General features: G+C 75.1%; 43 protein-coding genes and 1 pseudogene (1 of these 44 running past the window's edge). 23 read left to right on the top strand and 21 right to left on the bottom strand.

The features are described 5' to 3' along the window. Nucleotides 1-132: 132 nt before the first annotated feature. A complete protein-coding gene (locus ABT403_RS15135) occupies nucleotides 133-2,643 on the top strand; it encodes a PEP/pyruvate-binding domain-containing protein (protein WP_344161060.1) in 2,511 nt (836 codons plus the stop codon). Then, complete coding sequence (locus ABT403_RS15130; protein WP_344161063.1) at nucleotides 2,640-3,776, top strand: nucleotide disphospho-sugar-binding domain-containing protein; 1,137 nt, start codon at nucleotides 2,640-2,642, stop codon at nucleotides 3,774-3,776. The genes ABT403_RS15135 and ABT403_RS15130 overlap by 4 nt, the downstream gene beginning before the upstream one ends. A gap of 43 nt (nucleotides 3,777-3,819) precedes the next feature. Here ABT403_RS15130 and ABT403_RS15125 read toward each other — a convergent pair whose 3' ends face one another. Together ABT403_RS15125 and ABT403_RS15120 are read right to left on the bottom strand one after the other, a co-directional pair. Continuing rightward, on the bottom strand, nucleotides 3,820-5,715 hold the full coding sequence (locus ABT403_RS15125; protein ID WP_344161066.1) for an AfsR/SARP family transcriptional regulator: 1,896 nt from the start codon (nucleotides 5,713-5,715) through the stop codon (nucleotides 3,820-3,822). A 285-nt stretch (nucleotides 5,716-6,000) separates the two neighbouring features. Next, nucleotides 6,001-7,068, bottom strand: a complete 1,068-nt coding sequence (locus tag ABT403_RS15120; RefSeq protein WP_344161069.1) for an NAD-dependent epimerase/dehydratase family protein — start codon at nucleotides 7,066-7,068, stop codon at nucleotides 6,001-6,003. A 221-nt stretch (nucleotides 7,069-7,289) separates the two neighbouring features. Here ABT403_RS15120 and ABT403_RS15115 point away from each other — a divergent pair, with 221 nt between their 5' ends. The 5 genes from ABT403_RS15115 (at nucleotide 7,290) to ABT403_RS15095 (ending at nucleotide 12,551) form a co-directional block, all read left to right on the top strand. After that, complete coding sequence (locus tag ABT403_RS15115) at nucleotides 7,290-8,480, top strand: nucleotide disphospho-sugar-binding domain-containing protein (RefSeq protein ID WP_344161072.1); 1,191 nt, start codon at nucleotides 7,290-7,292, stop codon at nucleotides 8,478-8,480. Between the two features lie 157 nt (nucleotides 8,481-8,637). Beyond that, nucleotides 8,638-9,834 (top strand): nucleotide disphospho-sugar-binding domain-containing protein, encoded by a 1,197-nt coding sequence (locus ABT403_RS15110; RefSeq protein WP_344161075.1) that lies wholly within the window; start codon nucleotides 8,638-8,640, stop codon nucleotides 9,832-9,834. Between the two features lie 71 nt (nucleotides 9,835-9,905). Continuing rightward, nucleotides 9,906-10,739, top strand: coding sequence for a class I SAM-dependent methyltransferase (locus ABT403_RS15105; RefSeq protein WP_344161078.1), 834 nt, complete (start codon nucleotides 9,906-9,908; stop codon nucleotides 10,737-10,739). A 13-nt stretch (nucleotides 10,740-10,752) separates the two neighbouring features. Beyond that, nucleotides 10,753-11,694: an ABC transporter ATP-binding protein gene (locus ABT403_RS15100; RefSeq protein ID WP_344161081.1), complete on the top strand. Its 942-nt coding sequence runs from the start codon at nucleotides 10,753-10,755 to the stop codon at nucleotides 11,692-11,694. Continuing rightward, nucleotides 11,691-12,551: an ABC transporter permease gene (locus ABT403_RS15095; RefSeq protein WP_344161084.1), complete on the top strand. Its 861-nt coding sequence runs from the start codon at nucleotides 11,691-11,693 to the stop codon at nucleotides 12,549-12,551. The genes ABT403_RS15100 and ABT403_RS15095 overlap by 4 nt, the downstream gene beginning before the upstream one ends. A 51-nt stretch (nucleotides 12,552-12,602) precedes the next feature. Here the strand turns inward: ABT403_RS15095 and ABT403_RS15090 are convergent, their stop codons facing one another. The 3 genes from ABT403_RS15090 to ABT403_RS15080 form a co-directional block, all read right to left on the bottom strand. Next, nucleotides 12,603-13,892 carry an ATP-grasp domain-containing protein gene (locus ABT403_RS15090; protein ID WP_344161087.1) on the bottom strand — a complete coding sequence of 430 codons (1,290 nt, stop codon included), beginning with the start codon at nucleotides 13,890-13,892 and terminating at the stop codon, nucleotides 12,603-12,605. A gap of 87 nt (nucleotides 13,893-13,979) precedes the next feature. Continuing rightward, nucleotides 13,980-15,119 (bottom strand): nucleotide disphospho-sugar-binding domain-containing protein, encoded by a 1,140-nt coding sequence (locus ABT403_RS15085; RefSeq protein ID WP_344161090.1) that lies wholly within the window; start codon nucleotides 15,117-15,119, stop codon nucleotides 13,980-13,982. 92 nt (nucleotides 15,120-15,211) lie between these two features. Next, nucleotides 15,212-15,403: a hypothetical protein gene (locus ABT403_RS15080; protein WP_344161093.1), complete on the bottom strand. Its 192-nt coding sequence runs from the start codon at nucleotides 15,401-15,403 to the stop codon at nucleotides 15,212-15,214. An 84-nt stretch (nucleotides 15,404-15,487) separates the two neighbouring features. On the opposite strand from ABT403_RS15080, the gene ABT403_RS15075 reads away from it, so the two are divergent. From ABT403_RS15075 to ABT403_RS15050, 6 genes are all read left to right on the top strand, one after another. After that, nucleotides 15,488-16,798, top strand: coding sequence for a nucleotide disphospho-sugar-binding domain-containing protein (locus ABT403_RS15075; RefSeq protein ID WP_351649032.1), 1,311 nt, complete (start codon nucleotides 15,488-15,490; stop codon nucleotides 16,796-16,798). Between the two features lie 5 nt (nucleotides 16,799-16,803). Then, nucleotides 16,804-17,985 (top strand): nucleotide disphospho-sugar-binding domain-containing protein, encoded by a 1,182-nt coding sequence (locus tag ABT403_RS15070; protein WP_344161099.1) that lies wholly within the window; start codon nucleotides 16,804-16,806, stop codon nucleotides 17,983-17,985. 48 nt (nucleotides 17,986-18,033) lie between these two features. Next, complete coding sequence (locus ABT403_RS15065; protein WP_344161102.1) at nucleotides 18,034-19,191, top strand: glycosyltransferase; 1,158 nt, start codon at nucleotides 18,034-18,036, stop codon at nucleotides 19,189-19,191. After that, nucleotides 19,191-20,411, top strand: a complete 1,221-nt coding sequence (locus tag ABT403_RS15060) for a nucleotide disphospho-sugar-binding domain-containing protein (RefSeq protein WP_344161581.1) — start codon at nucleotides 19,191-19,193, stop codon at nucleotides 20,409-20,411. Before ABT403_RS15065 ends, ABT403_RS15060 begins: the two co-directional genes overlap by 1 nt. After that, nucleotides 20,411-21,655, top strand: a complete 1,245-nt coding sequence (locus ABT403_RS15055) for a nucleotide disphospho-sugar-binding domain-containing protein (protein WP_344161584.1) — start codon at nucleotides 20,411-20,413, stop codon at nucleotides 21,653-21,655. Before ABT403_RS15060 ends, ABT403_RS15055 begins: the two co-directional genes overlap by 1 nt. Nucleotides 21,656-21,734: 79 nt before the next feature. Then, the gene (locus ABT403_RS15050) at nucleotides 21,735-21,869 is read left to right on the top strand and encodes a DUF6059 family protein (protein WP_351649041.1); all 135 of its coding nucleotides are present in this window, start codon (nucleotides 21,735-21,737) and stop codon (nucleotides 21,867-21,869) included. A 340-nt stretch (nucleotides 21,870-22,209) separates the two neighbouring features. Here the strand turns inward: ABT403_RS15050 and ABT403_RS15045 are convergent. Next, nucleotides 22,210-23,157 (bottom strand): annotated as a pseudogene (locus ABT403_RS15045) (MarR family transcriptional regulator); the annotation flags it as partial. A gap of 1,465 nt (nucleotides 23,158-24,622) precedes the next feature. On the opposite strand from ABT403_RS15045, the gene ABT403_RS15040 reads away from it, so the two are divergent. The 3 genes from ABT403_RS15040 (at nucleotide 24,623) to ABT403_RS15030 (ending at nucleotide 26,906) form a co-directional block, all read left to right on the top strand. After that, nucleotides 24,623-25,069 (top strand): XRE family transcriptional regulator, encoded by a 447-nt coding sequence (locus tag ABT403_RS15040; RefSeq protein ID WP_344161105.1) that lies wholly within the window; start codon nucleotides 24,623-24,625, stop codon nucleotides 25,067-25,069. A gap of 95 nt (nucleotides 25,070-25,164) precedes the next feature. Beyond that, the gene (locus ABT403_RS15035) at nucleotides 25,165-25,713 is read left to right on the top strand and encodes a hypothetical protein (RefSeq protein ID WP_344161108.1); all 549 of its coding nucleotides are present in this window, start codon (nucleotides 25,165-25,167) and stop codon (nucleotides 25,711-25,713) included. After that, nucleotides 25,710-26,906 (top strand): MAB_1171c family putative transporter, encoded by a 1,197-nt coding sequence (locus ABT403_RS15030; RefSeq protein ID WP_344161111.1) that lies wholly within the window; start codon nucleotides 25,710-25,712, stop codon nucleotides 26,904-26,906. The genes ABT403_RS15035 and ABT403_RS15030 overlap by 4 nt, the downstream gene beginning before the upstream one ends. 56 nt (nucleotides 26,907-26,962) lie before the next feature. On the opposite strand, the gene ABT403_RS15025 is transcribed toward ABT403_RS15030, so the two are convergent. The 4 genes from ABT403_RS15025 to ABT403_RS15010 all read right to left on the bottom strand — a co-directional run bounded on the left by ABT403_RS15025 (nucleotide 26,963) and on the right by ABT403_RS15010 (nucleotide 29,189). After that, nucleotides 26,963-27,241, bottom strand: a complete 279-nt coding sequence (locus ABT403_RS15025) for a coiled-coil domain-containing protein (protein WP_344161114.1) — start codon at nucleotides 27,239-27,241, stop codon at nucleotides 26,963-26,965. Continuing rightward, a complete protein-coding gene (locus ABT403_RS15020) occupies nucleotides 27,238-27,609 on the bottom strand; it encodes a hypothetical protein (RefSeq protein ID WP_344161117.1) in 372 nt (123 codons plus the stop codon). The genes ABT403_RS15025 and ABT403_RS15020 overlap by 4 nt, the downstream gene beginning before the upstream one ends. After that, nucleotides 27,606-27,875 (bottom strand): hypothetical protein, encoded by a 270-nt coding sequence (locus tag ABT403_RS15015; protein ID WP_344161120.1) that lies wholly within the window; start codon nucleotides 27,873-27,875, stop codon nucleotides 27,606-27,608. The genes ABT403_RS15020 and ABT403_RS15015 overlap by 4 nt, the downstream gene beginning before the upstream one ends. Nucleotides 27,876-27,962: 87 nt before the next feature. Next, entirely contained in the window at nucleotides 27,963-29,189 is a 1,227-nt protein-coding gene (locus tag ABT403_RS15010) for an alpha/beta hydrolase family protein (protein ID WP_344161123.1), read from the bottom strand. A gap of 177 nt (nucleotides 29,190-29,366) precedes the next feature. On the opposite strand from ABT403_RS15010, the gene ABT403_RS15005 reads away from it, so the two are divergent. Next, nucleotides 29,367-30,476: a hypothetical protein gene (locus tag ABT403_RS15005; RefSeq protein ID WP_344161125.1), complete on the top strand. Its 1,110-nt coding sequence runs from the start codon at nucleotides 29,367-29,369 to the stop codon at nucleotides 30,474-30,476. A gap of 51 nt (nucleotides 30,477-30,527) precedes the next feature. Next, on the top strand, nucleotides 30,528-31,139 hold the full coding sequence (locus tag ABT403_RS15000; protein WP_344161128.1) for a TOPRIM nucleotidyl transferase/hydrolase domain-containing protein: 612 nt from the start codon (nucleotides 30,528-30,530) through the stop codon (nucleotides 31,137-31,139). A 7-nt stretch (nucleotides 31,140-31,146) separates the two neighbouring features. Here the strand turns inward: ABT403_RS15000 and ABT403_RS14995 are convergent, their stop codons facing one another. Further along, nucleotides 31,147-32,334, bottom strand: coding sequence for an RICIN domain-containing protein (locus tag ABT403_RS14995; RefSeq protein ID WP_344161131.1), 1,188 nt, complete (start codon nucleotides 32,332-32,334; stop codon nucleotides 31,147-31,149). A gap of 232 nt (nucleotides 32,335-32,566) precedes the next feature. On the opposite strand from ABT403_RS14995, the gene ABT403_RS14990 reads away from it, so the two are divergent. Continuing rightward, nucleotides 32,567-34,504 (top strand): RICIN domain-containing protein, encoded by a 1,938-nt coding sequence (locus ABT403_RS14990; protein ID WP_344161134.1) that lies wholly within the window; start codon nucleotides 32,567-32,569, stop codon nucleotides 34,502-34,504. Nucleotides 34,505-34,680: 176 nt separating this feature from the next. Further along, nucleotides 34,681-36,129, top strand: a complete 1,449-nt coding sequence (locus ABT403_RS14985) for a phospholipase A2 (RefSeq protein WP_344161137.1) — start codon at nucleotides 34,681-34,683, stop codon at nucleotides 36,127-36,129. Between the two features lie 55 nt (nucleotides 36,130-36,184). On the opposite strand, the gene ABT403_RS14980 is transcribed toward ABT403_RS14985, so the two are convergent. Beyond that, nucleotides 36,185-36,871, bottom strand: coding sequence for a CE1759 family FMN reductase (locus tag ABT403_RS14980; RefSeq protein WP_344161141.1), 687 nt, complete (start codon nucleotides 36,869-36,871; stop codon nucleotides 36,185-36,187). After that, nucleotides 36,868-37,971: an LLM class flavin-dependent oxidoreductase gene (locus ABT403_RS14975; RefSeq protein WP_344161144.1), complete on the bottom strand. Its 1,104-nt coding sequence runs from the start codon at nucleotides 37,969-37,971 to the stop codon at nucleotides 36,868-36,870. The genes ABT403_RS14980 and ABT403_RS14975 overlap by 4 nt, the downstream gene beginning before the upstream one ends. A 116-nt stretch (nucleotides 37,972-38,087) precedes the next feature. Here ABT403_RS14975 and puuE point away from each other — a divergent pair, with 116 nt between their 5' ends. Further along, on the top strand, nucleotides 38,088-39,005 hold the full coding sequence (gene puuE / locus ABT403_RS14970; protein ID WP_344161146.1) for an allantoinase PuuE: 918 nt from the start codon (nucleotides 38,088-38,090) through the stop codon (nucleotides 39,003-39,005). Nucleotides 39,006-39,056: 51 nt separating this feature from the next. On the opposite strand, the gene ABT403_RS14965 is transcribed toward puuE, so the two are convergent. The 5 genes from ABT403_RS14965 to ABT403_RS14945 all read right to left on the bottom strand — a co-directional run bounded on the left by ABT403_RS14965 (nucleotide 39,057) and on the right by ABT403_RS14945 (nucleotide 45,015). Continuing rightward, nucleotides 39,057-39,428 carry a hypothetical protein gene (locus tag ABT403_RS14965; RefSeq protein ID WP_344161149.1) on the bottom strand — a complete coding sequence of 124 codons (372 nt, stop codon included), beginning with the start codon at nucleotides 39,426-39,428 and terminating at the stop codon, nucleotides 39,057-39,059. Between the two features lie 182 nt (nucleotides 39,429-39,610). Continuing rightward, on the bottom strand, nucleotides 39,611-40,306 hold the full coding sequence (locus tag ABT403_RS14960; RefSeq protein WP_344161152.1) for a hypothetical protein: 696 nt from the start codon (nucleotides 40,304-40,306) through the stop codon (nucleotides 39,611-39,613). 106 nt (nucleotides 40,307-40,412) lie between these two features. Then, nucleotides 40,413-42,368 carry a hypothetical protein gene (locus tag ABT403_RS14955; RefSeq protein ID WP_344161155.1) on the bottom strand — a complete coding sequence of 652 codons (1,956 nt, stop codon included), beginning with the start codon at nucleotides 42,366-42,368 and terminating at the stop codon, nucleotides 40,413-40,415. A 173-nt stretch (nucleotides 42,369-42,541) separates the two neighbouring features. Continuing rightward, nucleotides 42,542-44,035 carry an MFS transporter gene (locus tag ABT403_RS14950; protein WP_344161158.1) on the bottom strand — a complete coding sequence of 498 codons (1,494 nt, stop codon included), beginning with the start codon at nucleotides 44,033-44,035 and terminating at the stop codon, nucleotides 42,542-42,544. A 176-nt stretch (nucleotides 44,036-44,211) separates the two neighbouring features. Then, a complete protein-coding gene (locus ABT403_RS14945) occupies nucleotides 44,212-45,015 on the bottom strand; it encodes an alpha/beta fold hydrolase (RefSeq protein WP_344161161.1) in 804 nt (267 codons plus the stop codon). 329 nt (nucleotides 45,016-45,344) lie between these two features. Between ABT403_RS14945 and ABT403_RS14940 the strand changes: the two genes are divergently transcribed. Both ABT403_RS14940 and ABT403_RS14935 read left to right on the top strand, forming a co-directional pair. Continuing rightward, nucleotides 45,345-46,562, top strand: a complete 1,218-nt coding sequence (locus ABT403_RS14940; RefSeq protein ID WP_344161164.1) for an aminotransferase-like domain-containing protein — start codon at nucleotides 45,345-45,347, stop codon at nucleotides 46,560-46,562. 49 nt (nucleotides 46,563-46,611) lie between these two features. Next, the gene (locus ABT403_RS14935) at nucleotides 46,612-47,373 is read left to right on the top strand and encodes a thioesterase II family protein (protein ID WP_344161167.1); all 762 of its coding nucleotides are present in this window, start codon (nucleotides 46,612-46,614) and stop codon (nucleotides 47,371-47,373) included. 104 nt (nucleotides 47,374-47,477) lie between these two features. Here the strand turns inward: ABT403_RS14935 and ABT403_RS14930 are convergent, their stop codons facing one another. The 3 genes from ABT403_RS14930 to ABT403_RS14920 form a co-directional block, all read right to left on the bottom strand. Then, a complete protein-coding gene (locus ABT403_RS14930; protein WP_351649020.1) occupies nucleotides 47,478-50,669 on the bottom strand; it encodes a non-ribosomal peptide synthetase in 3,192 nt (1,063 codons plus the stop codon). Between the two features lie 201 nt (nucleotides 50,670-50,870). Further along, nucleotides 50,871-54,011 (bottom strand): type I polyketide synthase, encoded by a 3,141-nt coding sequence (locus tag ABT403_RS14925; RefSeq protein WP_502966010.1) that lies wholly within the window; start codon nucleotides 54,009-54,011, stop codon nucleotides 50,871-50,873. Then, on the bottom strand, nucleotides 53,998-56,370 hold the final stretch of the coding sequence (locus tag ABT403_RS14920) for a type I polyketide synthase (RefSeq protein WP_344161173.1). 4,215 nt of this gene lie beyond the right edge of the window; only the last 2,373 of its 6,588 coding nucleotides appear in the window; the start codon falls outside the window, past its right edge — the gene reads right to left on this strand; the stop codon is at nucleotides 53,998-54,000. The genes ABT403_RS14925 and ABT403_RS14920 overlap by 14 nt, the downstream gene beginning before the upstream one ends.

The following is a 56,370-nucleotide window of genomic DNA, read 5'->3' as shown; positions in this document are numbered from 1 at the left end:
CGGCCCCGGCCGCGGCCCAACTCGCCCGCGCCGCCGCCGGCCCCCGCCCCCCCCCGCCCCCCCCCCCCGGGGCGGGGGGCCGCCGCGCCCGCGCCCCCCCCCCCGCACGCCCCGTGACAGGAAGTGAACGAGTTGGCCGCTGTATCCACCCCCCGGGACGAGACCTCCGCGCACGCGGGGCTGCTGCGGTCCCTGGACACCACGGGCGCCGACGACGCGCCCCTCGTGGGCCGCAAGGCCGCCCAGCTGGGGGCGCTGCGCCGGGACGGCTTCCCCGTGCCGCCCGGCGTGGTGCTCACCGTCGGCGCCTTCGAGGAGGTGCTGGGCGAGCTGCGCCGCACCGGGCGCGCCGGCGCCGAGGTCCCGGCAGCCGGACTGCCGCTGTCGGAGGAGGTGCTGCGCGCCGTCGGGGAGATCGCGGCCCGCTTCCCGGACACCGCGCTGGCGGTGCGTTCGTCCGGCGTGGCCGAGGACGCGCCGGACCGCTCGTACGCCGGGCAGTACGCGACCGTCCTCGACGTGCGGGGCCCCGAGGCCCTGACGGCGGCGGTGCGCACCTGCCTGGCCTCCGCCTTCTCCCGGCATCTGAAGGCCTATCAGGACCCGGCCGAGCCGTGGCCGGCGCTGGCGGTGCTGGTGCAGCCGATGGTGGCGGCCGAGGCCGCCGGGGTCGCCTTCAGCGTGAACCCGGTCGACGGCTCCCGCGACGAGACGCTGGTCAACGCCGTGCGCGGGCTGGGCGAGCGGCTGGTGTCCGGGCAGGCCGCCCCCGACGAGTGGTCGGTGCGCGCCGGAGCGGAGCCCCGGCGCACCGCAGGGGCGGAGGACGCCCTGGGCGCGGCGGAGATCGGCCGCGTCGCGGAGCTGACCCGCCGGGTCGCCGACCGGGCCGGCTGCCCGCAGGACATCGAGTGGGCCTGGGCCGGGGGCGAGCCCGTGCTGCTCCAGGCGCGGCCCGTCACCGCGCTGCCGCCGCAGGCGCGGGAGGTACCCGTCCTCTTCGAGGTGCCGCCGGGGCGCTGGCTGCGCGGCGGCTACACCCTCAAGCCCCTGACGCCCATGAACGTGAGCACGCTGATCCGGGCGGTGAACGCGGGCAGCGAGGGCCTGTTCCGGTACGCGTTCGCCGAGGGCATCGACGTGCGCAGCCTGGGCGGCTGGTCGTACCTGCGCATCGTGCCGCTGCCGGACGCGGCCGCCGTGCGCCGTCGTGCCGAGCGCGTGGTGGCGGCCGTACGCGCCGACGAGCCCCACGGGCTGGTCGAGCGGTGGCACACGCGGTGGCAGCCGGAGCTGGCGCGGCGCACCGCGCGGGCGGGGGACGCCGACCTGGGCGCCCTGACGGACGGGGCGCTGCTGGAGGAGCTGGACGAGCGGATCGCGCTGGCCGACCGCGCCCAGCACCTGCACTTCCTCGTCGGCGGGGCCTCCAGCCTCGTGTGGGGGGAGCTCGGCGTCGTCTGCCGCGACCTGCTGGGGTGGGGGGCCGAGGAGGTGCTGCCCCTGCTCACCGGGCTGCCGGGCAAGGCCTCCGAACCGGCGCTCGCGCTCGCCGGGCTGGCCGCTCTGGCCCGCGAGCGGCCGGTGGTGCGCGAGGTGCTGGCGAACCCGGACGAGGGCTGCGTCGAGCGGCTCGAAGCGGCCGAGCCGGAGTTCGCCGCCGCCTTCCACCGGTATCTGACCGAGTACGGCCAGCGCTGCCTGGGCGCGGACGTGGCGGAACCGTCCCTGCGGGAGCAGCCGCTGACGGTGCTGCGGCTGATCGCGGGCCAGCTCGTGGCGGGCAGCGATCCGCAGGAGGCCATGCGCCGGACGGTCGGGGAGCGCGAGGCCGCGGCGCGGCGTGCGCGCCGGGAGCTGGCGGCGGCGGGCGCCGGGGGCGTGGAGCGGTTCGAGCGGGCGCTGGTCCGGGCGGAGCGGGCGTTCCCGCTGCGCGACGACACGGGCTTCTACGCGCACGTGTGCTGGGGCCAGGTCCGTTACGCGCTGCGGGAGCTGGCGGCGCGGCTGGTGCGGCGCGGCCTCATGGACCGGGTGGAGGAGGTGTTCCTGCTGTCCGTGGACGAGGCACGCCGCGCCCTCGCCGACGGCGGCGATCCGCGCGCGCTGGTGGCCCGGCGCGCCGGCGAGCAGAACTGGGCGGCGGCCCGGATGGGCCCGCTCACCTACGGCGCGCCCGAGGCGTCGGTGTCGCGGGACGAGGTGCTGGACTCCCTGCCCCGGGAGGACCGGGCGCTGCTGGAGCCCGTGCGCTGGATCGACTCCGTCTCGCACCTGGGGGCGCGCGGTTCGGCCTCCGAGGGCGACCGGCTGCTGCACGGCACGGGGGTCTCGGCGGGGCGCTACACCGGAACGGTCCGGGTGGTCCTCGACGAGGGCGAGTTCGACCGGCTGCGCCCCGGGGACGTCCTGGTGTGCCCGGAGACCACGCCGCAGTGGTCGGTGCTGTTCGGCTCGATCGGGGCGCTGGTGACCGACACGGGCGGTCTGCTGTCCCACCCGTCGATCCTGGCGCGGGAGCACGGTGTTCCGGCCGTGGTCGCGACCGGCAACGCCACCGAGGTGCTGCGCGACGGGCAGGTCGTGGAGATCGACGGCCGGGCGGGGACGGTGCGGGTGCTGGACCCGGAGCCGGCGGCGTGAGCGCCCGGGGGGCGCGTGTGCTGGTGACGGTGTTCCCGGCGGCGTCCCACCTGTATCCGGTCGTGCCCACCGCGTGGGCGCTGCGGGCCGCCGGGCACGAGGTGCGGCTGGCGGTCCCGCCGTCCTTCGTCCCGGTGGCCCTGCGCACCGGTCTGCCCGTGGTGCGGGTGGGCCGGGACGCGGACCTCGGGGCGGCCTGGCGCGGGTTCTCGCCGGGGGCGGGGGCGGCGGAGCGGACCGCGCGGACGATGGCGATGTTCGAGGGGGCGGCCGAGGCCGTCGTGCGGGACACGGCGGCGCTGGCCGGGCGGTGGGCGGACCTGGTGGTCTTCGACCCGCGCGGGTACGCCGGTCCGCTGGCGGCCGCGCTGGGCGGCCGCCCCGCCGTCCGCTTCCTGTACGGGGTGGACCACACCCACGAGCGGCGTGCGCTCGAGTGGCCGCTGCTGGAGCCGCTGTGGCGCCGCTGGGGGGCGGGCGCGCCGGAGCCCGCCGGCTCCCTGACGGTGGACCCGTGTCCGGCCGCGCTGCGCGGCGGGGCCCCCGCCGGCAGCCTGCCGGTGCGCTACGTCCCCTTCAACGGCGCCTCCCGCGTCGCGGCCGCCCCGCGCACGCGCACCCCCCGGGTGTGCGTCACCTGGGGGGTGTCCTCGGGGGCGGCGGCGGGCCATCTGGAGCCGCTGCGCCGGACGCTGGCGGCGCTGGCCCCGCTGCGCTGCGAGACGGTGGTGCTGGTCGCGCGCGAGCAGCGCGAGCTGCTCGGTGAAGTGCCGTACGGGGTACGGGTGCTGGAGTCGGTGCCGCTGCACACGGTGCTGCCCGGCTGCGCCCTGGTGGTGCACCAGGGCGGCGCCGGCACCACGCTGACCGCCGCCGCGTGCGGGGTGCCCCAGCTGGTCGTGCCGGACAAGGGCGATCAGATCGTGCACGCCGACCGGGTCGCGGCCGCCGGCCTCGGACGCCGTGTCCCGGCGTCGGCGTCCGTACGGGAGCTGCGCGCCGCCGTCTCGGAGGTGCTGGCGGACGGCGGCGTGCGGGCGCGGGCGGCGGAGGCGGCCCGCGAGAACGGGGAACGGCCCGGGCCGGCCCGGGCGGCCGCGGCCCTGGCCGCCCTGGCGGACCGCGGGCCGTGACCCTCGTGGCCCGGGGCCGGGGCTGGCCCCGGCCCCGGCCGTTCTAGGCGACGTCGCGCGCGTACAGGGCGGCCGCCGCCGTGGGGTGCGCCGCGACGTTCGCGCGGCGGACCGGCAGGATGTGGGGCGGGCGGCGCACGGCGCGGGGGCGGGCGGGGGCGAGGACGGCGCGCAGCAGGGGATGCAGCACGTACTGGAGTCCGTCGGGCTCCCGCTGGGGCGCCGCGTGCAGCAGATGGGCGGCGGCGAGGCGGTCGAGGGTGTCCTCGCAGGTCCGCGCGTCCACGCCGAGGACCTCGGCGGCCCGGGCGGTGCCGAAGCGGTCGACCCCGGCGCGGCCGAGGGCGATCAGCGCGCCCCGGTCGTGCGGGGCGAGGTCGTCGAAGCTGCGGTGCAGGTAGCCGCGCAGGTCCAGATCGGCTTCCTGGAGTTCGGCGAGGAGTCCGCCGTGGTCGGCGGCGCGCAGCGCGAGTTTGCCCACGGGCCAGTGGCGGTTGACCGCGAGGCGTTCGCCGAGGGCGCGCAGGGCGATGGGCAGGCCGCCGCAGCGTTCGACGAGGCCGGCGACGGCCGGACGCTCCTGGAGCACGCCGGGGCCGCCGATGACGCCGGCCAGCAGCGCGATGCCGTCGTCGGTGCGCAGCGGCTCCACGACCAGGTCGTGGGAGCCGGGCAGCGAGCCGGTCAGGCGCCGGCCGGTGACGAGGACCGTCCAGTTCGGGCCGCCGGGGAGCAGCGGGCGGATCTGGTCGGCGGTGCGGGCGTCGTCGAGGAAGAGCAGGCCGGTCATCCGCGACACCCGGGTGCGGAACATGCGGGCCAGCTCGTCCTGGGCGGAGGGCAGTTCCTCGGGGGTCGCGCCCAGGTCGCGCAGGAAGCCGCGCAGGACTTCGGCGGTGGCGACGGGCCGGCCGGTGCCGGCGCCGAGGTGCGCGTACAGCTGCGCGTCGGGGAAGCGTGCGCGGGCGGCGTGGGCGGCGTGCAGCGCCAGGGCGGTCTTGCCGACGCCGGCCATGCCGGTGACGGTGAGCACCCGGGGGCTGCCGCTGTCGGGGGTGAGGAACCGGTCGAGCTCGGCGAGTTCGTCCTCGCGGCCGCAGAAGTCCGCGAGGTCGGCGGGGAGCTGGGCCGGGGCCACCGGGGCGCTGCGGGTGAGGACGGCGGCCTTGGGCGCCGTGTCGAAGCGCAGCCACGGGGCGTCGCCGAGCACCGCCTGGTAGAGCTGGCGGAGGTTGGGCGAGGGGTCGATGCCGAGCTCGTCGGCGAGGCCGCGGCGGACCTCGTGGTAGACCTCCAGGGCCTGGGAGCGCCGTTCGCAGCGGTAGAGGGCGACGATGAGCTTGGCGTAGAGGCCCTCGTGCCAGGGGTGTTTGGTGACGAGGCCGCGCAGTTCGCCGACGAGTTCGTGGTGGCGGCCGATCTGCAGGTCGGCTTCGGCCTGCATGACCAGGGCGCGCAGTCCGGCCTCGTTCAGGCGTGCGGCGTGGGCTTCGAGCAGCGGGCCGCGGTGGACGTCGCAGAGGACCTTGCCGCTCCACAGTCCGGTGGCCTCGTGCAGCAGTTCGGAGGCCTGCTGGGCGTTTCCGGCGGCGAGTTCCTTCTTCCCGGACTCGACGAGCCGGTCGAAGCGGTGGACGTCGATGTCGTCGGCCGCGATGTTGGCGACGTAGCCCAGCGGTTTGGTGACGAGCATGTCGTTGCTCTCGCCGAGGGCTTCGGCGAGGACCCGGCGCAGTTGGTAGACGTAGGTCTGGAGCGTGGTGACGGCGCTGGCGGGCGGATCGGACGGCCAGATCTCCTCGATCAGCGAGCTGATCGGCACCAGTCCGCCGCGGTGCATGGCCAGCAGGGCCAGCACGCTGCGCTGCTTGGGCGCCGTCGGTGTGAGGATGCGCCCTTCGTGTGAGACCTCGAAGGTCCCCAGTGCGCGAAAGTACATGTCTTACCCCCGGTGAAACAGCTGTGTGGGGTCCCGCGTTTCCCCGGCGGGACCCGACTCGGATGCGAGCTCTCCCGCTCTCGCGTTCCTCCCCGGAAACCGGCGCGCCGGTCGGCCGACGGGGAGGTGATCCTCCAGTCGAGCGCGCGTTTCCGTACAGAAATGCTAGAGACGAAGTCGACGCACTGTCAATCGACAAAGGTCCCTTATCAGCAAGAATCGGGCCGCCACGAAGATCTTTTACCCTTCCGTGGCGGCCCGGAAAAACGGAACAACTCCCGTCGTTTACAAGGGGAAACGCGCTTCGGGCGGCGCTTCGGGCAGCGCTTCGCGGACGAAGGCGCCGATGCCCTCCTCGAAGGGGACCGTGGGCCGCCAGCCCAGCTCGGCCCGGAGCCTGGCCGGCGAGGCGACGATGTGCCGCACGTCGTCGAAGCGGTAGCGGCCGCTGACGCGGGGCTCGGGCAGCGATCCCAGGCGCGACATCAGCCGGGCGAGCTCGCCGACGCTGCGCGGCGTCCCGCTGGCCACGTTGTAGGCCCGGAAACCGGGCCCCTCGCGGTGCAGCGCCGCCGTGTTGGCCGCCGCGACGTCGTCCACATGGACGAAGTCGCGCATCATGGCGCCGTCCTCGTAGAGGTCGATGGGGACGCGGTCGCGCACGTGCGACTGGAAGGTGCAGGTCACCCCGGAGTAGCCGGAGTCCTGACGCATTCCCGGGCCGTAGACGTGGTGGTAGCGCAGCGCGGTGGCCGTCGCGCCGGTCTCGGCCGCCCAGGCCGCCGCCAGGTGCTCCTGGGCCAGCTTGGTCGCACCGTAGACGTTGCGCGGGTCGAGGCGGCCGTCCTCGTCCACGGTCTCCGGGGTGAGGGCCGCGGCGCAGCGCGGGCAGCGCGGCGCGAAGCGGCCGGCGTCGAGGTCCGCGCGCGCACGGGGACCGGGCGAGACGGCGCCGTGCTCGGCGCAGCGCCACTGCCCCTCCCCGTAGACGATCACCGAACTGGCCATCACCAGACGGCCGATGCCCCGGCTCTGCATCTCCTTCAGCAGGACCGCGGTGCCCAGGTCGTTGCACCCCGCGTAGAGCGGCGCGTCCGCGAAGTCGTTGCCGCGGCCCACCGCCGCCGCCTGGTGACACACGGCGTCCACACCGCGCAGGGCGTCCCGGACGGCGGCGTCGTCGCGTACGTCGCCGCGGATGTTCTCGGCGCCCTCGGGCCAGGGCACCGGCCGGTCCGCGTACACATGGGGCAGCGCGGCGTCGAGCACTCTCACCCGGTGCCCCTGCGCGACCAGCGCGGCGACCACATGGCGGCCGATGAAACCGGCGCCTCCGGTGACGAGCACGTGCATGACGATCCTCCGTAGCCATCGGGCCTCTCTACGCCCCCAGTCTTCGGCGGCCCGTTCGAGCCCGGTTCGACGATGGTTCGACCCGGACTCCAGCACCCCCCGTGGCGCGGCCGCGACCTGCGCCTTCGAGTGGGTCAGGACTCGAACTCGAATTCAACGGGCGCGGTGACAGTGACCCCACCCGCAGCCGTCGCCGACGGCCAGAACCCGCAAGGAGACCCATGGCCCGCCCCCCGCACGAAGACGCCCGCTCACCCCGACGCGTCCTGTTCGTCAGCTGGGGCTGGCGCACCCATCTGTACCCCATGGCCCCCTGGGCCTGGGCGCTGCGCGCCGCCGGGCACGAGGTCGCGGTGGCCTGCCAGCCGTCGCTGGTCCCGGCCGCGACCGCGCTCGGCCTGCCGGCGGTCGCGGTGGGGCCCGACGTGGACGTGCTTCCCGACTTCCGGCGGCTGGTCATCGGCGGTGAGCCCGGTGCGCGCCCCGGCGCGGAGCCCGCTCCCGGCCGGGTGCCGCGGGCGCTGACGCTGTTCGCCCGCCTCGCCGACCTGATGGCCGACGACCTCGTCCGCTACGCCCGGACCTGGCGGCCGGACCTGGTGGTCTTCGATCCGACGGCCCTGGCCGGGCCCCTGGTCGCGGCCGCCCTGGGCGTGCCGGCGGCCCGGTGCCTGTACGGGCCGGACCTCATGTACGGCATGCGGCACCTGCTGCCGGAGCTGCTGGAGCCCACCTGCCGACGCCTGGGCATCAGCGGGGTGAACCCCATGGGCGACGTCACCCTGGACCCCAACCCCACCTGCCTGGCCCTGCCCACGGATCCCGCACGCCTGCTCACGCGCTACGTGCCCTACAACGGGCCGGAGTCCGCGCGGCCGGTGCTGGGCGAGTCCCCGCGCCGCCGGGTGTGCGTGACCTGGGGGCACACCATGTCGGCGCTCGACGAGCGGCACTTCCTGACCGGCGAGGTGGCCAGGACCGCGGCCGAACTGGACGTCGACGTCCTCGCCCTGGTCTCCGGCGCGCAGTTCCCGCTGCTGGGCCGCACCCCGCGCAACGTGCAGGTGCTCGTGGACACACCGCTGCACCAGGTGCTGCCCCACTGCGACCTGCTGGTCTCCCAGAGCGGTGCCGGCTCGGTGCTGACGGGGCTCACCTCCGGGGTCCCCCAGGTGGGCGTCGGGCAGCTGCCCGACCACCTGGCCATCGCCCGGCGGCTGGCGGCCGGCGGGGCCGGCAAGGCGCTGGCCGGGCCCGAGGCCACACCGGAGGCCGTCCTGTCGGCCGTCTTCGACGTGCTGGAACGGCCGTCCTTCACCGAACGGGCCCGCGGGGCACGGCGGGAGAACACCGCGCGCCCCGCGCCGGCCGACCTCGTCGGGGCGCTGCTGGCCACCACCCGGCCGGCCTGATCCGGCCGATCCATCCTCCAACCGCCCCCCAAGCGGCGGTGGGACGTTGGGGCCCTCCTCCGCTGGAGCCCCTCCTCCGTCGAGGCCGCGCTCCCGCGTCGAGGCCCCTCCTCCCCCGCTCCGCCGCCCAGCGGCGGGTGAAAGGACGAAGAAACGCATGCGCGTGCTGTTCACCGCGTGGGCCTGGCCCCCGCACTACTACCCGCTGGTCCCGCTGGCCTGGGCGATGCGCAACGCCGGGCACGAGATCCGGGTGGCGGGTCCGCCGGCCCTCGCCGACACCATCACCCACTCCGGACAGCCGGCCGTGGAGGTGGGCCTGGACGCCGACTTCAGCGAGATGACGCGCGGCACGATGAAGATCGACCGCGACGCCCCCGCCACCCCGGAGCTCTGGCGCGAGCTGCGCAAGCCCAAGGGCGAGCGGGCGCTGAAGATGTTCGCGTCGATCGCCGACACCATGGTCGACGGTCTGGTGGACTTCGCCCGCGCCTGGGAGCCCGACCTCGTCGTGCACAGCCCCACCAGCTACGCCGGGGCGATCGCGGCGGCGGCCGTGGGCGTGCCCAACGTACGGGTGCTGATGGCGCCCGACATCGCCTACCGAGGCCGGCACGCCGAACCCGCCCTGCTGGCGGACATGTGCGCGCGTTTCGGCGTCACCGACGTGAACCCGCTGGGCGCGCTCACCGTCGACCCGTGCCCGCCGCGCATCCAGATCCCCTCGGAGTACCCGCGCCAGCTGATGCGCTACGTCCCCTACAACGGGCCGGCCGAGATGCCGCACTGGCTGCTGGAGCCGCCCACGCGCAAGCGCGTGTGCATCACCTGGGGCACCACCCTGGCCGCGGTCAACCCGAACCTGGTGCTGGCCGGCCGCATGCTGGAGGCGGTGGCGGACCTGGACGCCGAGGTCATCGTGACGGTGGCGCCCAGCCACCGCGAGTTCCTCGGGCCCGTGCCGGACAACGTCCGCGTGGTCGAGGGCCTGTCGCTGCACCTGCTGCTGCCCACCTGCGACCTGATGATCCACCAGGGCGGCAACGGCACCACCATGACCGCCATGGCGAGCGGCGTACCGCAGCTGATCGTCCCGCAGTTCCCCGACCAGGCGTTCGTCGCCGAACGCATGGCGTCCGCGGGCGCGGCGGACGTCCTGCTGCCCGAGGACGCGGACGCGGACACCGTCCGGGCGCGCGTGCGCGACCTGCTGGAGAACCCGCGCTGGGCGCGTGACACCGCCCGCCTGCGGGCGGAGGCCGAGGCCCTGCCCGCCCCGACCGACATCGTCCCGGTGCTCGAGGAACTCGCCCGCACCGGCCGCGCACGGCCCACCGGGGCCCCGGCCGCCTGACGGCACCCGGGCCGCCCGACGGCGCCCGACCTCCCCTGATACCGCCGACCAGCGAAAGAGAGCAGAGACGCATGCTGGCACGCAAGGAACTTCCGCAGGAGTTCGCCGACTGGAACAAGAAGTGGGGCGCGCCCTACGGTCACCGATCGGCGCGGCTGATCGAGGAGGGCGGGCGCCCCCGGCAGCTGCCCGCCGAGGCCGTGAAGGATCCGGGCCACCCCGACAACGGACCGTTCGCCTTCCAGTACGCGAGCGGCACCCGGGTGCACGAGTACCCGTGGATGTTCGCCGCCGCCGGCCTGGAGCCGGGGATGCGGGTGCTGGACGTCGGCAGCGGGCTCAGCGGCCTGCAGTTCGTGGCCGCCAAGGCCGGGTGCGAGGTGGTCAACGTCGACCCGTCCGCCCGCGACGACTACAACGTGTGGACCGACCCCGGCTACCTCCCGCTCAGCCCCGAGCTGCACCAGCGGATCAACGAGACCTTCGGCACCGACGTCCGGCTGATCGCCGAACGGCTCCAGGACGCGGACCTGGAGCCGGAGAGCTTCGACCGCGTGCTGTGCCTGTCGGTCCTGGAGCACCTCGACGCGGCCGAGGCCAAGGAGGTCATCGAGACCGGTGCGCGCCTGCTGCGCCCGGGCGGTCTGATGGTGCTGACCGTCGACCTGTTCCTGGACCTGAAGCCCTTCGGCGTCCTGGACCACAACATGTGGGGCGTCAACCAGGACATCGGCGCCGCGATCGCCGACAGCGGCCTGGTCCTGGAGAGCGGCGACCCGCGCGAGCTGCTGGGCCTGCCCGAGTTCGACCTCGACCACGTGGTCGAGCTGCTGCCCGAGCTGCTGGTCTCCCCGTACTACCCGGTGACGAGCCAGTCGCTGACCCTGCGCAAGCCGCAGGCGTGAGGTGGGCGGGCCAGTGATCGCGGCCGAGGGGCTGCGCAAGACGTACCGGACCGAGCGGGGTGAGCGCGAGGCGGTCCGGTCGGTCGATCTGGAGGTCGCGCCCGGCGAGTTCTTCGGGCTGCTCGGCCCGAACGGGGCCGGGAAGTCGACGACCATCGGCATGCTCACCACCCTGGTGCTGCCGACCGGGGGCAGCGCGCGGGTCGCCGGGTTCGACGTGGTGCGCCAGGCCCGGGAGGTGCGCCGCCGCATCAGCCTCGTCCACCAGTCCAACGCCGTGGACCGTGAGCTGACGGTGCGGGAGAACCTCGAATTCCGCGGCCGGTACTGGGGCGTGGGACGCCGGGCGGCCCGGCTGCGGGCCGATGCGCTGCTGGAGCAGTTCGGGCTCGGCGACCACCGCGACGCGCTGTTCTACCAGCTCTCCGGCGGGCAGCTGCGGCGCATGGTGATCGCCAGGGCCCTGGTGCACAGCCCGGAGGTGCTGTTCCTGGACGAACCGACCGTCGGCGTCGACGCCCACAGCCGCGTCCACCTCTGGGAGGTGCTGCGCGAGCTGCACGGCCAGGGCCAGACCATCGTGCTGACCACGCACAACCTGGACGAGGCCGAGCGGTTGTGCCGGCGCGCGGCGATCGTCGACGAGGGCCGGGTCCTGGCCTGCGACACCGTCGAGGCCCTGGTCGCCCGGGCGGGCGGCGAGGTGACGGTGCGCGCCACCTACGACGGTCCCGTCGACCCGGCCGCGCACCCCCCGGGCCGCCCGCGCCCGGGGGACCGGGCGCACGCGCGGGGCGCGACGGTCGAGGTGGTGACCGCGCAGCCCGAGGGGCTGCTCGGCGAGCTCATCGCCCTCGGCTCCGCCGCCGGACGGCGGCTGCTGGACGTGACGACGTCGAGGCCGGGCCTGGAGAGCGCGTTCCTCGCCCTGGCGGGAAGGACGTACCGCGCATGAGCGCTTCCCCGACCCCGTCCGCGCCGGCCGCGCACGCGCCGGCCGGGAGCATCCCGCCGGTGCGCGCCGGGCGGGTCTTCGCCGCCTTCGTGGCGCGGGACCTGCGGGTGGTCTTCCGCAAGCAGCTTCTCTCCTTCCTGACCCGGGTGCTGGTGGAGCCGCTGACACGGATCTTCGTCTTCTCCTACGTCCTGCCGGCGGTCTCCGCGACGGGGCGGCCGTCCGGCGGCCCCTCGGTCGCCACGGTGCTCGCGCCGGGGATGCTGGCGACCACCATCCTGTTCGCCGGCATCCTGGGCGTTTCCATGCCCATGATCACGGAGCTGACGTACCCGAAGACGATCCAGGACCGCCTGCTCACCCCCGTGCCCGTCTGGTCCGTCGGCGCGGCGCGGCTGGTCAGCGGCACGGTACAGGCCCTGGTGTCGGTGCTGCTGGTGCTGCCCGTCGTGATGTTCGTGCACGCCCCGGGCCAGGCGCCCGACATCGGGCTGTCGCACTGGCCGCTGCTGCTGACCGTCGTCCTCTCCGGAGCGGTGCTGGCGTCCGCGATCGGGCTGTGGCTGGGCACCGCCGTCCAGCCGTCCCAGGTCAACGTGCTGTTCGGCCTGGTGATGATGCCCATGATGATGCTCGGCTGCGTCTACTACCCCTGGGCCTCGCTGGAGGCGCTCCCCTGGCTCCGGCACCTGGTGCTGCTCAACCCGGTGGTGTACGTGAGCGAGGGGCTGCGCGCGGCCCTGAGCCCGGCGGCGGCGCACCTGAGCCTGTGGGCGGTGCTGCCGCTCCTCGTCGCGGGCGCCGCCCTGGTGTCCGTCCTCGGCCTGCGGGCCTTCCGGCGCGCGGCGCTGGACTGAGGGCGCGCCACGACGGAGGCGGGGCCGGTCGCAAGACCGGCCCCGCCTTCGTCATGCCGCGGGTTCGTCCTCCCCGAAGCGGTACGAGATCTCGACCCGCTCGGCGACCCGGTCGGCCAGGTCCAGCAGGGAGGGCAGGTCCGGTGCCCGCGCGCACAGCAGGTAGGCGATACTCCCGGCCGGCCGCATCGGGTCCGGGCGCTGCCCCGCGGCCAGCAGCGGGACGAGGTGGAGCACGCCCTCCAGGCGCGCCGCCTCCCGGATCCCTCGGACCGCGGTCACCTCGCGGGCGTCCGCCGGCGCGTAGGCGCGCAGCACCAGGGAGGCGCCGTCCAGGCGGTCCGGCAGCAGCGGCCGCTCGCCGAGGGCCACCCTGGCCGCGTCGGTGAGGTAGTCGTACCCGAACGGCCGCAGCGCCAGGGGCAGGGCGAAGCCGAAGCGGCCGTTGACCTCGATCACCCGGGGGCCGGCCGCCGACAGCTTCACCTCAACGTGCACCGCCCCGTGGTACGCGCCCACCGCGCGGACGGCCCGCTCGGCCACGCCGGCCACCTCGTCGTGCAGCCGTGGGGGCAGCGCCGAGGGCACGATGTGGCCGGCGTCGCGGAAGGGCGGCGCCTTCGGCGGCTTGGCCCCGACCACCACGTGGTGGACCTCCCCCTCGAACATCAGGAACTCGACGGAGAACATGTCGTCCAGCCGCGGGTCCTCGGGGTGCGGACGGTCGCCGCCGAGGTACTCCTCCAGCTGGAAAACGGGCGGCTCGCCCGGCTGCGGCGGGTCCTCGGCGTAGACGCGCTGCCCTTCGCGCAGGCAGTGCTCCAGTTCGGCCGGGGTGGCGACGGCGAAGGTGGTCGTGCTGCCCATGCCGCGCACCGGCTTGAGCACGGCCGGCAGGGGCACGGTGCGCAGCGCGCGCGGGATGTCCTGCGGGCCGTGCAGGACCGCCCAGGCGGGAGTGGGTATCCCGGCCGCCCGCAGCCGCTCCCGCTGTACGTCCTTGCGCAGCAGGGCGGGGACGGCACGCGTGGGGTGGTGGGGCAGCCCGAGCGCCCCGGCCACGGCGGCGGCCTCGGCGAGCACCAGCTCACTGCTGGCCAGTACCCCGTCCACCCGGTGGCCGGCGGCGAACTCCAGGGCGGCGGGGACGAGTTCCGCGCAGTCGGTCACCTCGATCACCGGCCCGAGCCGCGCCAGCCGCTCCAGTTCCGCGGGCCCGCCCGCCGTGCGCGGGCCCAGCACGACTAAGGCGATGTCCACCCCCAGCGTCTCGACCACCCGCTCGGCCTCCTCCGGCCCGAGCGGTGAGACGGCGTGCAGCACCAGCAGCCGCTTCTTCATTGCCTGTTCACCTCCGTGTAACGCCCTCGCGGGCAAACCCCAGGCTGCGTTCCGCTTATGGGGATGCCGTCGAGCACCACTGAGGACTCAGGCCGCCGCGGGTCCGCCCGGGCGGGTGAGGGTGCGGACCACTTCCGCCGGACCGGGCAGGCGGCGGCTCTCCTCGCTCAGGGCGCGGGCGGACGCGCGGTGGGAGGGGGTGGAGAGGATGCGCAGCGCGGCCGCGCGGATGGTCTCGGCGGTGGCGTCGGCGAGGTCCAGGCGCTCCCCCGCGCCCGCGCCCGCGACCAGGGAGGAGATGAGCTTCTGGTCGGGCAGCTGGGGGATCATCAGCTGCGGGGTGCCGCAGGAGACAGCGGTCAGCGCGGTGCTGGGGCCGGCCTGCGAGACCAGCAGGTCGCAGTGGGGCAGCAGGGCGTGCAGCGGCATCCGTTCGACCACGCGTACGTTGCCGCCCGCGCCGGCGAGGCGGTGGAGGTCGCTGCCGGCCACGGTGGCGACCACCTCGACGGGCAGGTCCGAGACGGCGGCGACGATGCGGTCCAGGACGAAGGCGTAGTGGGCCAGGCGCGAGCTGGTGGTGCCGTAGGTGACGCAGATCCGCGGCCGTCGTGGTGCCCGGGCCGTCCAGGCGGGCAGTGTCGCCGAGCCGTTGAAGGGCACGTACCGCATCGGCAGCCGCTCGAACGCTCCGGGCACCTGCAGGCGGGGCGGGCAGTGGTCGACGGTGGCGGCCCCCGTGGTGTCCAGCGCGTCGAGCCCCAGGCGTTCGGCGAGGGGGGTGAGCGCCGCCGGCTCGAAGGACCGTACGTACGAGAGGATGTCGACGCCCCAGAGGTGGCGGACCGCCGGGATGCCCAGCAGCCGGGCGACCATCGGCGCGGCGTAGGTGCTCTCCTCGAACACCACCAGGTCCGGCCGCCAGCGCTCCATGACCTCCCGCAGCGGGTCGGCCATGAGCCCGGCGATCGCCGCGTAGCCGGAGACGGTCCGGGAGGTGCGCCCGTCGCCGCGTACCGCGGGGTCCACGGCCAGCAACGCGTCCACGACGGGCGTCAGTTCACGGTCGCCGCCGAGGGCGATGCCGGGCAGGCCCGAGGCGCGGACGGTCGGCATCAGCGAGGGCTGACTGGCGACGCACACCTCGTGGCCCGCCGCGCGGAACGCCCACGCCAGCGTCACCAGCGGCTGGTAGTGCGTGGGCCAGGCCCACGTGGTGAACAGCACGCGCATACGGTCGGTCCCGCCTTCCTCGCCCCAGGCTCAGGGCGTCCCCCGCACGGTGGCAGGCGGCGATCCAGACCGTGACGAGGATGGAGTCAGCGGCCGCGCCGCAGACGGACGGTGGCGGCCGTACCCACCCAGACCGTGAGGACGACGATGGCGACCGCCATGGACGTGAGGACCTGGGTGGACACGGCCTTCGTCAGGTAGAGGCCGATCCACACCATGGACAGGGGAAAGGCCGATCCGATCCACGCGGCCAGCGGGAAACGCTTCTCTGAGGACATGGGTACATTCCTTAGTTTCTGTGAACAGGCCTTCTGAGCTGCCTGTTCGTCATCCTGCGGGAACCGTGTGGCCCGTACAACCGGGTGGCAGGCCCACCTCAACGGATCTGGACGTATTTTCCAGACCCTTGTCCCAGCCTTGGCAATCCCAATGGAGTGTGCAACGAAACAGCGGAGGTTCGAGACAGCGTGCGCGTCGTCTTCGCATCCTGGGCCTGGCCCTCGCATCTGCTCCCGCTGACGCCTTTGGCCTGGGCCTTTCGCGCGGCGGGACACGAGGTCCTGGTGGCCACCCAACCCCCGCTGGTCGGCGCGGTGACCGCCGCCGGGCTGCCCGCCGTCGCGGTGGGATCGGCGATGGACCACACCCGGCTGCTGGGCAGCGCCATGCGGCCGCTGCACCCGGACGCGGCCCCCGCCCCCGCGCCCGCGCCGGTTCCGGCGCCGGGCAGGCGGCGTCGCCTGGGGCTGTCGGTGCGCGTCGCCGAGGACATGGTGGACGGCCTCGCGCGGCTGTGCGCCGCGTGGCAGCCCTCGCTGGTGCTGCACGAGCCCACGACCTACGCGGCCCCGCTCGCGGCGGCCTCCCTGGGCATCGCCCACGCGCCGGTGTTGTGGGGCGTGAACTTCCACGACGCGGCCCGCGCCCATGAGGCGGAGGCCTTCGCCGGGCTGAGCGCCCGGCTGGGCGTCGACGGCTTCGACTCGCGCGGCCTCGTCACCGTCGACCCGTGCCCGCCGTCGCTCCAGGTCCCCTCGGCGCATCCGCGGCTGGGGCTGCGGCACGTCCCCTACAACGGCCCGGGCGTGGTGCCGCCCTGGCTGCGCCGGCCGGGCCGCCCGGACCGCCCCCGTATCTGCCTGACCTGGGGCGTGTCCCCGCACTGGGCCAACGAGGACGAGCACGCGCGCGCGGTGGAACAGCAGCACCGGCTGATCGCGGCCCTGGCCGGACTCGACGTGGACATCGTCGTGGCGACCTCCTCGCGCGAGGCGGTCGACGAGACCCGGCTGCCCGCCGACGTACGCGTGGTGGAGCGGCTCCCGCTGCACCTGCTGCTGCCGGGCTGCGATCTGATGATCGCCCGGGGCGGCGCCGGATCGATGATGACGGCCCTCGCCGCCGGTGTGCCGCAGCTGTGCGTGCCGCAGTACGTCTCCGACCTGATGCCGGCCGAGCGGCTCGCCGCCACCGGGGCCGCACTGTCGCTGGGCGACACCCCCACCGACCCCGAGGCCGTGCGCGACGCGGCCGCGCTGATGCTGCGCACGCCCGCCTTCGCCGGGGCCGCCGCGCGGCTGCGGGCCGAGGCGGAGGGCCTGCCTTCGGCCGCCGCCGTGGTGCGCCGGCTCACCGCCATGGTGAGCGGCGCCGAGCGGCCGATGGGCGGTTGAGGACGATGCGCATCCTGTTCACCGCATGGGGCTGGAACACCTGCTACTACCCGCTGGTGCCGCTGGCCTGGTCGGCGCGGGCCGCCGGGCACGAGGTGGTGGTGGCCACGCAGCCCGGCCTGGCCGCCACCGTACGGCGCTCGGGCCTGCCCGTCGCCGCCGTCGGCACGGACGTCGACGCCGGCGCGATGATGGGCGGCTTCCTCCAGCGGCTCGCCGACCGGGGCAGCCGAGACCCGCAGGGCTGGGAGGAGATGCGGCGCTTCGGGGTCCGCAACTGCTGGCTGAACGTGGCGGTGTGCGGGGCGATGGCCGAGGGCCTGTGGGAGTTCGCCTCCCGCTGGCGCCCCGACGTCATCGTCCACGAGGCCACCACCTACGCCGGCCCGCTGGTCGCCGCCCGCCTGGGCGTCCCGGCCGTGCGCCACACCTGGGGCATCGACTACGCCTACCTGCTGCGCGAGTTCGAGGAAGAGGCCCTGGCCCCCTTCCGTGAGGCCTGGGACCTCGGCCCCGTCGAGACCCTCGGCGCGCTGACCGTCGACCCCTGCCCGCCCAGCCTCCAGCTCCCCGAGAGCGCGGCGGTCCCCGCCCCCGTGCGGCGGCTGCCCATGCGGTACGTGCCCTACAACGGCCCGGGGCGCCCGCCCCGGTGGCTGCTGGAGCCTCCGGGCGCGCCCCGGGTCTGCGTGACCTGGGGCATGTCCTCCGGCCGCTTCGACCCCGGTCAGGTCGTCATCGACCAGGTCATCCGCGCCGTCGCCGGGCTCGGCGTGGAGGTGGTGGCCGCCGTCGCACCCGCCGACCGCGCCCTGCTGGGCCCCCTGCCGCCGGGCGTCCGCGTCTGCGAGGACATCCCCCTCCACACGCTGCTGCCGACCTGCGACGCCCTCATCTCCCAGGGCGGCCTCGGCACCCTCATGACCGCCCTCGCCGCCGGGGTCCCCCAGGTCGTCGTACCCCAGACCACCGACCGCCTCGTCAACGCCGAGCAGCTGACGCGCAGCGGCGCGGGCCTGCACCTGATGCCCGACGACGCCACCCCGGCCGCTCTGCGCGCCGCCCTCACCCGCCTCCTCACCGAACCCGCCTTCCGCGGCGGTGCCCGCCGTCTGAAAGCCGAGCACGACGCGCTCGCCACGCCGAGCGACGTCGTCGGCGCGCTCGAACGGCTAGGGCCCGTCTGACCATTCCCGACGCCCCCGGCTCCGAGCCGGCCGATCTGAAAGAGCCCGATGCGCACGCTGTTCGTCTGCTGGGCCTGGCCCTCCCACCTGTACCCCATGGTCCCGCTGGCCGGCGCGGCCCGGGCGGCCGGGCACGAGGTGCTGGTGGCCTGCCCGCCCTCGCTGCTTCCCACCGCCCTGCGCACCGGGCTGCCGGCCGTCGCCGTGGGCGGGGACGTCGAACTGGGCCCCACCGTCCAGCGCGTGATCGACCGCGCCAGGTCCGGCGACCGCGCGCGCCGGCCGCGGCCGCCGGGGCAGAAACCCCCGACCCCGCTCGACTTCTTCGCCACCACCGCCGAGGCGATGGCCGACGGCCTGCTGGAGACCTGCCGCCGCTGGCGGCCGGACCTCATCGTGCACGACGCCACCACCTACGCCGCCCCGGCCGTGGGCGCCGCCCTCGGCATCCCCACCGCCCGCCACCTGTGGGGCGTCGACTTCACCCACCGGTTCCGGGACTTCGAACCGGAGGCCTTCGCCGCCCTGCACCGCCGCCTGGGGGTGGAGGGTCTCGCCCTCAGCGGTGACACGCCCACCCTCGACCCCTGCCCCCCGGGGCTCCAGGTGCCGGTGGACTACCGGCCCCACCGGCTGCGCCACCTCCCGTACAACGGCTCGGGCCGCTTCGCGCACGACCTGCCGGCCCGCTCCCCGCGTCCCCGGCTGTGCGTCACCTGGGGCACCACGAGCAGCAGCCTCGACGGTGCGGACCCCGTCCTCACCGAGGTGCTGCGCGCCGCCATGGACCTGGACGCGGACGTGGTGTTCGCGACCACGGGCCGGGACTCCGTGCCCGCGGAGCTGCCCCCGCACTGGCACACCGCCGTCATGCAGCCGCTGCACCTGCTGCTGCCCCACTGCGACGCGGTCGTCAGCCCCGGCGGCTCGGGCACGGTCATGACCGCGGTGACGGCCGGGCTGCCGCAGGTGTGCGTCCCGATCCTCCCCGACCAGGAGGTCACCGCCGAGCAGCTGGTGGCCTCCGGCGCCGGGCTGCGGGTCGGGGTGCGCGAAGCCGGACGGGAATCCCTGTACGAGGCCCTGCGGGCCGTGCTCCACGACCCCGGCCACGCGGCCGCGGCGCGCGGGCTGCGCGACGAGGCGCTCGCGCAGCCGACGCCGGTGCAGACGGTGCGGGTCCTGGAAGAACTGGCGGGCGTGTGATGCGGGTCCTGCTGACCTCCTGGTCGTGGCCGACGCACTACTACTGGCTGATGCCCATGGCCTGGGCCTGCCGGGCCGCCGGGCACGAGGTCCTCGTCGCCGTACCGCCCGCCGGGGTGGCGGGCGCGGCCCGGGCCGGGCTCCCGGTGGTGCCCGTGGGGTCCGACTTCGACGAACTGCCCGTCATCGCCAAGTACTACTGGTCCTCGCCGATCGCCGAGATCTCCGCGCGCGGCGGCGAGGTGGACTGGGAGCGGATGCGGGCGGCGGGCGAACGACCGCTGTCGGTCTACGCCCTGCTCTCCTCCTTCATGCAGGACGACCTGCTGGCGCTGACCCGCTCCTGGCGGCCCGACGTCATCGTGTACGACGCGGTGAACTACGCCGCGCCGCTGGTCGCCGCCGCCTGCGGCGTCCCGGCCGTCCGGCAGATCTGGGGCGTGGACTTCAGCTCGCGGCTGGCCCCCTTCGCGCCGGAGGCCCTGGCCCGCCACCGCGCACGGCTGGGGCTGGGCGAGGACGAGGGGGACGTGCTGGGCGCGCTCACGCTGGACCCCTGCCCGCCGAGCATGCAGCTCGACGACGGGATCCGCCGGCTGCCCGTACGCCATCCGCCCTACAACGGGCCGGGCCGGGCCCCGCGCTGGCTGCTGGAGCGGCCGCGCAGGCCGCGCGTGTGCGTGACCTGGGGAACGGTCTCCCACCTGTTCGGCGACCGCCTCTTCCCGCTCGCCGGGGTGCTGCGGGCGCTGTCCGGCCTCGACGTCGAGGTGGTCGCGGCGGTGTCCCCGCGCGACCGGGCCGAACTGGGCCCGGTCCCGGCCAACACCCGGGTGGTGGAGAACCTGCCGCTGCACCTGTTCCTGTCCGGCTGCGACCTGGTCGTCTCGCACGGCGGCGGGGGCGTGGTGGGGGCGGCGATCGACGCCGGGGTGCCACAGCTGACCGTGCCCCGCACCAGCGAGCAGGTCCTCATCTGCCGCTCCCTGGCCGGCACCGGGGCCGGCGAGATGATCGCCCTCGACGACGCCTCCCCCGCCCTCCTGCGCGAGCAGGTGGTACGGCTGCTCGGCTCGGCCGCGCACCGGGACGCGGCCCGCGCCCTGAGGCGGGAGGCGCGGGCCCAGCGCCCGCTGAGCGCGGCGGTCGCCGATCTGGAGGCGCTGGCCCGCGCCCGAACGGCCGGGGGGCCGATGCGGGGGGACGCGCCGTGCGTGTGATGTTCGCCCTGTGGAACTGGCCGACGCACTACTACCCGCTGGTGCCGCTGGCCTGGTCGGCGCGGGCGGCGGGGCACGAGGTGGTGGTGGCCACGCAGCCCGGCCTGGCCGCCACGGTGCGGCGCTCGGGCCTGCCCGTCGCCGCCGTCGGCACGGACGTCGACGTCCCCGCCCTGATGGGCCGCTACGTGCGGCGCGCCGCCCGCCGGGGCGGCCTCAATCCTCCGGGCTGGGAGGAGATGCGGCGGTTCGGGGCGCGCAACTGCTGGCTGAGCGTGGCGGTGTGCGGGGCGATGGCGGAGGGCCTGTGGGAGTTCGCCTCCCGCTGGCGGCCGGACGTGATCGTCCACGAACCCACCACGTACGCGGGCCCGCTGGTCGCGGCCCGGCTGGGCGTTCCGGCCGTGCGCCACACCTGGGGCATCGACTACGCCTACCTGCTGCGCGAGTTCGACGAGGAGGCCCTGGCCCCCTTCCGTGAGGCCTGGGACCTGGGCCCCGTCGAGACCCTCGGCGCGGTGACCGTCGACCCCTGCCCGCCCAGCCTCCAGCTCCCCGACGGCGGCACGGTGCCGGTGCCGGCCCGGCGGCTGCCCATGCGCTACGTGCCCTACAACGGCCCGGCCCGGGTGCCCGGCTGGCTGCTGGAACGCAAGCGGGCGCCCCGGGTGTGCGTGACCTGGGGCATGTCCTCCGGGCGCTTCGACCCGGGCCAGGTCGTCATCGACCAGGCCGTACGGGCCGTGGCGGGGCTCGGCGTGGAGGTGGTGGCCGCGGTCGCGCCGGCCGACCGCGGCCTGCTGGGCCCCATGCCGCCGGGCGTCCGGGTGGTCGAGGGCGTGCCCCTGCACGCCCTGCTGCCGACCTGCGACGCCCTGGTCTCCCAGGGCGGGCTCGGCACCGTCATGACGGCCGTCGCCGCCGGCGTCCCGCAGCTCCTCGTCCCCCAGACCTCCGACCGCCTGCTCAACGCCGAGCGGCTCACCGCCACCGGGGCGGGCCTGCGCCTGCTGCCCGACGACAACACCTCCCGGTCCCTGAGGGACCACGTCAACGCCCTGCTCACCGACCCCGTCCACACCGCCGCCGCCCGGCGCCTGAAAGCCGAACAGGACGCGCTGCCCGACGGCAACGCGATGGTGCGGCTGCTGCCCGGAGCGGTGCGGGAGGCCCCGTACAGGAGTGCTCGTATGCCCATGGAAGCCAGCCGTCCCGCCCAGACCCCCGGGGGTGCCCGTGCCTAGGTCCCTCAGTGCCTTCCTGCGGGTGCTCAGCACGGGTCTGCTGGTCCTCGGCTCCTTCTACTACGGCCCGATCGGCCTGATGTTCGAGGAGGCCAGGGAGGAGGCTGACCGGCTGGAGGGGCCGCCACCGGGGCATCCGGAGCGGCTGGTTCCGCAGGTGGGGATGTCAGCCGTCGAGCGGGCGCTGTGGGGGCAGCTGGGTTCCCTGGGGTGAACCGGCGCCCCACCGGGGGGCGTTCTCCACTTGTGTCAGACCCGGCCACCGGCAGGGCGGCCGGTCCCAGCCGGGCCGCCTCCTCGGACCGGGCCCGGGCGTGGTCGGGCCGCCCGTCGGGCAGCCGGGGATACGGACGCCGGGACTCCGCTCCGCGCCTGTCCCGCCGGGGAGTGCGCAGCCACCGGCGCTCCTCCAGCCAGCGCCGGTACACGGCGACGTCCCGCGCGGCCCGGGCCGCGCGCCGCGCCCCCCTGCCGTGGCAGGAGGAGGCCCGCGCCGCCCGCGCCAGGGCCCCGCGCCCCGCCACCCTGGCCCACCGGCCGCGCCCGTCCCGCTCGACGAGCCCGCAGGCGGCCAGCCGTCGCAGGTGCCGGCGCACGGTCGCGGGGACGTAGCCGGTGCGCTGCGCGAGCCGGCCGCTGGTGCACGCCCCGTTCCGCAGCTGGGCGTACGTACGGAAACAGTGGTGGCCGAGCTCCGACCACAGGTCACTGGCCGCTTCGCGCTGGACGCCGCGCAGGGCGCGCCCGAGGGCGTGTCCCGGGGCGGTTCCCGGCGCGGTTCCTTGGGTGGGCGGGTGGGGAGCGGACCGCGGGGCGACGGCGCAGGTGTGGTGCGGCCGCCCGGTGCAGCGGTGTGCGCCGGCCAGGGCCAGGGTGCGGGCGTGCTGCCGGCGCCCCGGGGCGGCGGGCACCTCCTCCCGCAGCCAGCCGTCGTCGATGAGCCGGTGGATGGCGGCGTTGGCGGTCTGGTGGGAGTAGCCGGACAACTGCCCGGCCCGGCGCACGTCGAGGTCGACGCGCGGGCTCCCGGCGGTCACCGCGAGCAGCGCCCAGGAGCGCAGGACGGCGAGGTCGGCGGGGCCCGAGGGGCGCGACCAGCGCTGCGGTCCGGCCTCCTCGATGCGGTCCAGGAGGTCGGCGACGGCGGCGGCCGCCTCCCTGCGGGCGGGCGCGGCGGCGCCGGGCGCCGGGGCGGGCAGGCGGGCGGCGCGGTGGACGGCGTGCAGCCACTGCCGTTCGAGGAGCCTGGCGGTGGCGTCGGCGGTGCGGGGGTGCCGGGCGCCGCCGGCCCCGCGCTCGGTGCGCAGGGCCTCCAGACCGGGCGTGTCCTGCGGGGAACGCAGGAGCGCGGCCACGTCCGCGTGGCGGTATCCGGCCAGGGCCAGCCCCAGCAGCACGCTGAAGCAGACGGCGGAGTGGTCGGCCTCGGGCGCGAGGGGCGTGCGCAGCCGCAGCCAGGTCCCGGCCGCCGGCGTGCGCCGGTCTCCGCGCAGGTGCGGCATGCCGTCGGCGTCGGCGCACACCGGCCGCGGCGCCCCGGCCGCCGGACCCTGCCGGACGCTGGGCGGCAGGGCGGGCGAGGCGGCGCCGGGGCGGCGGGCGGGCCCGTACCGGCGGGCGGGCACGGGGCGGGCATCCGTCCCGGGACGGGTCCGCTCCTGCGGACGGGTCCGCTCCGCGGGGCGGGCGGCGGGCCGGTGGGACGCGACGGGGCCGCCCGGGGCTCCGGCGAGCGCTTCGAGGTGGTCGGCGAACTCATGGAAGGAGGCCACCGGGGAGCCGGTGCTCAGCAGGCCGATCGCGTCCTCGACGCCGTGCTCGGCCAACTCGGCGTACCCGCCGAGGCGGTGGGCGGATCCCGGCACCCGCATACCGCCGGTGGCGGGGTTGGTCCAGGGCGTGACGTCGACGGTGCGCAGCACGCCGCGGGCCTTCAACTCCCGGGCGAGCGCGGTGAGACGCTCCACCAGGGCCCGGGGCAGCGGCTCCTCGGCGGCGAGCCACACGTGGCGGCCGCCGCCGGGCCCGGAGCGGACGGGCACCGCCCAGATCCCGGCGAACGCGGCGATCCGGGCCACGGTCAGCGCGTCGGAACGAGCCGCTCCGGCTCCGTACCGGGAGGCGTCCAGGTCCCACGGCAGCAGCCGCTGGCCGCCGAGCCGAGTGGCCGTCAGATGCATCAACGCCGGGCGGTGCGGCTCGGCCCGGGCGAGCGGGACGCGGCGGTCGTACCGGTTGCTCCAGCCGCCGTCACCCGGCGCGGGCGCGGCGAGGCGGATGTACGGGCGGGGCGAGAGGGCGCGCAGGAAGCGCGCCTGGATCTCGTACGGATCCGGGCCCGTGGCCCCCGGTACGCGCGCGGGCGCGGCGGGGGCGGGCAGGATTGGTCCGCCATCGTTGGATATTGCTACGATGACACTGTCTCCACAGCTATGCGGGCATGCGCCATCGCGCGACCGGGTGTTGGACCCGGTCGCGGTATGACGGTGCCGGTTGGAAATGGCTTGGAGGAGCCGGAACGCTCAGCGGTCAGGTTGGTAGCCGGGGTGCTGGGATTCCATGGAGGTCCGGGGGCGAAGCCGCGGCCGGTGGGCAAACCGGCGGCATCTTCGCCCCTGTCCGTTGTGGCTCGACACGCGGTCAGTGGGCCACGGGCGGCTCCGGCGGACGCGGAACGGGGAGCGGGGCGGCGGCGTGGGCGCCCGAGCACCGGACGCCTGCGCGGACTTCGGTCCGCCACATGGGCCCTGAGCGGACAGATGACCCGCTCGCATGTTTCCATTGAGAAACAGACACCACTACCCCCCGGAACTGGCACCCCTTGGTCAGTGGGGCAAGTCCGATTGTAGGCACTGATCGTTTCTGCATGGAAACAGCCTCGCCCGTGAAGCATCTCACGGAGCGAGATCATTTCACGCCGCACGGGCGTGCCTCGACGGAACACCGGGCGAACCGAACGGAGCAGCAGTGACAGGAGACGGAGACGCCGTGGAGGGCAGCGCCACACGTTCGTCACTGGCCGACAAGATCGACCGCCTCATCAGGATCGTCACCCCCGAGGGCGGTCCGGCCCCGTCGTACAACGAGATCGCCCGCGCGATCGACGAGGCCGCAGGCGAACGCGTCATCTCCCCGAGCTACATCTGGAAGCTGCACAAGGGCGAGGCCGACAACCCCCGGCTGAACCATCTCGAAGCCCTCGCGGGCTACTTCGCCGTCCCCACCGAGTACTTCTTCAACGACGCGGTGGCCGACCGCGTCGACGAGCAGCTGCGCCTCCTGCAGATCCTCAAGGGCGGCCCCATCCGCACCCTGGCCCTGCGCGCCAACGACCTGTCCCCGGAGAGCCTGCGCATGCTCGGCGACATGATCAACCGGCTGCGCGACCTGGAACAGCCAGACACAAAGCACTAATTAACCAAAAGACCTGCTTCTGCTTAGACTCCTCATTCCGGCTGAATCAGGGCTTCCGACCGAGCCCGGCCGTCGTGATTCTGGGGGACAGGGCCGTGCCCATCTGGAGAAGTACCGCGCGAAGACAACGCCAGCAGCTGCGCGCCCTGCGCGGCACCTGCGAGGCGCTCCTGGACTCCCTGCCGCTGCCCCGCGACGTCGACGTACGGACCTTCCTGGACAGCCTCGCCGAGCACCGGGGACGGCCGATCGTCGTCCAGCCGCTGCCCGGCGCGGGCGGTGTCGGCACCCCTTGCGGCGTCTGGTTCGCCACCGAGAAGGCCGACTACATCTGCTACGAGCCCGACACCTCGGCCCTCCACCAGGACCAGATCATCTTCCACGAGTGCGGGCACATCCTCTTCGACCACCGCGTCGGCATCGACCTCTCGGAAGCCGAACGCCTCCTCCCCGACCTCGGCCCGTCGCTGATCCGGCGCGCCCTGGCCCGTACCGCCTACAGCAACGACCAGGAGAAGGAGGCGGAGATGCTCGCCTCGCTCCTGTCCCTGCGCACCCTGCGCCGGCCGCGCGCCCGCGACGAGGGCATGCTCGGCCGGCTCCACGACAGCCTGGGCCGCCCGCACCGCGGGGGCCACCGGTGATCGCCCTGGAGGAGACCGTCGTCGCGGCCCTGTGGGCCGTCGTGCTGTGGCGCTACCCGTCCGTCGGACAGGGCCGCAAGCCCCGCGCCCTGTGGTGCACCTTCTGCGCCCTCGCCACCGCCCTGACCCTGCGCGTGCCGAGGATCATCCGCACCGTCGAGGACGGCACCGGCATACCCGACCTGACCGTCCTGCTCATGCACCTGTCGGGCATCGCGGCCATCGGCTTCCTGCTCACCTGGATCGCGGCGATGGTCTCCGGCGACCACACCCGCGTCCTGACCCCGCGCATCAACCTGGCACTGACCGCGACCGTCTCCACGGCCCTGACCGTCCTCTTCTTCAGCGTCGACCGCCCCCGGGGCCAGGACCCCTTCCTCGCCCACCAGTCCACCCCTCCGCTGGTGGCCGCCTACCTGTGGATCTGGTTCTGCTACCTCGGCATCGCCATGGCCCTGGCCTCCGCCCTGTTCCTCCACGCCTTCAGGCGCTCCGCGCGCGGCCTGCTGCGCGCGGGCCTCGGCGTCATGTCCGCCGGCTGCGGCATCGGCGTCCTCTACACGGTCTTCCGGCTGCTCTTCCTCCTCGAAAGCCACCGCGCCGGCGCCTTCACCTCGGACACCACCACCGAGGAGATCGCGGAGGTCATGCAGTTCGCGGCCATCCTCACCATCCTGGCCGGCAGCACGCTGCCCGCCGGCGAGACCCTGTGGCGGCGCGTCCGCACCTACCGGCGCCTGCGCCGGCTGCGCCCGCTGTGGCGGGAACTGACCACCGCCGTCCCCCACGTGGTCCTCGGCGAGCCCCCCACCGCCGGCGACGACCTCCTCGCCGGCGACGACGCGCGGCTGCTGCTGCACCGGCGCGTCATCGAGATCCGCGACGCCGCCCTCGTCCTGCGCGCCCACGTCCCGCCCGGTCTGCACCAGCGCGCCCTGGCCGCCGCCGCGGAGGCCGGACTCACCGGCCCCGACCGGCAGGCCCTCGCCGCCGCCGTGGCGCTGCGCTGCGCCGCCCGGGCGGAACTCAGCGGCGCCGTCCCGCCCGACACCCCCGCGAAGGACTTCCTCCAGACCCCCGACGGCGAGACCGAGGACACCTGGCTGACCCGCATCAGCGCGGCCCACCGCTCCCCCACGTCCCACACCCTGGCGGACCACCTCACGCCCACACCACAACCGGCCGGAACCTGACCTCCGGGGCGGGGGTGCCGCTCTCCCCACGCCCGGCGCCAACCACTGGTCGGCTCTTAGAGCAGGTGTGGTGGCGGCACGACCACGACGACGACCAGGAGGCGCGGCCGTGCCCGGTGGAGAGCCTGGGTCTCGAACCATCCTCCGGACGGCAGGATGTGGCGCCGCGCGGTCCCGGGCGTCTCCTCGCCGAGCTCGGCCGGGTCGATGCCGAGGTTGGCGAGCTCGACGATCTGATCGGCGAGGACCCGCACCTCCTCACGGACCGCCTTGGGGAAGCTCAGCTCGTCCTCGGCCTGGAACGCGTAGTCCCATGTCCACAGGGCCCCGGTCACCGGCCTCCGTCCCCGGCCGGACGGAGGCCGGCCTCGACGGCGGCCGCGCGGCGGATGGCACTGATCTCGGCGGCGATGCCGCGGACCGCTTCGAGGTCGGTGGCATCGCACGCCTCGGCCTCCAGGGCGCGGAGCCGGGCGGCGGTCCGCGGGTGCCGGGCCACGGCCACTTCGACGGCCCACGCCTCGGCGAACACCCGCAGTGGTGTGGCCGAGGTCTCGGCGCGGGCGCGGGCCGTCGCGGCGGCGCGCTGCTCGTCGAACAGGGCCAGCATGCCCGGGGCGACGTGGGCGAGCACGGCGCGGATCGCCTCGGCCTGGACGGGCGGCTGTGGCAGCGGCGCCGGGTCGTGTGCCGGCTGGCTCATGCCGCGACCTCCTCCCCGTTCGACCCGTGCTCGGCGGCGAGGGTCAGGACGTGCTGCCGCGACCAGCCGACCCGGGCGCCGACGGCGCCGGCTCCTCCGCGACCATGGCGGGCGGCGATCCTGCCCGCGGCTTTCGCGAGCTCGGCGCGAGCCTGGTCGGCTGCCTCGACGCGCTTCTGCAGAGCACGGGCCAGCCGGTCGAGCTCGGCGGCCTCGTCGGGGTCGAGGACCGCCTGCCGGGCCCGGGTGCGGGGGGTGTCCGTCATGGGGAAAGCCTGCACCCCACCCACCTGAACCGCAACCTGGATTGTCATTAAGGAGTACGCGTCACAGGTTCCCGTCCCGTGGTGCGCTCAGGGGAGGAACGTCACCGCCGGGAAGGCCGGGGACGGGGCGTCGAGGAGCGGGCTGCGGTGGTGGCGGAGGTGTTCGTCGAAGAAGGCGAGGGGGTAGGCCTGCTGGATCCTCACCGCCTCGCCGGGGTCGAGGGTGCCGATCACGTCCCGGAGCTGTTGCCCGGTCCAGCCGCGGAGCCGTGCCACCTGGGGGAACAGTGCCTCGTTGTCGCCGTAGGAGAGGTGGACGGCGCCCTGCGCCCGCACGTTCAGCCGCCAGCCGCGCAGGTGCGACCAGAACGCGGCGGCTTCAGGGTCCGTGGCGCGGGTGAACGCGGCGGTCATCATCATGAAGGGCCGGTGCAGGTCGCCGGTCAGGGGCGGGTTCATCCGCATCGGGCCGTCGAGGCTGAGCCCGGCCCGGAGGCGTTCGTCCGCGAGCACGGCGCAGGCGGTGGCCGTCCCGCCCTTCGACCAGCCGAACGCGCCCATGCGCCGCGGGTCGAGGGAGCCGGGCAGCCCGGCCGGCAGTGCCCCGCCGTCGGCGTCGGGGTTGCCCCCGGCGGCGATCCGCTCCACGCAGTCGAGGACGAACCGCAGGTCGGCGGCGAAGTCTCCGGGCAGCGTCGGCGCCTGCGGGTCGTCCAGCGGGACGGCGATCCTCCCGTCGGGGAACTCGGTGTAGCTGTCGTACTGGTGAGCCACCGTCACGACGGCGTACCCGTGGCTGGCGAGCTGCTGGACCATGACCGTGTGGTCGCCCTGGTGGCTGTGCGCCCCGTGGGAGAACACGAGGACGGGCAGCCGCCGGCCCGTGCGCAGCACCGGGGCGCCGACGTGGCCGGCGGTCAGCGGTCCCAGGGGGGCCAGGTCGCCGAACCCGACGTCGTCGAGGAACGCCCGGAACGCGCCCGCCGGCATCCAGGGGGCCACCGGGTACCGGTGGACGTCACGGGCGGGGTACCAGACGGCGGCCATCAGCTCGCGGAAGTGCCCGGGGCCCGCGAGGGCGTCCGGACGCGACCGGTCGACGAGGCGCAGCCGGGCCGTGCCCACCGGATGCGGCCCGGTCGGCGCGGGCAGCGTGAGCCGCGCCGCCCCCGTCCCCGGCTCCGCCCCGGCCGGGGCGGCCCACGCGGGGCCGGTGGCGGCGGCGAGCGGCACGGCGGCCCCGGCGGCCAGCGCGGCTCCCAGCATGCCGCGGCGCGTCATGCCCCTCCGGCTGATGAACGGCGTGGTGGTCAAGAGCCCTCCCCCGGTCGTCAAGCGTGCCGCGCGGTCGGTCCGCGGGCACGGGGGAACCCTGCCACCCGCCCGCGCGACGCGGCATCGGCCCACGGGATTACGCCCCGGGGCGGGTGCGGCCGCACTCTGGCGGGGGGACCGCTGGACGGCGTACCCCGTCCCCCACATGCTGTACGGATGTTTCGACGTCTACGACGGTCCTGGCAGGACCGGCAAGCCCGGCAGAACCCGGACGTGGCGACCCGGATGAACGCCTTCTTCGACTCGCTCCCACAAGCGGAGAGGGCGTCCGCCCGGGACGTGGCCCTCCGGTACGGGCGCACCCTCTACGACGGTTACGAGCACCTCCTGAACCGGAAGGACGCCGCGACGTCCCCGTACTACGTCGGGCTGTCCTCGGAGATGACGAGCTTCACGCACGTCACCAAGCGCGTGGCCCTGGTCGCGGACACGGTGCTGCTGTCCGACCACGGCATCGGGGCGGTGCACGAACTCGGGGAACGTTCGGAGTCCGGGTCGACCGGGGTGCTGGACGGCGACCATTACGTCGTGACCAGCACCTGGCGCTACGGGATGGTGACCGGGGACCTCGACGAGCTGGGGCGGTGGCTCCTGAACGCCGAGCCCCTGCTGCGCAGCGGACTGGTCTGGTACGGGCCGGTCTACCGGGAGGGGAGCAGGGCCAACATGACGGAGTACGCCGGCGTCAGGTCCGCCGGCCCGCTCCCCGCGTTCAGCGACCGGTCCATCGACTTCGTGGTCGAGCACGGCCGCGCCGTGGACCTGGCGACCGCCAAACCCCTCGCCAGCCGGGTGGTCCGGCCGGTCCTGGAGGTCGACCTCCCCTTCATCGACGGGCTCAGCCTCCATGACTTCGCGCGGGTCACCACCGAGGAGTTCGACTCCTACACCCGGTTCCGCGACTTCATGCGCGCCCGGCTCCTCGAACTCGACGGAGCGCTGGAGGCGGTCGACTCCCAGGTCGCCCTGGAACGGGTCGCGCTGTCCATCCGCGACGAGCTGGACGCCGCCACCGCCGCGCTGAGCGGCGCCGCGAGGACACGGGTCCTGAGCCGCTCCGGCGCGGTCCTGGGTACGACGAGCGCGGTGCTCGCCGCCGTCCGCCCCGAGGCCCTCGAGGGCGCGCTGGCCGTCGGCGCGACGCTCGCGGCCGGAGCCACCGGCCTGTGGCCCACCGTCCAGGCCTTCGCCGAGGTCAAGCCCCGACGGGCGCAGGGCAAGTGGCACTACGTGTGGGTCCTGCAGAAGAAGGGCGCATCCCGCTGAGCCGGTGAAAAGCGTGTGCCGTGGGTGGTGGGCGTGGCGCAGAATCGGGCCATGGTGGACATGGGGGCGTTCCGGGACACGGTCGGCGGGCGGGCGGCCGGCGGGGACGGGCCCGGGGGCCGGGAGCCGGGACCGGAGGTGCGGGGCGTGGTGCTGGTGGAAGGGCCCAGTGACCTCGCCGCGCTGGAGGCGCTCGCCGTGCGGCTCGGGCGGGGGCTGGCGGCGGAGGGGGTCCGCGTGGTCTCCATGGGCGGGGCGATGAACGTCGGGCGTTACGCGGAGCTGCTGGGCCCGCCGGGCCTCGGGCTGCGGATCGCCGGGCTCTGCGACGAGCAGGAGCGGCCGTTCTACGACCGGGCGCTGGACCGGGTCGGGGCGCGGGACGCGGAGGTCTTCGTCTGCGTGAAGGACCTGGAGGAGGAGTTGATCCGGGCGCTGGGCGTCTCCAGGGTGGAGGAGATCGTCGAGGCCGAGGGCGACCTCGTACCGTGGCAGACCTTCACGCGCCAGCCCGCGCAGCGGGGCCGGGGGCGCGAGCAGCAGATGCGGCGCTTCCTCGGTACGAAGAAGGGCCGGAAGATCCGTTACGGGGAGCTGCTGGCGCAGGCCCTCGAACCCGGCTCCGTGCCCGCTCCCCTGGACGCCCTGCTGGGCTGGCTGTAGGGGCCCTTCAGTTCCAGGTCTGGAGGGGGCTGCCGTCGCAGGGCTGCTGGACGGCGAGGGCTCCGTCGCCCTGGCCCCGGATGCTCAGGCACTTCCCCGAGTTGGCGTTGACCAGGCTCCAGCCACCACCGGGCTGCGCCTGCCACCGCCAGTTCTGGGTCGGGGAGCCGTTGCAGGTCCACTGGTTGGCACTCGCCCCGTCCTCGACGGAATCGGCCCGGATCTCCAGACACTTACGCGAATCCATGTGCACGAGCGTCGTCCACCCACCCGGATTCGTGGTGGTCCACTTCTGGCTGGAGGAGTTGTTGCACGTCCACTGGTTCGCGGTCGCCCCGTCGTGGCCCAGGCTGCGGCGGATCTCCAGGCACATGTTCGTGGCGGCGTTCACCCACGTCCGCAGGCCGCTTCCGGCCGCCGGGAGTGCCGGGGTTGCCGGGGTTGCCGGGGCCGGCTTGGGGGCCGCGGATTCCCGCGGCGCCGGCGGAGCGGGGCGCTTCGGCTCGGGGCTCTTCGACTCGGGGCGGATCGACGGCTCGGGGCGGATCGACGGCTCGGCGGCCCGCTCGGGGCCGGCGGCGCGGGGCGTCGGGGCCGGTGCGGCCCCGGGTGCCGAAGCCTCGTCCTCGACGATGTGGAGGTAGCGCAGGGCGCTGTAGCCGCTGACGGGGTGGCCGGAGAGCGTGGCGGCCTTGAGGCTGCCGGTCGACTTGTTCGTCGGGACGTGGGGCCTGCTCTCCTGGTAGAAGGTGAACGTGCCCTTCGCCTCGTCGATCCAGCCCGCGAAGAGCACCACGTGCTCCGGGGAGTTGAGGATGTCGCCCGGACGGAGCTCGGAGGTGGGGATCGGCCTCGTCAGGCGCGCCCGTGGCAGGGTCCACGTGACCTCGCTGGCCGGGAGCATCCAGGCCATGGAGACGAATCCGGAGCAGTCCTTCCGCCAGCCGGTGGCCTCGTCGGGGAAGTAGCCGCCCTGGTCGTACGAGACGCGCTGGTCGACCCATGACTGGGCCCGCCGGATCACTTCCGCGCGCGTGATCGGGCCCCCTCCCTCCGCCCGCCGGGAGGCCGCCGCGGCGGTGATCGTGCCGTCGGTCCGCTCGCCGGAGCGGGGCGGTGCCGGCAGGAACGCGGCGAGGAGGCAGGCCAGGACGACCGTCACCGCGACGGTCACGGGTACGCGTATTTGAGACAACTGGACTCCCCCTGGTGGACGGCTGCCGCCGGGGCCTGTTCTGTGTCGCCTGGAGCCGGGATCGCGCGCGGTGGCGGCTCCCGGCGGCCGTGCGCAGAGGCGGGCCCGGGCACTGGGGTCCCAGGGTGGGCCGGTGGAGGGGTTGACCGGTGTCCGGGGCGGAGTAAGGGCAGGTCACGCGCGTGCGGGAGGTGGACAAAGGGATTGTCCGCGGACAACACGAGGGGGAGAGATGACCAAGGCGGGACGCCCTCAGGGCGACCTGAGAGGGGCTACGGGGGCGGCCAACGAACTGGCGCGTTTCCTGCGGGACCTGACCGACGGCATGAGCCTGCGGGCGCTCGCCGAGCGGTATCCCGGTGGCCGGACCCTGTGGGGCGATTACCGCTCCGGGGCGCAGCTGGTCCCGCTGTCCCGGCTCAACGCCGTGATCAAGGACCGCGTGCCCGATGCCCGTGGGCGGCAGGTGATGCTGGCCAAGGCGCGCGCGCTCCATGACGCGGCCTTGACCGCGGAGGCGGAGCGGCCCGCCGTGGGACTGGACGAGGCGCTGGAGCGGGCCAAGCGGGACATCGCCGAGATGGGCCGGCTGATCAAGGCGCTGCTCGCCCGGATCGACGCACTGGAGGGGGAGGCGGCGGAGCAGTCCGCCGGTGCGGTGCGCACGGAGGTCTCCGGGCGGCCGGTGGAGACGATCGCGGCGCAGCTCGACGTCCTGCGACAGCACGTCGCCGAGGCCCGCCGGGTGCGGGACCTGACGCTGGAGGCGTACGGCGCGGCCCAGTCCCGGGAGGCCGGGGGTGAGGAGGGCCCCGGCGCCGGGGGCGGCGAGCTCGTCGGCAGCCTCGCCGCACTCCATGACACCGCCACCCGCCACCAGCACGCCCTCCGCGGCTGGGCCACGGACACCCCGCCACCGGCCGGCGGTGCGGGGGCCGGCGGTGCGGAGGCCGGCGGTGCGGGTGGGGTACGGGAGGACGGGCGCGGCGCGGACGCGGCGGACGGTGCGGCGGGGGCGCGGGGAGAGGGAAGCGCTGACCCGGACGGGGCTGGTAGTGCGGGCGGTGCACGGGGAAGCGGCGGCACGGACGCGGCCAGCGGTGCGGCGGGGGCGAGAGGAGAAGGAGGCGCCGACCCGGACGGGACCGTTGGTGCGGGCGGTGCACGGGGAAGCGGCGGCACGGACGCGGCCGACGGTGCGGCGCGGGGAAGCGGCGGCGCGGACGCGGCCGGTGGTGCGGGTGGGGTGCCGGAGGAAGGCAGCGAGCGGGGTGGAACGGGGGTGGCCGGTGGGCCGGATTCCGGTGGCGCCATCGTTGTCCCTGGGGTGCCTTCCGGTGCGGACTCCGCCGGTGCGGAGGTCGACCCCGTCGGCCACGTGCCGGGGCGGGAGGACGACCGGCGTCGGGGGCTGCGGGTGCCGGCCGGGGTCGGTCTGGTCGTGCTGGTCGCCGCCTGCGTGTTCGGCGGCATGGCCATCGCCAAGTACCAGACGGGGTCCGGGGAGCGCGGTCCCGAAGCCCGTCTGGACACCCCTGCCACACCCGGCACCGGCCCCGCCTCGCCCGCACCGGCCATCGACGTCCCCGTCCCCGGGTCCTCCGGCCCCTCCTCCGAACCGAGCCCCGACCCGTCCTCGGCGGAGCCGGCGGAACAGGAGCCCGAGCCGGCCCCGAAGCCGGAGCCGCCGAGCCCCAGGCCGGTGGTAACGCCGAAGGAGCAGGCCCCGGCACCGAAGCCGGCCCCCGCACCGGCACCGGTGGTGGGGGGCGGGCTTCGGACATGGATGAACGCGGGGACGCAGATGTGTCTGGAGATCCGTCGTAGTGCGGGTGAGGACGGGGCGACCGCGAACCAGTGGACGTGCAACAACTCCTCCAGCCAGAAGTGGACCACCACCAACCCGGGTGGGTGGACGACGCTCGTGCACATGGATTCGCGCAAGTGTCTGGAGATCCGGGCCGATTCCGTCGAGGACGGGGCGAGTGCCAACCAGTGGACCTGCAACGGCTCCCCGACCCAGAACTGGCGGTGGCAGGCGCAGCCCGGTGGTGGCTGGAGCCTGGTCAACGCCAACTCGGGGAAGTGCCTGAGCATCCGGGGCCAGGGCGACGGGGCCCTCGCCGTCCAGCAGCCCTGCGACGGCAGCCCCCTCCAGACCTGGAACTAGGTTCCGGGCCCGTCCGGCGCCCTCGCACGGGGCGCCGGACGGGGCGCGATGTCCGCGGACTATTGCCTTTGTCCGCTCACCGAGCTGGGCTTTCGCCGTCCGGGACGGCGGACAAAGGGAGTTCGCCCGCACCTTGGCATCCGAGCCGTCAGACACGACGCAGGAGGCCACGAGAGATGAATCCTTTGTTCCGCCACCGCGACGAGGACCGGGGCGCGAGCGCCCACCGGGTACCGGCCCGGCACCGCAAGGCCGCACGGATCGCCTGCTGGTCGCTGGCCGGCACCCTGGCGGGCGCCCTGGCCTGGACCACCGCCTTCGGCCACGGTCCGGCCGGCGCGGGGGGCGGGAGCGACACCGTGGCCATCGCCGCGGCGCCCGTCTCCCAGGACCCCGGGCCGGTGGCCATGGAGCAGATCGTCGCGGCCGGGGACTCGGTCTTCGCACTGGCCTCCGACCACCAGGCCGTCTACGAATGGTCGGCCGGACGGGCGAACTGGCGGAAGATCCGGGGCGAGGCCCAGAAGCTCTACGCGGGCGGCGGCCACCTCTACGCGATCGAGCCGGGCCGCGGTGACATCGCCCAGTACGGTGGCGAGCCGAACCAGTGGACCCGCATCGGCGGCCCCGGCGCGGCCTTCGCCGCCACCTCCACGAACCTGTACGGCATCAGCCCCGACCACTCCGGGGTCTGGAAGTACAGCGGCCGGGGCGACAAGTGGGACAAGGTGGGCGACCGCGCGGGCGACCTGTACGCCGGGCCGGGCAAGGTGTTGTACGCGACCAACCCCGATACCAAGGACATCGTCAAGTACGACGGCCGGTGGAACGTCATCGGGGGCCACGGCGCCACGTTCGCCGTCACCGACGAGAGCTTCTTCGGACTGACCCCCGACCACAAGACCGTCGTCGAGTACGACCCGAAGAAGAACGCGTGGACCCCCGTCGGCGGGCCCGCCGACACCATCCTCGCGAGCAACACCCTCTACGCGACCCGGCCCGACACCGGCGAGCTCTACAAGTACAACGGGCACCCCTACAAGTGGAACCGCGTCAGCGGTCCGGCGGCCGCCTTCGCCACCAGCGGCGACCACCTCTACCGGCTCGCCCCCGACCACCGATCCGTCCAGCGGTACGACGGCAACGGCGCCGACGACAAGTGGGCCCCCCTCGGAGCCCCGCCGGCGCCGGAAGTCCCGGCCACGCCGGCGGAGAAGCTGGCACGCCTCGACGCCCTGACCCAGCTCGGAGACAAGGCGTTCGGCGACTGGATCGAGACCAGGGCCGCGCACCAGCTGGGCAAGCCCGACCGCTACGAGTTCAACTGGACCACGAACAACTGCAACGAGCCGGCGCCCGACAAGATCGGGACCTACGACTTCACCCCCGCCTGTGTCCGGCACGACTTCGGCTACCGCAACTACAAGGACCTCCAGGGGGAGGACGTCTTCCAGCACGGAGCGGACTGGAACGCTCCCAAGGACCGCGTCGACCGCATCTTCCACCAGGACCTGCTCGCGGTGTGCGACGAGATGGGCTTCCCCGTCCATCACACCAGCGCCGAACGCGCGGCCTGCGTCAAGGCGGCCGACGTCTACTTCGCGGCCGTCGTCGTGGCCCGCTGACCCGGCACGGACCACGAAGGGCCCGTCGCCCCCGCTCTGCGGGGGCGACGTTCCCCTACTCCACCCGCAGGGCGGCCAGGCGTTGGGCGAAGGGGATCAGGGTGGCCGCCGTCGTCGGGGGGAGGGAGGTGATCGCTCCGGTGGCCGAGCGGGGGGCGGCTATCGCGGCGGTGGTGTCCACGTCCGGGGCGGCGGGGGTGGAGGTGGGGGCGGGGGTCAGGAAGCGGGCCAGTTCCGTGCCCGCGCGGGTGATGCGCCGGTCCAGGCCCTCGTCGCCCCAGTCCGGCGAGGCGGCGTAGACGGCGGTGGGCAGGACGAGGGCGCGCAGGTAGGCGAAGAGGGGGCGCAGGGCGTGTTCGGTGACCAGGGAGTGCCGGGCGGTGCCGCCGGTCGCGCCGAGGAGGACGGGGGTGCCGGTGAGGGCGTCCTTGTCGAGGAGGTCGAAGAAGGACTTGAACAGGCCGCTGTAGGAGCCGGCGAAGACCGGGGTCACGGCGATCAAGCCGTCCGCGGCCGCCACCGCGTCGAGGGCGGCGGCCAGGCGGGCGGACGGGAAGCCGGTGATGAAGTGCCCGGCGATGTCGGTGGCGAGGTCGCGCAGCTCGATGACTTCGGGGCCGGTGCCGGGGGCCGGGCCGGCGGCCGCCGCCGCGGCCGTGAGGGTCGCGGCGGTGAGGCGGTCGGCGAGGAGGCGGGTCGAGGAGGGGGTGCTCAGTCCGGCCGATACGACGACGAGCTTCATGCGCGCGCCTCCTCGGTGGTGGCGGGAGCGGCCGCGGCGGCGACGCGGGCCGCGTGGGTGGGGGCGTCCGGGACGCCGGCGGGGCGCAGGTTCGCGAATTCCTTGCGCAGGACCGGGACGACCTCTTCGCCGAGGAGGTCGAGCTGCTCCAGGACGGTCTTCAGGGGCAGGCCCGCGTGGTCGATCAGGAAGAGCTGGCGCTGGTAGTCGCCGGCGTAGTCGCGGAAGGAGAGGGTGCGCTCGATGACCTGCTGCGGGGAGCCCACGGTGAGGGGGGTCTGGGAGGTGAACTCCTCCAGGGAGGGGCCGTGGCCGTAGACGGGGGCGTTGTCGAAGTACGGGCGGAACTCGCGGACCGCGTCCTGGGAGTTCCCGCGCATGAAGACCTGGCCGCCGAGTCCGACGATGGCCTGTTCGGGGGTGCCGTGCCCGTAGTGGGCGTAGCGCTCGCGGTAGAGGCTGACCATCCGCTCGGTGTGGGAGGCGGGCCAGAAGATGTTGTTGTGGAAGAAGCCGTCGCCGTAGTAGGCGGCCTGTTCGGCGATCTCGGGCGAGCGGATGGAGCCGTGCCAGACGAAGGGGGCGACGCCGTCGAGGGGGCGGGGGGTGGAGGTGAAGGACTGGAGGGGGGTGCGGAACTTGCCCTTCCAGGTGACGACGTCCTCGTCCCACAGGCGGCGCAGCAGGGCGTAGTTCTCGATGGCGAGGTCGATGCCGTCGCGGATGTCCTTGCCGAACCAGGGGTAGACGGGGCCGGTGTTGCCGCGGCCCATCATGAGGTCGACGCGGCCGTCGGCGACGTGCTGGAGCATCGCGAAGTCCTCGGCGATCTTCACCGGGTCGTTGGTGGTGATCAGCGTCGTGGAGGTGGAGAGGATCAGGTTCTCGGTGCGCGCGGCGATGTAGCCGAGCATCGTCGTCGGCGAGGAGGGGACGAACGGCGGGTTGTGGTGCTCGCCGGTGGCGAAGACGTCGAGGCCGACCTCCTCGGCCTTCTGCGCGATGGCGAGCATGGCCTTGATGCGGTCGTGCTCGCCGGGCGCGCGTCCGGTCGTCGGGTCGGTGGTGACGTCGCCGACGGTGAAGATCCCGAACTGCATGGCTCCCCTTCCAAAGTTGTTTAGAATTCAACTATACCCGTGAACGGAGGGCGGCAGCGACCTATTCCCGCCTGTCGGGGGCGCCCCGGACGGGGAGCGGGGGTAGGGTGCGGGCCGTGTCCGGGTATGAGCGTGACCTCGTCGGGTACGGCGCCGAGCCGCCGCATGCGGGCTGGCCGGGCGGGGCGCGGGTGGCCGTGAGCCTCGTGCTCAACTACGAGGAGGGCGCGGAACGCAACGTCCTGGACGGGGACGCCGGCTCCGAGGGGTACCTGCACGAGATCATCGGCGCGCCGCCCGTGGCGGGCGGACGGGACCTGAACGCCGAGTCGATGTTCGCCTACGGGGCGCGGGCCGGGTTCTGGCGGGTGCACCGGACGGTCACGGCACACGACGTGCCGCTCACCGTGTTCGCGGTGGGGCAGGCCCTGGAGCGCAACCCCGGCGCGGCGCGGGCGATGGGGGCCGCCGGGTGGGAGGTCGCGGGGCACGGGTGGCGGTGGATCGACTACCGCGACGTGCCCGAGGAGGTGGAGCGGGCCGACATCGCGCGGACGGTCCAGGCGATCGGGCGGCTCGTCGGGCGGCGGCCGGTGGGGTGGTACACCGGGCGGACGAGTCCGCGGACGCGGCGGCTGGTCGCGGAGGAGGGCGGGTTCCTGTACGACTCGGACGACTACGGCGACGACCTGCCGTTCTACGTCGGCGAGGGCGGGCGGCAGCGGCTGGTGGTGCCGTACGGGCTGGACGCCAACGACTTCAAGTTCCTGATCGTGCACGGGTTCACGACGGCCGACGACATGCTGGCGTACCTCGTCGACACCTACGACACCCTGCACGCGGAGGGGGCCGACCGGCCCCGGATGATGAGCGTCGGGCTGCACTGCCGGATCATCGGGCGGCCCGGGCGGATCCGGGCGCTCGACGGGTTCCTGCGGCACGTCGCACAGCTCGGCGGGGGCTGGATCACCACGCGCGAGCAGATCGCACGGCACTGGCTCACCGCGCATCCGCCGGCGGACCCGCAGGGGTGAGGGCCCCCTGCCGTCGGGGCGGCAGGAGGCCCTCGGCGCGCGGGGCGCGGATCAGCAGGCGCTGATGTATCCGAACCAGTCCAGCGGGGCGTTGCGGTCCTCGGAGTAGCCGCCGGGGGAGGTCCAGCCGAGGTTGCCGCCGTGGTCATAGAACTTCACGTGGTACTTGGACGGCTGGTTGTTGACCCAGGAGCCCGTGCCGCGGAAGGGGTTGGTGACCATCTTGCAGTCGTACATCTTGATCGGCGTGCCCTCGAAGTTCGGGAGCGGGTACAGGCACGCCCAGCCGCGTTCACAGGGGACGGCGAAGGAGCTCTGCGGCTGGGCGGCCGCCGTGTCGGTCGCCTGGGCCGGGGGCGTGATCGCGAGGGCGCCGAGGAGCGTGGCGCCGAGGGCGGCGAGGCGGATGCGCGTCGATGACATGGGTCTCCCCTTGGTCGTCCGGTCCCACCGGGTGGGCCGGGTGGCGGGGCGCCCCGTCGGCGCCCTGTCCGCCGGAAGACTGGCCCGGGCCGGAGATTGGCCGGACGGTCCGGATCGCGTCCGCGCAGGTCAAGGGGGTGGAAGGGGAGGACAACCCGGTTGTCCGGCGGACAACCGGGGGGTCAGTGGCCCTTGGCGACCTCGTCCGCGACGCTGAAGGCGGCCGCGCAGGACGGGCAGGCGGCCCGGCCGAAGAGGTGGGTCAGGCCGCGGGCGATGTCCTCGTGGCCCGCCCGTGCCGCCGTGCGGTGCAGGCGGGCGGGGAGCGGGGCGAGGGCGGACGGGTCGGCGGGGCGGAGGGCCGCCCTGGCCGGGTCGGCCGTCACGTGGTCACCGTCCGGGGCGAACACCCCGTGGTCGCCGAAGGCGATGAAGAGCGGCGCGGTGCAGGCCGGGCAGTCGAGCTCGTACTCCTGCTCGAACAGGCCCTCCAGGCGGCCCGCGCTCCACACCCGCTCGCCCTCGAAGGCCAGGACGCACTGGAGGAGGTAGACGAAGGCCGGGGCGTCGTCCGTCGCGGCGTCGAGGAGGGCGCGGGCCACCGGGAGGAGGGCGGTGATCTCGCGCGCGTAGCGGGCGGAGCGCTCGGCGTCCGCCGCCGAGACGATGAGGCCGGCCATCAGGACCGCGTCGAGCGGGGCGCCCGGGGCGCGGCCGGCGGCGATGGCGGCCAGGTACGGGAGGGCGGCGAAGCTGTCGTCGTAGACGGAGCCCTGGTGACACAGGTCGTCCCACAGCTCGCCCCAGACGCGGCCGTCCTCCTCACCGCCGAGGCGGGCGAAGGCGGCGGGCAGGTCGTCCGAGGGGCGCGCGATCATGGGTGGGCATTCTTCCGCACGCCGCTCCGGAGGAGGACGGCGCCCCCGGAGCGGTGGGCTCCGGGGGCGCCGGGCGGGCGCCCCGGGGGCCGGGACGGCGGCGGGGTCAGTCGGTCGTGGCGATGGAACTGGCGGAGATGCCGAGGGGGGTCCACTCGGAGCCCTGGCCCGTCCAGCGGGAGACGGTCAGGTCCTCGCCGATGCGGTAGACGGAGTCGGTGCCCACGGTGAGGCCGACGCCCGCCGGGCCGATCGGGGTCCAGACGTCCGGCACGTTGGCGTACTTGAGGATCCGGCCGGTCGTGGAGTCGACCGCGAAGAGGCCGGCGCCGCCCGCGTACAGGGTGCGGGCCGGGCCGCCGATCCGGCGCCAGTTGCTGCCCTTGGCGTTGGCCTGCCAGATCTCCCGGCCGTCCGGGGAGAGCCGGGCCACGTAGTCGGGTCCGACGGCGAAGTCGGCTCCGGGGCCACCCGCGTCGACCCAGGAGTCGCCGAAGCCGGTGTAGCGGAACAGGGCCCCGGTGGCGGGGCTGGTCGCGAAGAGGCCCGCGCCGCCCGCGTACAGGCGGGCGGCGGCGGTGCCGATGCGGACCCATTCCGTGCCCTGGCCGGTCCACCGCATGACGGCGTCCCGGTGTTCGGTGATCCCGTAGAGGGCGTCCCCGGCGGTGACGAACTGGTCGCCGGGGAAGCCGATCTGGGACCAGGAGCTGGAGGGTTCGTCGTACTTGAAGATGCGGCCGTCGCCGGTGTTGGTGGCGAACAGGCCGGCCGTGCCGGCGTAGACCTTCTCGGCCGCCGGGCCGATGACCTTCCAGGTGCCGTCGCGGGCGGTCCACCGCAGGACGCTGCGCCGGTCCTGGGAGACGGCGTAAGCCGTGCCGGCCGGGGACTGTGGGACCGGGGTGGTGCTGGGGGCTGCCGGGGTGGGGGTGGCGGGCGTGGGGAGGGGGCCCGGGAAGGGGGGAGCGGGGTCTGGGCTGGGTGAGGGGGAAGGGGAGGGAGAGGGGGTGGGTGAGGGGGACGCGGACGGGGTGGGGGTCGCGGGGGTTCCCTGGCGGGGTGGGACGGGCCCGGGGGCCGGGGTTTCGGTGGCGAGGACGGTGTGCCGGTGGCCGATGAGGACCCCGGCGAGGGTGGCCCCCGCGATGACGGCCAGGGCGAGGAGGGCCGTCAGGACGGCCAGCGGGGTCCTGGCGGGCCTCGGGTGACGGGGTACGGGGGCGGCGGGGACCGCGGGGAGCCTGTCGAGGCGTTCGAGGACGACGCCCTCGATGACCTCGTGGCCGGCCCGGTCGTACCCGGTCCGCCGCCACAGCCAGCGGGCGTCCTCGCGTTGCTGTTCCAGGCTGTGGCGCAGCCTGATCAGCTCGGTGGACAGGGGCCGGTCCGCCGTCGCGGGCGGGACCCCGCCCGGCTCCGGTCCGGGGGCGCCGGCCGGTCGCGGGGCCAGGACGGGGAGCCGGTGGCGGGCGGCGGCCTCGCGCTGGGCCCGGGCGTCGGAGACGGCCCGCCGTGCGGACTCCTCGGCGGCGCGGGCGGCGACCAGCTGGTCGAGCGCCTGGTCCAGCCGTCCGCGTAATCGCTCCGGCGGTGCCCCGGACGCCGCCGGCGCCCCGGCGGCCTCCGGTTCGGGGACTTTGGCCTGATCCTGGAGCATCGCCATCAGGGACAGCAGCCCCTCCACCAGACGGCCCGAGGTGGCGAGGTCCTCCTGGGCCCGGCGCAGCGCCTCCTCCAGGCCGGGCGCGGGGGTGGCCTCGGCCTCCGCCTCGGCGTCGGCGGTCAGGGCCCGGGCGTGCAGGGCCCGGGCCCTGGTCAGGAGCTGCTGGCGGCCGCGGGGATCGCGGACGCACTCCTTGACGACGAGACCCAGGCGCCCGAGCGGGATGATCCGGGCGCCCGAACGGTATTCGCTCCAGGCCGTCTTGCCTCCCCCGAACCGCTGCGCCAGCTCCCGTACCGTCAGCCCTCCGGTGATCTGCCGCAGCAGCTCGGCCAGGTCGTTGGCGGCTTGCGAGCGGCCCTTCGGAGCTCCTTGTGGTCGTCCTGCCCTGGCCATGGTGTTCCCCCCTGGTGTCCACGGTCCGTGGCGGGTGTCCGCCCGCCGGGCCTGCGAGTGCAACAGGGAGGGTCGATCATGTCCATATCCATAGAGGGCGGGTGTCCGAAAGGCGCCCCGCGCCGGAAGGCCGGCCCCCGGGCGGGGGCCGGCCTTCGCGGGGCGGGGCGGGGTCAGGCGGCGAGTTCGGGCTCCGGGGCGGGGGCGGCCGGCTTCTTCCCGCCGCGCATGACCACGGTGGCCAGCAGGGCGGCGGCGAGCAGGCCGGCGGTGCCGAGGGTGAAGGTGGTGCCCATGGCGGAGGTGAAGGCCTCGCGGGCGGCGCGGACCGCGCCGGGGTCGCCGTGGGCGGCGGCCAGGGCACCGGCGAGGGAGTGCTTGGCCTCGGCGGGGGCGCCGGCCGGCATCTTCGCCGCGTAGCCGCTGGTGAGCAGCGAGCCGAGGATGGCGATGCCGAGGGCGGTACCGGCCTGCTGGATGGTGTCGTTCAGGGCGGAGCCGACGCCCGCCCGCTCCTCGGGGATGGTTCCCATCAGGGCGCCGACCGCGGCGGGCATGGCCACGCCGGCGCCGAGGCCGAGGAGGCCGAGGGCGACCGCCGGGACGGTGAAGCCGCCGTCGGCACCGACGGTGGTCAGCAGGGCGAACGCGGAGGCCATCACCAGCATGCCGGCCACGACCAGGGGGCGGTTGCCCACCCGGGCGGCCAGTCCGGCGCCGGCGCCGTTGCCGATGAGGGCGGCGACGGCCAGCGGCACGAAGGCGAGGCCGGCCTTGAGGGGCGAGTAGCCGAGGACGAACTGCAGGTACTGGGTGAGGACCAGGAGCAGGCCGCCGTTGCCGATCTGGACCAGGGCCAGGGAGAGCGAACCACCGCTGAAATCACGGTTCTTGAAGAGGACCAGCGGGACCATCGGGGAGTCGGTGGTGTTCTCCCGGACCACGAAGCCGACGAGGGCGACGACGGCGACGGCCAGGGCGGGGACGGAGCGGGCGGCGAAGGCGCCGTGCTGCGGGATCTCGATGATCCACCAGACGAGGGCGGTCATCCCGGTGGCGGAGAGGACGGCGCCGAGCGGGTCGGGCTTGGTCCAGGGGCCCTTGGACTCCGGCATGAGGGTGAGGGCGGCGACGACGGCGAGGACGACGACGGGGACGTTGATCAGGAAGATCGAGTGCCAGGAGAACCGGTCGATCAGGACGCCGCCGAGCACGGGGCTGCCGACCAGGCCGAGCATCGAGACGGAACCCCAGGCGGCCATGGCCTTCGGCCGCTCCCCCTCGTCGAAGACGGTGATGAGGATGGAGAGGGTGGACGGCATGATCAGCGCCCCGCCGACGCCCATGGCCACGCGTACGGCGATCACTTCGGCGGGACCGGCGGCGAACGTACCGGCGAGCGAGGCGGCGCCGAAGAGCAGCAGGCCGGTCAGCATGACCCGGCGGCGGCCGAACCGGTCGCCGAGGCTGCCCGAGGTGAGCAGGAGGCCGGCGAACACCAGGATGTAGGAGTCGAGGATCCACTGGGTGTCCTGGGCGCTCGCGCCGAGGTCGGCGGTCATGGAGGGCACCGCGACCGTCAGGGCCATGGAGTCGACGACGAGGACCAGGGTGCTCAGGCAGAGCACGATCAGGATCCACCAGCGGCGTGGGTTGCGGGTTTCCATGGGTGGTTCCCTCTCGGCTTCGCGGGCGGCGCCGGCGCTCGGTGGTGCGTACGGCGTTGCTTGATGCGAACACTGTACGCAGGCTGGAACGCTGTACGCAAGAGGCTGCCGCCGTACGCACACCGCCCTCCGGCCCGAACGGGCCGGAAGGCGGGCGGGGGTGAGAGCGGGTCAGATCAGACGGTCGCGAGGAACGCGCGGACGGCGGCGGCGAAGCCGTCGGGGTCGGCCTGCTGGACGAAGTGGTCCGTGTCCAGGGGGTGGTAGGCCGTGCGGGGACGGCGGGCGGCCATGGCGAGGGCCTGCCCGGCGGGGAGGACCTGGCTGCGCAGGCCGTGGACCAGGAGGGCCGGGCAGTCGGTGGCGAGCCACTGCTCCCAGTGGTCGCCGTGGACCAGGGTCTCGGAGTCGACCGTGTCCTGAGGGTGGAACGGGAGCCGCCAGCCGGAGCCGTCGGCCAGCGGGCGCAGCACCGGTCCGAGGACGGGGGCCAGGGGGCCGCAGGCGTGGGCGAGTTCCTCGCGGGTGGGCGCCGTGTAGGGGAAGCCGAGCACGAAGGAGAGGGGGCTCGCGCCGTGGTCGGGCAGATCGGCGGCGGTGTCGACGTTGATCAGCGCCTCGACCAGCCCGGGGCGTTCGGCGGCCAGGTGGCAGGCGTTGATGGCGCCGAGCGAGTGGCCGAGGAAGACCGCCCGGCCGATGCCGAGGTGGTCGAGGAGGGCGACGAGGTCGGCGAGGTAGCCGGCGCGGGTGTACTCGGGGGCGCGGTCGGAGTCGCCGTGGCCGCGCTGGTCGGGGGCGATCACCCGCCACTCGGGGCCGAGGGCGGCGGCCAGGGCGGCGAAGGAGGCCCCTTCGGAGAGGTGGCCGTGGAGGGCGACCAGGGGGCGGCCGGCGCCGCCGAAGTCCAGGTAGGACAGGGCGCGGCCGTCGACGGTCAGGGTGGCGCGGGTCGGCTGGGCGGTGACGGTGGCGGCCATGTCGGCTCTCCCTCGGGTCGGTTGGGGTGGCGGGCTTGCCGAGATCGACTATACGCACGTCTATGACACTTGTTCAATACGCTTGTATGAATCCTCGGTGTCCCCACCGGCCGCGTCCGGTTCCCCGCCTCCGTTCAACCGGGATCCCAAGGAGCCGCCACGAGCCGGCGAGGCCCTCTTGAGAGGGCCTTGAGCCGCACCCGAGCGGCGGCCCCGAAGCTTTCGGCCAAGGCCGCACGAGGTGGGGAGACGCAATGGGTCACTGTCCGCAAGGCGGCCGGAGCGTCCTCGATCCGCATGCCGGCCGGTACGCCGCGCGGACCGCGGGCATGACGGCCTCGGAGATCCGGGCGCTGTTCGCGGTCGCCAGCCGGCCCGAGGTGGTCTCGCTGGCCGGCGGGATGCCGAACCTCGCGGCACTGCCGCTGGAGACGATCGCCGCCGAGACCGCGCGGATCATCGCCGAGGACGGGCTGACGGCCCTCCAGTACGCCTCGGCGCAGGGCCTGCCGGTGCTGCGCGAGCAGATCTGCGAGGTGATGTCCCTGGAGGGCGTCGCCGCCCACCCGGACGACGTCCTCGTGACGGTCGGCTCGCAGATGGGCCTCGACCTGGTGGCCCGGCTGTTCTGCGACCCGGGGGACCTGGTGGTGGCCGAAGGCCCCTCGTACGTCGGCGCGCTGGGTTCCTTCGCCGCCTACCAGGCGGAGGTCGCGCACGTGGCGGTCGACGCCCACGGGCTGGTGCCGGAGGGGCTGCGGGCGGCGCTGCGGCAGGCGCGCAACGCCGGGCGGCGGGTCAAACTCCTGTACACGGTCCCGAACTTCCACAACCCGTCCGGGGTGACGCTGGCCGTCGAACGGCGGGCGGAGATCCTGGAGATCTGCCGCACCCACGGCGTGCTGGTCGTCGAGGACAACCCGTACGGGCTGCTCGGCTTCGACGGCCGGACCCACCCGGCGCTGCACTCCATGGACCCGGAGAACGTGGTCTACCTCGGCTCGTTCTCCAAGACCTTCGCCTCCGGACTGCGGGTCGGCTGGGTGCTGGCGCCGCATCCGGTGCGGGAGAAGCTGGTGCTGGCGGCCGAGTCGGCCACCCTGTGCCCGCCCACCCTCAACCAGATGATCGTCTCGCGCTACCTGGCGACGCAGGACTGGCGCGGGCAGATCGCCGTCTTCCGGGAGAACTACCGCGAGCGGCGGGACGCGATGCTCCGCGCCCTGGAGGACTTCCTGCCGCCGGGCTGCTCCTGGACCGAGCCGGACGGCGGGTTCTACGTGTGGGTGAAGGTGCCCGAGGGCGTGAACACGAAGGCGATGCTGCCGCGCGCGGTGGACGCGCGGGTGGCGTACGCGTCGGGCACCGGGTTCTACACCAACGGGCTCGGCGCCCGCCGGATGCGGCTGTCCTACTGCTACCCCTCCCCGGAGCGGATCCGCGAGGGCGTGCGCCGGCTGGCGGGGGTGCTGGAGGCCGAACCGGCCCTCGCGCCCGCCTTCCGTCCGGTCGCGGGGCTGCGGGAACGCGCGCCGGAAACGGTCTGACGGGCGCGGGACCCCGCGCGCCGTCCCCAGACGAAGGGACACCACGACGGTGAACAGCACCTGGTTCCGGCGCTACACCACGGCCACGGGGTACGGGCCGCGGCTCGTGTGCTTCCCGCACGCCGGCGGCTCAGCGACGGCCTTCAAACCCCTGGCCCACGCCCTGCCCGCCGACTTCGACGTGCTGGCCGTCCAGTACCCCGGGCGCCAGGACCGGTTCGCGGAGGAGCCGTTCACGGACCTGGAACGGCTCGCCGACGCGGTGGCCGGGGAACTGGCCCGCGAACTGGCCTCGGACCCCGGGCGGCCGTACGCGCTGTTCGGGCACAGCATGGGCGCGCTCGTCGCGTTCGAGACGGCGCTGCGCCTGGAGCGGGCCGGACTGCCCGGCCCCCGGCGGCTGTTCGCCTCCGGCCGGGGCGCGCCGGACTCCCGTTCGGGTGAGCGCTACCGGTACTACGAGGACGCCGACGTGCTGGCCGAGCTGCACCGGCTCAGCGGCACCGACCGGGTGCTGCTCGACAACCCCGAGGTGCTGGAGATGGTGCTGCCGGCGCTGCGGGCGGACTACCGGGCCGTCGGCCGTTACGTCTGGGGCGGCGGCGGGCCGCTCGCCGCCCCGGTGACCGCCCTGATCGGGGACGCGGACCCGGTGGTGGCGGTCGCGGAGACCCCGGCGTGGGAGGCGCACACCACGGGCGGGTTCGCCCTGGAGGTCTTCCCCGGCGGGCACTTCTACCTCAACGACCAGATGGGCCGGGTCGCGGCGGCGGTCACCGAGGGGCTGCTCGCCCGGGCCTTCGCCGCCTGAGCGCGGCGCGGACGGGCGGACGGCCGGCCGGGCCGCGGGATCGGCGGATCCCGCGGCCCGTCCGGTGCGTGGGGCCGGTCCGCCCGCGCGTCCGGCCGGGCCCGTCAGAGGACCGCGCCGTCCCTGGTCCGCCGGCGCAGGCTCGGCCTGCTGGACTGGGAGAGGTCCTTCCACATGTCGGACAGACCGGTGACGGTGCGGGCCGCGAACAGGCGGCGGATGGACACCTCCTGGTGCAGCTCCGCCCGGATCAGGCCGACCAGCCGGATCGCCCGCAGGGAGTTGCCGCCGAGGTCGAAGAAGTCCTCGTCGATGCCGACCCGGTCCAGCTCCAGCACCTCGGCGAAGGCCTTGGCGAGGATCCGCTCGGTGTCGTTGCGCGGCGCCTTGTAGCTCCCGGCGCCGGACTCCGGCTCCGGCAGCGCCGTCCGGTCCAGCCTTCCGTCCGGCGTCACCGGCAGGCGCTCCAGCACGGTGAACACCGACGGCACCAGGGCCTCCGGCAGCCAGCCGGCGGCGAACCGGCGCAGTTCCTCGGCCGATACGGTGCGGCCGGCGACCGGGACCACGTAGGCGACGAGGCGCTGCTGGCCGGAGCCGTCCTCCCGGACGGCCGCCGCGGTCTGCGCCACGCCGGTGTGCTCGGAGAGCACCTCCTCGATCTCGGCCAGCTCGACGCGGACCCCGCGCACCTCGGCCCGGGTGCCGGGCCCGCCCACGTACTCGAGCAGGCCGTCGGTGCCCCAGCGCACGCGGTCCCCGGTGCGGTACATGAGCCCGCCGGCCGGGCCGAAGGGGCAGGACACGAAGCGCTCGGCGGTGGCCCCGGGGCGGCCGGCGTAGCCGCGTGCCACGCCGGGTCCGGCCACGTACAGCTCGCCGGCCACGCCGACGGGGACCGGCGCCAGACCCGGGCCCAGCACGTAGAGGGAGGATCCGTCGGCGGCGCGGCCGACCGCGCCCGCGTGGCGCACCGGTTCGCCGGCGGCCAGGACGTGGCGGGCGGCGGACCCGGCCGTCTCGGCCGGGCCGTAGCCGTGGACGATCGTCAGGTCGGGGCAGGCCTCCCGGACCCGCCGCAGCGCGGCGGCGGGCACCCGCTCGCCGCCGCCGGTCCAGACCTCGCGCAGTCCGGCGAGGCGCTCGGGGCGGTCGGCGGCGACCGCCGAGAACAGGCCCGCGGGCAGCCACAGGGTGGTGATGCCGTGGGTCTCGCGCTCCTCGGCGAGCGCGTCGACGTCCAGTCCCCCCGGGGGCGCCACGACGACCCGGCCGCCGTTGAGCAGGGGCGCCCAGAGTTCGAGGGCGAGCGCGTCGGAGGTGTGCGGGGCGTGCCACAGCACGGTGCTGCGGGCGGCGTGGCGCCAGCGGGCGTCCAGGGCGAAGCGGGCCGCGCCCCGGTGGGTCACGGCGACCCGGGCGCCGCCGTCCGGTCCGGAGCCGGGCAGCAGGGCGAGAGCCGCGTCCGGGTGCGGGGCGGGCGCGGCCTGCGGGGCGGCGTCGCCGGTCTCCGCCAGCAGGTCCTCGATCAGGAGCCGCTCGGCGCCGGGGAGGTCGGGGAGCGTGGCGGCGGCGGTGGTGAGCAGTACGCGCGCCGGCGCCGTGACGGGCTCCGGGGAGGCGGGGTCGAGGGGGAGGTAGGCCGCGCCGGCCTTGGCCACGCCCAGCAGGGCGACGGCCAGCTCCGTCGAGCGGGGCAGCGCCACCGCGACGAGCGCCTCGGGTCCGGCCGTCCGCCGGCGCAGTGCCCCGGCCAGGCGGGTGGAGCGGGCGTCGAGTTCCCGGTAGGAGAGCGCGAGGTCGCCGCAGACCAGGGCGAGGGCTTCGGGGTCCCGCTGGGCCTGGCGGGCGAAGAGCTCCGGAATGCTCGCGTCCGCTTCATTCGCGTCCGTGGCGTCCGGCGCGTCCGTGGCGTCCGGCGCGGGCAGCACCCGGTCGCGCCCGGCGCCGGCCAGCACGTCGAGCGCGCCGACCGGCCGCTCGGCGCCGGCCACGGCGGCACGGACGTACGCGATCAGCTCCTCGCCGATGAAGCGCAGTTCGGCGCGGTGGTAGAGGCCGGCGGGGGCGTCGAGGCGGATGTAGAGGTCGCTGTCGGCGCTGCCGTCGGTGTAGACGCCGATGGACAGCTCCTCGAAGGTGCCCGTGGTGGCGCCGGAGTAGCGGGCCGGGCTGTCGCCGAAGCGGAGCTGCTCGGCGAACTCGACGACGTTGACTACGGCGCCGAAGCTGCCGCGGCCGCTCAGCTGCGTCCCGCTCGCGCGCTGGATGTCGGAGTAGTGGCAGGCGGCGTGGTCGAAGATCTCGTAGGTCTCGTCGGCGAGGGCGTCGGTGACCTCGGCGAAGGTCGCGCCGAGCGGTATCGCGGCCCGTACCGGCACCACGTTGACGGCCAGGCCGGGCGTGCGGCTGGCCACCCCGACGCGGTTGCTGACGGCCAGGGAGAAGAGGAACTCCGGGCGGTCGCAGCGGTGGCGCAGGAAGACGGCGGCGGCCGCGGTCAGCAGCTGCGACTTCCACACGCCCATGGCCTCTGCGGCCTCGGTCCAGGTGTCGGCCTCGGCGCGCGGCACGGTCAGGGTGCGGCTGACCATGCCGATGGTCTCGGCCACCTCGGACCAGCGGTCGGCGCTGCTCAGGGGCTCGGAGAGGGCGGCGCGCTGCGCGTCGGAGAGGACCACGCGCGGGACCTGGGCGGGGGCGGGGGCGTCCCGGAGGTAGTCGCGCCAGAACGCGGTGTCCTCGGTGAACCGCTCGGAGGCGAGGTACTCGACGGCCTCGGCCGCGAAGGACCCGGCGTCCCACGGGTGCGCGGGCTCCGGTACGGGCTCGCCCCGGACCAGCGCCGTGTAGACCTCGGCGAGGCGGCGCGAGAGCAGGCCGCCCGCGCCGAACCCGTCGGAGATCAGGTGGTGGTAGGCGATCACCAGCAGGGAGCGGGCCTCGCCCAGCCTGACCGTGCCGAGCCGGAAGAGGAGGTCCCGTTCCAGGTCGAACGGCTCGCGCACCATCTCGGCCAGGGCTTCGCGAGCCGCCTTCTCGGGGTCGGCCGCGTCCGCGAGGTCGAGGAAGAACGGCTGCCAGTCCCCCAGTTCGCGGGGGACCAGCCGCAGCCCCTCGCCGGCGTCGACGAAGTTGACGCGCAGCACCTCCGCCTCGCCCATCACGTGCAGGAACGCGTTCCCGATGGCCGTCCGGTCCAGCTCACCGTCCACGTCCCACATGGTCAGCGCGTGGTTGGGCGTGTCGGGCGCCATCACCTGCGCCCGCCACATCCCCTCATGCGCGGACGACACACCGAACGAAGGCACACAGATCAACCCCTCAGCAGACAGGCCCGGGAACCGGCGGAACTCGCAGATCACCCCCACCTTCGGGGAAGCCCCGCGGTCCTTCAAGACACCTGGGCGCCGGGCGGTTCGGGCGCCCGCGCAGGTGGTGTGTCCCGCCGGCGGGACACACCCTCCGGCGGGACGGGCGCCGGCGGCGCCCGGGTCTCACCGTGCTCCGGACCCGGCCAGCAGGCCCGTGATGTGCCCGGCGATCCGGCGCGGCGAGGGCTGGCGCAGGACCAGGTTCGCCCGCAGCTTCAGTCCGGTCGAGGCGGTCAGGCGCTTGCTCAGTTCCGCCGACAGCAGCGAGTCGAACCCGATCTCCTTGAACTCCTGGTCGGGGTCGACCGAGGCGCTGGAGGCGTGCCCGAGCACGAGCGCGACCTTCTCCACGACGTGCGCGAGCACGAGCGCCGCCGCGTCCTCGCCGGAGAGACCGGCGAGCCGCTCCGGCAGGGGGACGGCGCGCTCCCGCGCGCCGTCCCCGTCCGCCGGGGGGAGTTCGGCGGCGGCCGCCGCCGTCCGGGCGGAGGCCAGCCAGTAGCGCTGCCGCTGGAAGGCGTACGTGGGGAGGTCCGCCCGGGGACGCTCCCCGAACAGCGCGTTCCAGTCGACGGACCCGCCCCGGACGTGGAGGCCGGCGAGGGAGCCGAGGACGGACTCCGTCTCGTCGCGGTCGCGGCGGGAGGAGGCCAGCACCAGGGCGTCGTCGAGGTCTTCGACGATCTCCTGGACCGGGACGGTCAGCACGGGGTGCGGGCTCATCTCGATGAACACCCGGAACCCGTCGTCGGCCATCCGCCGGACGGAGGATTCGAAAAGGACCCTTTCGCGCAGGTTGTCGTACCAGTACTCGGGGTTCAGCCGGCCGGTGTCGATGACCTCGCCGTACAGGGTCGAGTAGAAGGGGACCGCCGAGGGCCCGGGGCTGATCCCGGCCAGCGGCGCGGTCACCTGGTCGCGGACCCGGGCCACCTGGGGGGAGTGGGAGGCGTAGTCCACCGATATCCGCCGGGCCTGGGCGCCGTCGGCCTTCATCTTCTCGACGAACTCGTCGAGCGCCTCCGGCTCCCCGGAGACCACGACCGAGCGGGGGCCGTTGACGACGGCGACGCTGATCCGGCCGCTCCAGGGGGCCAGGCGCTCCTCGACGACGTCGGCGGACTCCGCGACCGAGGCCATCCCGCCGTATCCGATCAGGTCCACCAGGGCCCTGCTGCGCAGCGCGACGATCCTGGCGGCGTCCCGCAGGGACAGCGCGCCGCTCACGCAGGCGGCGGCGATCTCGCCCTGGCTGTGCCCCACCACCGCGGCCGGTTCCACGCCCCAGGAGCGCCACAGGCCGGCCAGGGAGACCATCACCGCGAACAGCGCCGGCTGGACCACGTCCACCCGGTCCAGGGAGGGCGCGCCCTCCACGCCGTGCAGCACGTCGAGCAGTGACCAGTCGACCCACTCGGAGAGGGCGTCCGCGCAGGCGTCGAGCTGCCGGGCGAAGGCCGGGAAGTCGGCGTACAGCCGGCGCCCCATGCCCGCCCACTGCGAGCCCTGCCCGGGGAAGACGAAGGCGACGCCGCCGGGCGTGCCGGCCGCTCCCCGCACCACCGCCGGGGATTCGGCGCCCGTGCCGAGGGAGGCGAGCGCCTCCAGCAGCCCGTCGCGGCCGCGCCCGAGGACCACCGCGCGGTGCTCGAACCGCGTACGGGCCGACACCAGCGAGGCGCCGACGGCGGCGAGGTCGGCGTCCGGGCCGGCGGCGAGGAAGGCGCGCAGCTTGGCGGCCTGTCCCTCCAGGGCGGCCGCGCTCTTGCCCGACAGCACCCAGGGCACCAGTCCGCCGGGCAGGGCGGGGCCCGGGGCGGGCGCCTCGGCGGGCTCCTGCGGCGGGGCCTCCTCCAGGATGACGTGGGCGTTGGTGCCGCTGACCCCGAACGAGGAGACCCCGGCGCGGCGCGGGCCGTCCGCCCGGGTCCACTCCCGTCCCTCCACCAGCAGTTCGACTCCGCCGGAGGACCAGTCGACGTGCCGTGAGGGCTCCCCGACGTGGAGGGTCCTGGGCAGGTGGCGGTGGCGCATGGCCATCACCGTCTTGATGACCCCGGCGACGCCGGCGGCCGCCTGGGCGTGCCCCATGTTCGACTTCAGGGAGCCCAGCCACAGCGGGCGGCCCTCGGGCCGTTCCCTGCCGTAGGTGGCGAGCAGCGCGTCCGCCTCGATGGGGTCGCCGAGGACGGTGCCGGTGCCGTGGGCCTCGACGAGGTCCACCTCGGCGGGGGCGACCCCGGCGTCGGCCAGGGCCCGGCGGATCACCTTCTCCTGGGCGCGGCCGTTGGGGGCGGTCAGGCCGTTGCTGGCGCCGTCCTGGTTGACGGCGGAGCCGCGGACGAGGGCCAGCACCGGGTGGCCGTTGCGGCGGGCGTCGGAGAGCCGCTCCAGCAGCAGGACGCCCACGCCCTCGGCCCAGCCGGTGCCGTCCGCCCCGTCCGCGAAGGCCTTGCAGCGGCCGTCGGGCGAGAGGGCGCCCTGCCGGGCGAACTCCACGAAGGCGGCGGGCGAGGACATCACCAGCGCCCCGCCCGCCAGCGCGAGGGAGCACTCCCCCGCGCGCAGCGACCGCACGGCCAGGTGCAGGGCCACCAGCGAGGAGGAGCAGGCGGTGTCCAGGGAGACGGCCGGGCCGGTCAGCCCCAGCTCGTACGCGACGCGGCCGGAGGCGACGCTGAGGGAGCTGCCGTACAGCAGGTAGCCCTCCAGCTCGCGCTGCCCGGCCTCCAGGAAGCGCCATCCGTACTCGGTCGAGCTCACCCCGGAGAAGACGCCGACCTCGTCGCCGCGGACGTCGGCGGGGACGATCCCGGCCCGTTCGAAGGCCTCCCACGAGGTCTCCAGCAGCAGGCGCTGCTGCGGGTCGGTGGCCAGGGCCTCGCGGGGGCTGATGCCGAAGAACTCGGCGTCGAAGCCGGCCGCGTCGGCCAGGAAGCCGCCCTGGCGGACGTAGGCGCTGCCGGGGGCGTCGGGGTCCGGGTCGTACACGTCGCGCCAGCCGCGGTCGGCGGGGAAGGCGCCGACGACGTCGCGGCCCTCGCGGACCACCTCCCACAGTTCCTCGGGCGAGGACACGCCCCCGGGGTAGCGGCACGCCATGGACACCACGGCGATCGGTTCGCCCCGGCCGGCCTTGAGGTCCTCGTTCTCCCGGCGGAGGCGGTCGCGTTCCTCCAGGAGGGTGCGGAGCGCCCGCTGGACCCGGTCCGCGCCCTCCGCCGTCTGATCCGCGGAGTTGGTCATGTCACTACCTCTTCTCATCCAGGGCCAGGTCGAGCAGGGCGTCCAGGTCCATGCCCGCCAGTTCGTCCGTGCCGGGGTCCTCGTCCGCCGGCCGCGCGGCGCCGTCCTCCCCGGGCGGGGCCGCGCACGCCAGGACGGCCTCCAGGACGCCGGCCCGGCGCAGGGCGTCGATCGGGACGGTCCGCAGGACCTCCCTGATCTCGGCGTCCCGCGCCGGGTCCGGCTCCGGGGCTCCGTCCGTCCCGGCCGCGGGACGGAGCAGGGCGAGGAGGTGCAGGCCCAGCTCGTGGGGGGTCGGGTAGCTGAAGACGAGGGTGGACGGCAGGCGCAGCCCGGTGGCGGCGGACAGCCGGTTGCACAGTTCGACGCCGGTCAGCGAGTCGAAGCCGAGCTGGGTGAACGGCTGGTCGGCGTCGACGGCCCTGCCGGCCGGGTGGCCGAGGACGACGGCGGCCTGGTCGCGGACCCAGTCCACGGCGGCGGCCTCCGCCTCCGGCGCGGGCAGGCTCTCCAGCCGGGCGAACGGGTGCGCGGAGCCCGCGTCCCCGGCCGTGGCCGCCCGTGCGCGGCGGGGGCGTGCGCCCTCGGCGAGGCCGCGCAGGAGCGGCGGCAGCTCGTCGCCGGACCTGCCCCGCAGGCCCGCGAGGTCCACCCGGGCCGGGACGAGGACCGCCCGGTCGCTCGCGCTCGCCGCGTCGAACAGGGCCAGGGCCTCGGGGGTGGGCATGGGGGCGATGCCCATCCGGCGGAGCCGGGAGAGGTCGGCCCGGCCCAGGTCCCCGGTCATCCCGCTGCTCTGTTCCCACCAGCCCCAGCACAGGGAGGTGCCGGCCCGTCCGGACGCCCTGCGGTGGGCCGCCAGGGCGTCGAGGAAGCCGTTGGCCGCCGCGTAGTTGGCCTGTCCGGCGGTGCCGATCGTGCCGGCGAGGGCGGAGAAGTGGAGGTACGCCGACAGGGTGTGCCCGCGCGTCAGCTCGTCCAGGTGGACGGCGCCGGCCACCTTGGCGCGCAGGACGCGGTGCAGGCTCTCGGGGGTCAGCGACTCGACGGTGCCGTCCGCCAGCACGCCGGCCGCGTGGACGACGGCGGTCAGCGGGCGGCCGGCGGGCATGTCCGCGAGCAGCCCGGCCACGGCGGCCCGGTCGGCGATGTCGCAGGCCACGACCCGGACGGCGGCGCCGGCCTCCTCCAGCTCCGCGACCAGTCCGGGGACCCCGTCGGCGGCCGGCCCCCGGCGGCTCGCCAGCACCAGGCTGCGCACCCCGCGTTCGGTGACCAGGTGCCGGGCGACCAGCGAGCCGACGCCGCCGGTGCCGCCGGTGACCAGGACGGTGCCGTCGCCGAAGCCCTCGCCCAGTTCGAGGACGAGCTTGCCGGTGTGGCGGCCCTGGCTCATCTCGCGGAACGCCGCGCGGGCGTCGCGGACGTGGCGCACGGAGACCGGGCCGAGCCGCAGGCTGCCGTCGGCGAACAGTTCCATGACCTCCCGGAACATCGCCTGGAGGGCGTCCGGGCCGGCCGATCCGTAGAGGTCGAAGGCCCGGTAGTCGACTCCGGGGTGGTCGGCGGCCACCTGCCGGGGGTCGCGGATGTCCGTCTTGCCCATCTCGATGAAGTCGCCGCCGCCCGGGAGCAGGCGCAGGGAGGCGTCGACGTAGGCGTGCGCGAGGGAGTTCAGGACGACGTCCACCCCGCGGCCGCCCGTCGAGGCGAGGAACTTCTCGGCGAAGTCCAGGTCGCGCGAGGACGCCAGGTGCGCGTCGTCCAGGCCCTGGGCGCGCAGCGCGGGCCACTTGGCGGGGCTCGCGGTCGCGTACACCTCGGCGCCGGCGTGCCGGGCGAGCTGTACGGCGGCCGTGCCGACGCCGCCGGCGGCGGCGTGGATGAGGATGCGCTGCCCCTTCTTCAGCCGCATCACGTGGAAGAGGGCGTAGTAGGCGGTGAGGAAGGTGCTGGGGACGGACGCCGCCTCGGCGTGGCTCCAGCCGTCGGGGACGGGGGTCAGCAGGCGGTGGTCGGCGACGGCCACCGGGGCGAAGGCGCCGGGGAAGATGCCGGTGACCCGGTCTCCGGGCCGGAAGGCGGTCACGTCGCCGGCCGTCTCCAGGACCACGCCGGAGCCCTCGCTGCCGAGCCCGGCGTCGAAGTCGGTCCGGTCGATGAGCCCGAGGGCGATCGTGACGTCGCGGAAGTTGAGGCCCGCCGCCCGGACGGCGATGCGGACCTGCCCGCTCTCCAGGGGCGCCTCCACCTCGGGGCACGGCACCCACGTGAGGTTCTCCAGGGTGCCCTGGCGCGGGATGCCCAGGCGGTGCGCGCCCCGCGCGGGCGGTTCGAGCCGCCGGTCGGCGGGCGGGGCCGGGGCCAGGCGGGGCAG

This window comes from Streptomyces sp. NPDC000075 (assembly GCF_040301925.1).
GTDB classification, from domain to species: domain Bacteria; phylum Actinomycetota; class Actinomycetes; order Streptomycetales; family Streptomycetaceae; genus Streptomyces; species Streptomyces polychromogenes.
This window is presented reverse-complemented; position numbering and strand designations above follow the sequence as displayed.

Bases quoted from the DNA above. Each gene is read 5' to 3' on its own strand.
- ABT403_RS15110 (WP_344161075.1), top strand. From the start codon at position 8,638: ATGCGCGTGCTGTTCACCGCGTGGGCCTGGCCCCCGCACTACTACCCG.
- ABT403_RS15065 (WP_344161102.1), top strand. From the start codon at position 18,034: ATGCGCACGCTGTTCGTCTGCTGGGCCTGGCCCTCCCACCTGTACCCC.
- ABT403_RS15095 (WP_344161084.1), top strand. From the start codon at position 11,691: ATGAGCGCTTCCCCGACCCCGTCCGCGCCGGCCGCGCACGCGCCGGCC.
- ABT403_RS14965 (WP_344161149.1), bottom strand. From the start codon at position 39,428: ATGTCATCGACGCGCATCCGCCTCGCCGCCCTCGGCGCCACGCTCCTC.
- ABT403_RS14975 (WP_344161144.1), bottom strand. From the start codon at position 37,971: ATGCAGTTCGGGATCTTCACCGTCGGCGACGTCACCACCGACCCGACG.
- ABT403_RS15000 (WP_344161128.1), top strand. From the start codon at position 30,528: ATGGTGGACATGGGGGCGTTCCGGGACACGGTCGGCGGGCGGGCGGCC.
- ABT403_RS15050 (WP_351649041.1), top strand. From the start codon at position 21,735: ATGTTCGAGGAGGCCAGGGAGGAGGCTGACCGGCTGGAGGGGCCGCCA.
- ABT403_RS15005 (WP_344161125.1), top strand. From the start codon at position 29,367: ATGTTTCGACGTCTACGACGGTCCTGGCAGGACCGGCAAGCCCGGCAG.
- ABT403_RS15090 (WP_344161087.1), bottom strand. From the start codon at position 13,892: ATGAAGAAGCGGCTGCTGGTGCTGCACGCCGTCTCACCGCTCGGGCCG.
- ABT403_RS15125 (WP_344161066.1), bottom strand. From the start codon at position 5,715: ATGTACTTTCGCGCACTGGGGACCTTCGAGGTCTCACACGAAGGGCGC.
- ABT403_RS15020 (WP_344161117.1), bottom strand. From the start codon at position 27,609: ATGAGCCAGCCGGCACACGACCCGGCGCCGCTGCCACAGCCGCCCGTC.
- ABT403_RS14990 (WP_344161134.1), top strand. From the start codon at position 32,567: ATGACCAAGGCGGGACGCCCTCAGGGCGACCTGAGAGGGGCTACGGGG.
- ABT403_RS14925 (WP_502966010.1), bottom strand. From the start codon at position 54,011: ATGAGAAGAGGTAGTGACATGACCAACTCCGCGGATCAGACGGCGGAG.
- ABT403_RS14980 (WP_344161141.1), bottom strand. From the start codon at position 36,871: ATGAAGCTCGTCGTCGTATCGGCCGGACTGAGCACCCCCTCCTCGACC.
- ABT403_RS15120 (WP_344161069.1), bottom strand. From the start codon at position 7,068: ATGCACGTGCTCGTCACCGGAGGCGCCGGTTTCATCGGCCGCCATGTG.
- ABT403_RS14940 (WP_344161164.1), top strand. From the start codon at position 45,345: ATGACGGCCTCGGAGATCCGGGCGCTGTTCGCGGTCGCCAGCCGGCCC.
- ABT403_RS14960 (WP_344161152.1), bottom strand. From the start codon at position 40,306: ATGATCGCGCGCCCCTCGGACGACCTGCCCGCCGCCTTCGCCCGCCTC.
- ABT403_RS15060 (WP_344161581.1), top strand. From the start codon at position 19,191: ATGCGGGTCCTGCTGACCTCCTGGTCGTGGCCGACGCACTACTACTGG.
- ABT403_RS15105 (WP_344161078.1), top strand. From the start codon at position 9,906: ATGCTGGCACGCAAGGAACTTCCGCAGGAGTTCGCCGACTGGAACAAG.
- ABT403_RS14945 (WP_344161161.1), bottom strand. From the start codon at position 45,015: ATGGCCGCCACCGTCACCGCCCAGCCGACCCGCGCCACCCTGACCGTC.
- ABT403_RS15115 (WP_344161072.1), top strand. From the start codon at position 7,290: ATGGCCCGCCCCCCGCACGAAGACGCCCGCTCACCCCGACGCGTCCTG.
- ABT403_RS15080 (WP_344161093.1), bottom strand. From the start codon at position 15,403: ATGTCCTCAGAGAAGCGTTTCCCGCTGGCCGCGTGGATCGGATCGGCC.
- ABT403_RS15070 (WP_344161099.1), top strand. From the start codon at position 16,804: ATGCGCATCCTGTTCACCGCATGGGGCTGGAACACCTGCTACTACCCG.
- ABT403_RS14985 (WP_344161137.1), top strand. From the start codon at position 34,681: ATGAATCCTTTGTTCCGCCACCGCGACGAGGACCGGGGCGCGAGCGCC.
- ABT403_RS14950 (WP_344161158.1), bottom strand. From the start codon at position 44,035: ATGGAAACCCGCAACCCACGCCGCTGGTGGATCCTGATCGTGCTCTGC.
- ABT403_RS14955 (WP_344161155.1), bottom strand. From the start codon at position 42,368: ATGGCCAGGGCAGGACGACCACAAGGAGCTCCGAAGGGCCGCTCGCAA.
- ABT403_RS15055 (WP_344161584.1), top strand. From the start codon at position 20,411: ATGTTCGCCCTGTGGAACTGGCCGACGCACTACTACCCGCTGGTGCCG.
- ABT403_RS15015 (WP_344161120.1), bottom strand. From the start codon at position 27,875: ATGACGGACACCCCCCGCACCCGGGCCCGGCAGGCGGTCCTCGACCCC.